Origin of the sequence: Paenibacillus septentrionalis (genome assembly GCF_042659865.1) — a bacterium.
GTDB lineage: Bacteria > Bacillota > Bacilli > Paenibacillales > Paenibacillaceae > Pristimantibacillus > Pristimantibacillus septentrionalis.
Window position 1 is genome coordinate 57,672 of sequence record NZ_JBHSTE010000002.1, and the last position, 57,671, is coordinate 115,342.

52 protein-coding genes, 1 pseudogene and 1 riboswitch (1 of these 54 only partly in view) are annotated in these 57,671 nt (G+C 42.1%); of the genes and pseudogenes, 14 read left to right on the forward strand and 39 right to left on the reverse strand.

All coding sequences use genetic code 11. From position 1 onward, the window contains the following. From ACFP56_RS05155 to ACFP56_RS05165, 3 genes are all read right to left on the reverse strand, one after another. A protein-coding gene (locus tag ACFP56_RS05155; RefSeq protein WP_379231905.1) for an EamA family transporter crosses the window boundary here: on the reverse strand, nucleotides 1-604 show its 5' portion. 116 nt of this gene lie to the left of the window's left edge; the window shows 604 of its 720 coding nt (coding positions 1-604); its start codon is at nucleotides 602-604; the stop codon falls past the left edge of the window. A 307-nt stretch (nucleotides 605-911) separates the two neighbouring features. Beyond that, nucleotides 912-1,023, reverse strand: a riboswitch (purine riboswitch). Between the two features lie 159 nt (nucleotides 1,024-1,182). After that, a complete protein-coding gene (locus ACFP56_RS05160; protein WP_379231907.1) occupies nucleotides 1,183-1,461 on the reverse strand; it encodes a hypothetical protein in 279 nt (92 codons plus the stop codon). 32 nt (nucleotides 1,462-1,493) lie between these two features. Then, nucleotides 1,494-1,994, reverse strand: a complete 501-nt coding sequence (locus ACFP56_RS05165; RefSeq protein WP_379231909.1) for a winged helix-turn-helix transcriptional regulator — start codon at nucleotides 1,992-1,994, stop codon at nucleotides 1,494-1,496. Nucleotides 1,995-2,080: 86 nt separating this feature from the next. Between ACFP56_RS05165 and ACFP56_RS05170 the strand changes: the two genes are divergently transcribed. Both ACFP56_RS05170 and ACFP56_RS05175 read left to right on the forward strand, forming a co-directional pair. Then, the gene (locus ACFP56_RS05170; protein WP_379231911.1) at nucleotides 2,081-2,380 is read left to right on the forward strand and encodes a hypothetical protein; all 300 of its coding nucleotides are present in this window, start codon (nucleotides 2,081-2,083) and stop codon (nucleotides 2,378-2,380) included. Beyond that, entirely contained in the window at nucleotides 2,340-2,846 is a 507-nt protein-coding gene (locus ACFP56_RS05175; RefSeq protein ID WP_379231913.1) for a DinB family protein, read from the forward strand. The genes ACFP56_RS05170 and ACFP56_RS05175 overlap by 41 nt, the downstream gene beginning before the upstream one ends. A gap of 194 nt (nucleotides 2,847-3,040) precedes the next feature. Here the strand turns inward: ACFP56_RS05175 and ACFP56_RS05180 are convergent, their stop codons facing one another. The 10 genes from ACFP56_RS05180 to ACFP56_RS05225 all read right to left on the reverse strand — a co-directional run bounded on the left by ACFP56_RS05180 (nucleotide 3,041) and on the right by ACFP56_RS05225 (nucleotide 15,137). After that, on the reverse strand, nucleotides 3,041-4,606 hold the full coding sequence (locus ACFP56_RS05180; RefSeq protein WP_379231915.1) for an eCIS core domain-containing protein: 1,566 nt from the start codon (nucleotides 4,604-4,606) through the stop codon (nucleotides 3,041-3,043). A 63-nt stretch (nucleotides 4,607-4,669) separates the two neighbouring features. Next, a complete protein-coding gene (locus tag ACFP56_RS05185) occupies nucleotides 4,670-5,398 on the reverse strand; it encodes a hypothetical protein (protein WP_379231917.1) in 729 nt (242 codons plus the stop codon). Between the two features lie 293 nt (nucleotides 5,399-5,691). Then, nucleotides 5,692-6,687, reverse strand: a complete 996-nt coding sequence (locus ACFP56_RS05190; protein WP_379231919.1) for a S41 family peptidase — start codon at nucleotides 6,685-6,687, stop codon at nucleotides 5,692-5,694. A 219-nt stretch (nucleotides 6,688-6,906) separates the two neighbouring features. Then, nucleotides 6,907-7,476 (reverse strand): DUF2812 domain-containing protein, encoded by a 570-nt coding sequence (locus ACFP56_RS05195; protein WP_379231921.1) that lies wholly within the window; start codon nucleotides 7,474-7,476, stop codon nucleotides 6,907-6,909. Then, nucleotides 7,463-7,780, reverse strand: a complete 318-nt coding sequence (locus tag ACFP56_RS05200) for a PadR family transcriptional regulator (protein ID WP_379231923.1) — start codon at nucleotides 7,778-7,780, stop codon at nucleotides 7,463-7,465. The genes ACFP56_RS05195 and ACFP56_RS05200 overlap by 14 nt, the downstream gene beginning before the upstream one ends. A gap of 217 nt (nucleotides 7,781-7,997) precedes the next feature. Then, nucleotides 7,998-9,410, reverse strand: a complete 1,413-nt coding sequence (locus ACFP56_RS05205; protein ID WP_379233260.1) for a DHA2 family efflux MFS transporter permease subunit — start codon at nucleotides 9,408-9,410, stop codon at nucleotides 7,998-8,000. Nucleotides 9,411-9,792: 382 nt separating this feature from the next. Then, on the reverse strand, nucleotides 9,793-10,809 hold the full coding sequence (locus tag ACFP56_RS05210; protein WP_379231925.1) for an aminoglycoside phosphotransferase family protein: 1,017 nt from the start codon (nucleotides 10,807-10,809) through the stop codon (nucleotides 9,793-9,795). Next, nucleotides 10,806-11,885, reverse strand: coding sequence for a ribosome small subunit-dependent GTPase A (gene rsgA, locus ACFP56_RS05215; RefSeq protein ID WP_379231927.1), 1,080 nt, complete (start codon nucleotides 11,883-11,885; stop codon nucleotides 10,806-10,808). Before rsgA ends, ACFP56_RS05210 begins: the two co-directional genes overlap by 4 nt. 470 nt (nucleotides 11,886-12,355) lie before the next feature. Beyond that, complete coding sequence (locus tag ACFP56_RS05220) at nucleotides 12,356-14,638, reverse strand: preprotein translocase subunit SecA (RefSeq protein ID WP_379231930.1); 2,283 nt, start codon at nucleotides 14,636-14,638, stop codon at nucleotides 12,356-12,358. Between the two features lie 94 nt (nucleotides 14,639-14,732). Continuing rightward, nucleotides 14,733-15,137, reverse strand: a complete 405-nt coding sequence (locus ACFP56_RS05225) for a GNAT family N-acetyltransferase (protein WP_379233263.1) — start codon at nucleotides 15,135-15,137, stop codon at nucleotides 14,733-14,735. A gap of 199 nt (nucleotides 15,138-15,336) precedes the next feature. Here ACFP56_RS05225 and ACFP56_RS05230 point away from each other — a divergent pair, with 199 nt between their 5' ends. Together ACFP56_RS05230 and ACFP56_RS05235 are read left to right on the forward strand one after the other, a co-directional pair. After that, nucleotides 15,337-16,053: an ABC transporter ATP-binding protein gene (locus ACFP56_RS05230; protein WP_379231932.1), complete on the forward strand. Its 717-nt coding sequence runs from the start codon at nucleotides 15,337-15,339 to the stop codon at nucleotides 16,051-16,053. Further along, nucleotides 16,037-17,641, forward strand: a complete 1,605-nt coding sequence (locus ACFP56_RS05235) for a hypothetical protein (RefSeq protein WP_379231934.1) — start codon at nucleotides 16,037-16,039, stop codon at nucleotides 17,639-17,641. Before ACFP56_RS05230 ends, ACFP56_RS05235 begins: the two co-directional genes overlap by 17 nt. Before the next feature lie 151 nt (nucleotides 17,642-17,792). Here the strand turns inward: ACFP56_RS05235 and ACFP56_RS05240 are convergent, their stop codons facing one another. The 3 genes from ACFP56_RS05240 to ACFP56_RS05250 all read right to left on the reverse strand — a co-directional run bounded on the left by ACFP56_RS05240 (nucleotide 17,793) and on the right by ACFP56_RS05250 (nucleotide 20,401). After that, a complete protein-coding gene (locus ACFP56_RS05240) occupies nucleotides 17,793-18,806 on the reverse strand; it encodes a S66 family peptidase (protein WP_379231936.1) in 1,014 nt (337 codons plus the stop codon). A gap of 27 nt (nucleotides 18,807-18,833) precedes the next feature. Then, nucleotides 18,834-19,310: a GNAT family N-acetyltransferase gene (locus ACFP56_RS05245; protein ID WP_379231938.1), complete on the reverse strand. Its 477-nt coding sequence runs from the start codon at nucleotides 19,308-19,310 to the stop codon at nucleotides 18,834-18,836. A gap of 134 nt (nucleotides 19,311-19,444) precedes the next feature. After that, entirely contained in the window at nucleotides 19,445-20,401 is a 957-nt protein-coding gene (locus ACFP56_RS05250) for a hypothetical protein (RefSeq protein ID WP_379231940.1), read from the reverse strand. A gap of 167 nt (nucleotides 20,402-20,568) precedes the next feature. On the opposite strand from ACFP56_RS05250, the gene ACFP56_RS05255 reads away from it, so the two are divergent. Both ACFP56_RS05255 and ACFP56_RS05260 read left to right on the forward strand, forming a co-directional pair. After that, a complete protein-coding gene (locus tag ACFP56_RS05255) occupies nucleotides 20,569-21,504 on the forward strand; it encodes a TRM11 family SAM-dependent methyltransferase (RefSeq protein WP_379231942.1) in 936 nt (311 codons plus the stop codon). A gap of 49 nt (nucleotides 21,505-21,553) precedes the next feature. After that, nucleotides 21,554-22,030 (forward strand): GNAT family N-acetyltransferase, encoded by a 477-nt coding sequence (locus ACFP56_RS05260; RefSeq protein ID WP_379231944.1) that lies wholly within the window; start codon nucleotides 21,554-21,556, stop codon nucleotides 22,028-22,030. A gap of 134 nt (nucleotides 22,031-22,164) precedes the next feature. On the opposite strand, the gene ACFP56_RS05265 is transcribed toward ACFP56_RS05260, so the two are convergent. Beyond that, complete coding sequence (locus ACFP56_RS05265) at nucleotides 22,165-23,427, reverse strand: MFS transporter (RefSeq protein WP_379231947.1); 1,263 nt, start codon at nucleotides 23,425-23,427, stop codon at nucleotides 22,165-22,167. 156 nt (nucleotides 23,428-23,583) lie between these two features. Here ACFP56_RS05265 and ACFP56_RS05270 point away from each other — a divergent pair, with 156 nt between their 5' ends. Beyond that, nucleotides 23,584-24,924, forward strand: coding sequence for an amino acid permease (locus ACFP56_RS05270; RefSeq protein WP_379231949.1), 1,341 nt, complete (start codon nucleotides 23,584-23,586; stop codon nucleotides 24,922-24,924). Between the two features lie 3 nt (nucleotides 24,925-24,927). Here the strand turns inward: ACFP56_RS05270 and ACFP56_RS05275 are convergent, their stop codons facing one another. Together ACFP56_RS05275 and ACFP56_RS05280 are read right to left on the reverse strand one after the other, a co-directional pair. Next, nucleotides 24,928-25,557: a LysE family transporter gene (locus tag ACFP56_RS05275; protein WP_379231952.1), complete on the reverse strand. Its 630-nt coding sequence runs from the start codon at nucleotides 25,555-25,557 to the stop codon at nucleotides 24,928-24,930. Nucleotides 25,558-25,776: 219 nt separating this feature from the next. After that, nucleotides 25,777-26,016, reverse strand: coding sequence for a ferredoxin (locus tag ACFP56_RS05280; protein WP_379231954.1), 240 nt, complete (start codon nucleotides 26,014-26,016; stop codon nucleotides 25,777-25,779). Nucleotides 26,017-26,300: 284 nt separating this feature from the next. Here ACFP56_RS05280 and ACFP56_RS05285 point away from each other — a divergent pair, with 284 nt between their 5' ends. Then, nucleotides 26,301-27,041, forward strand: a complete 741-nt coding sequence (locus ACFP56_RS05285; RefSeq protein ID WP_379231956.1) for an EcsC family protein — start codon at nucleotides 26,301-26,303, stop codon at nucleotides 27,039-27,041. A gap of 88 nt (nucleotides 27,042-27,129) precedes the next feature. Here ACFP56_RS05285 and ACFP56_RS05290 read toward each other — a convergent pair whose 3' ends face one another. From ACFP56_RS05290 to ACFP56_RS05330, 9 genes are read right to left on the reverse strand one after another with little or no spacing between them, the layout of a single operon-like run. After that, entirely contained in the window at nucleotides 27,130-28,428 is a 1,299-nt protein-coding gene (locus tag ACFP56_RS05290; RefSeq protein ID WP_379231958.1) for a hypothetical protein, read from the reverse strand. Next, nucleotides 28,428-29,696, reverse strand: coding sequence for a hypothetical protein (locus ACFP56_RS05295; RefSeq protein ID WP_379231960.1), 1,269 nt, complete (start codon nucleotides 29,694-29,696; stop codon nucleotides 28,428-28,430). The genes ACFP56_RS05290 and ACFP56_RS05295 overlap by 1 nt, the downstream gene beginning before the upstream one ends. Then, entirely contained in the window at nucleotides 29,680-33,234 is a 3,555-nt protein-coding gene (locus ACFP56_RS05300; RefSeq protein WP_379231962.1) for a hypothetical protein, read from the reverse strand. Before ACFP56_RS05300 ends, ACFP56_RS05295 begins: the two co-directional genes overlap by 17 nt. Nucleotides 33,235-33,248: 14 nt before the next feature. Continuing rightward, nucleotides 33,249-35,183, reverse strand: a complete 1,935-nt coding sequence (locus ACFP56_RS05305; RefSeq protein WP_379231964.1) for a DUF6765 family protein — start codon at nucleotides 35,181-35,183, stop codon at nucleotides 33,249-33,251. Next, nucleotides 35,173-36,777: a Hint domain-containing protein gene (locus tag ACFP56_RS05310; protein WP_379231967.1), complete on the reverse strand. Its 1,605-nt coding sequence runs from the start codon at nucleotides 36,775-36,777 to the stop codon at nucleotides 35,173-35,175. Before ACFP56_RS05310 ends, ACFP56_RS05305 begins: the two co-directional genes overlap by 11 nt. A gap of 31 nt (nucleotides 36,778-36,808) precedes the next feature. Further along, a complete protein-coding gene (locus ACFP56_RS05315; RefSeq protein ID WP_379231970.1) occupies nucleotides 36,809-37,675 on the reverse strand; it encodes a hypothetical protein in 867 nt (288 codons plus the stop codon). Further along, nucleotides 37,659-39,002, reverse strand: a complete 1,344-nt coding sequence (locus ACFP56_RS05320) for a hypothetical protein (RefSeq protein WP_379231972.1) — start codon at nucleotides 39,000-39,002, stop codon at nucleotides 37,659-37,661. Before ACFP56_RS05320 ends, ACFP56_RS05315 begins: the two co-directional genes overlap by 17 nt. Before the next feature lie 25 nt (nucleotides 39,003-39,027). Further along, entirely contained in the window at nucleotides 39,028-41,793 is a 2,766-nt protein-coding gene (locus ACFP56_RS05325; RefSeq protein ID WP_379231974.1) for a DUF6603 domain-containing protein, read from the reverse strand. A gap of 20 nt (nucleotides 41,794-41,813) precedes the next feature. Continuing rightward, nucleotides 41,814-42,359, reverse strand: a complete 546-nt coding sequence (locus ACFP56_RS05330; protein ID WP_379231976.1) for a hypothetical protein — start codon at nucleotides 42,357-42,359, stop codon at nucleotides 41,814-41,816. Between the two features lie 613 nt (nucleotides 42,360-42,972). Here ACFP56_RS05330 and ACFP56_RS05335 point away from each other — a divergent pair. Beyond that, nucleotides 42,973-43,602: a TetR/AcrR family transcriptional regulator gene (locus ACFP56_RS05335; RefSeq protein WP_379231978.1), complete on the forward strand. Its 630-nt coding sequence runs from the start codon at nucleotides 42,973-42,975 to the stop codon at nucleotides 43,600-43,602. Further along, entirely contained in the window at nucleotides 43,580-44,191 is a 612-nt protein-coding gene (locus tag ACFP56_RS05340) for a GNAT family N-acetyltransferase (protein WP_379231981.1), read from the forward strand. Before ACFP56_RS05335 ends, ACFP56_RS05340 begins: the two co-directional genes overlap by 23 nt. 172 nt (nucleotides 44,192-44,363) lie before the next feature. Here ACFP56_RS05340 and ACFP56_RS05345 read toward each other — a convergent pair whose 3' ends face one another. From ACFP56_RS05345 to ACFP56_RS05360, 4 genes and pseudogenes are all read right to left on the reverse strand, one after another. Then, nucleotides 44,364-45,059, reverse strand: coding sequence for an FAD-dependent oxidoreductase (locus tag ACFP56_RS05345; protein ID WP_379231983.1), 696 nt, complete (start codon nucleotides 45,057-45,059; stop codon nucleotides 44,364-44,366). Between the two features lie 23 nt (nucleotides 45,060-45,082). Further along, a complete protein-coding gene (locus tag ACFP56_RS05350; protein WP_379231985.1) occupies nucleotides 45,083-47,341 on the reverse strand; it encodes an ATP-binding cassette domain-containing protein in 2,259 nt (752 codons plus the stop codon). Between the two features lie 207 nt (nucleotides 47,342-47,548). After that, nucleotides 47,549-47,944: pseudogene (locus ACFP56_RS05355) on the reverse strand (SRPBCC family protein). Continuing rightward, nucleotides 47,941-48,267, reverse strand: coding sequence for an ArsR/SmtB family transcription factor (locus tag ACFP56_RS05360; protein ID WP_379231987.1), 327 nt, complete (start codon nucleotides 48,265-48,267; stop codon nucleotides 47,941-47,943). Before ACFP56_RS05360 ends, ACFP56_RS05355 begins: the two are co-directional and overlap by 4 nt. A 305-nt stretch (nucleotides 48,268-48,572) precedes the next feature. Between ACFP56_RS05360 and shc the strand changes: the two genes are divergently transcribed. Both shc and ACFP56_RS05370 read left to right on the forward strand, forming a co-directional pair. After that, nucleotides 48,573-50,468: a squalene--hopene cyclase gene (shc, locus tag ACFP56_RS05365; RefSeq protein WP_379231989.1), complete on the forward strand. Its 1,896-nt coding sequence runs from the start codon at nucleotides 48,573-48,575 to the stop codon at nucleotides 50,466-50,468. 58 nt (nucleotides 50,469-50,526) lie between these two features. Then, nucleotides 50,527-50,865: a L,D-transpeptidase gene (locus ACFP56_RS05370; protein WP_379231991.1), complete on the forward strand. Its 339-nt coding sequence runs from the start codon at nucleotides 50,527-50,529 to the stop codon at nucleotides 50,863-50,865. A gap of 64 nt (nucleotides 50,866-50,929) precedes the next feature. Here ACFP56_RS05370 and ACFP56_RS05375 read toward each other — a convergent pair whose 3' ends face one another. The 4 genes from ACFP56_RS05375 to ACFP56_RS05390 form a co-directional block, all read right to left on the reverse strand. Then, on the reverse strand, nucleotides 50,930-51,310 hold the full coding sequence (locus ACFP56_RS05375; RefSeq protein ID WP_379231993.1) for a hypothetical protein: 381 nt from the start codon (nucleotides 51,308-51,310) through the stop codon (nucleotides 50,930-50,932). A gap of 18 nt (nucleotides 51,311-51,328) precedes the next feature. Then, nucleotides 51,329-51,775, reverse strand: coding sequence for an aminoglycoside 6'-N-acetyltransferase (gene aac(6') / locus ACFP56_RS05380; RefSeq protein ID WP_379231995.1), 447 nt, complete (start codon nucleotides 51,773-51,775; stop codon nucleotides 51,329-51,331). Between the two features lie 188 nt (nucleotides 51,776-51,963). After that, nucleotides 51,964-52,332 carry a hypothetical protein gene (locus ACFP56_RS05385; protein WP_379231997.1) on the reverse strand — a complete coding sequence of 123 codons (369 nt, stop codon included), beginning with the start codon at nucleotides 52,330-52,332 and terminating at the stop codon, nucleotides 51,964-51,966. Nucleotides 52,333-52,348: 16 nt separating this feature from the next. Next, a complete protein-coding gene (locus ACFP56_RS05390; protein WP_379231999.1) occupies nucleotides 52,349-52,498 on the reverse strand; it encodes a YfhD family protein in 150 nt (49 codons plus the stop codon). A gap of 143 nt (nucleotides 52,499-52,641) precedes the next feature. Here ACFP56_RS05390 and ACFP56_RS05395 point away from each other — a divergent pair, with 143 nt between their 5' ends. Then, nucleotides 52,642-52,833 (forward strand): hypothetical protein, encoded by a 192-nt coding sequence (locus ACFP56_RS05395; RefSeq protein WP_379232002.1) that lies wholly within the window; start codon nucleotides 52,642-52,644, stop codon nucleotides 52,831-52,833. 405 nt (nucleotides 52,834-53,238) lie between these two features. Here ACFP56_RS05395 and ACFP56_RS05400 read toward each other — a convergent pair whose 3' ends face one another. Together ACFP56_RS05400 and ACFP56_RS05405 are read right to left on the reverse strand one after the other, a co-directional pair. Further along, entirely contained in the window at nucleotides 53,239-54,318 is a 1,080-nt protein-coding gene (locus ACFP56_RS05400; protein ID WP_379232004.1) for an AI-2E family transporter, read from the reverse strand. 443 nt (nucleotides 54,319-54,761) lie between these two features. Next, nucleotides 54,762-55,742: an aldo/keto reductase gene (locus ACFP56_RS05405; protein ID WP_379232006.1), complete on the reverse strand. Its 981-nt coding sequence runs from the start codon at nucleotides 55,740-55,742 to the stop codon at nucleotides 54,762-54,764. A 317-nt stretch (nucleotides 55,743-56,059) separates the two neighbouring features. On the opposite strand from ACFP56_RS05405, the gene ACFP56_RS05410 reads away from it, so the two are divergent. Beyond that, on the forward strand, nucleotides 56,060-56,653 hold the full coding sequence (locus ACFP56_RS05410) for a hypothetical protein (RefSeq protein WP_379232008.1): 594 nt from the start codon (nucleotides 56,060-56,062) through the stop codon (nucleotides 56,651-56,653). A gap of 119 nt (nucleotides 56,654-56,772) precedes the next feature. Here ACFP56_RS05410 and ACFP56_RS05415 read toward each other — a convergent pair whose 3' ends face one another. Next, complete coding sequence (locus ACFP56_RS05415) at nucleotides 56,773-57,480, reverse strand: SGNH/GDSL hydrolase family protein (protein WP_379232010.1); 708 nt, start codon at nucleotides 57,478-57,480, stop codon at nucleotides 56,773-56,775. Between the last annotated feature and the right edge of the window lie 191 nt (nucleotides 57,481-57,671).

Here is a 57,671-nt window from a genome sequence, read left to right on the forward strand (position 1 = left end):
GAAGAACGATTGATGACATCAGTACAGCTACGGGAAGCTCCACTGCTCCGATAATGCCCGCCATCTCCCCTCCAATATGTGGTACACCAATGGCAAACAGAATAGGTGGGATAAACGCACCGAAGAAACCAAGCAATAACCCAAAAAACAGCAACTGTCCCCAGATAAGTCCACTAAACAGGAAAGTTGGAGGAAACAAAACACAGAGCAAAATTAATCCGCCAGTTACCATCCAAGCACTACGAAAAACCGGGTGTGCTGAAGTGACGGCTTTACCGTTAAAGAGAACAAACAAGGAATAACTTACAGCGGACATTAAGCCAAGTGCGATACCCCAGCCACTAAATTTATCAGATCCTTGCTCCAAAAATCCTGCTGCTAGAAGTGTGCCACCAAACAGTACAAAAAGCGTTAAAAACGTAACTTTATCTGGACGTTGGCGCTTACTTATGGCTTGAATCAGCACTCCGATCCACGTAAACTGAAATAACAGAATGATGGCTAAAGATGCAGGGATATAACGTAATGACTGATAGTAAAGTAATCCAGTCGTCACAGTAGGGATACCTGCAGCCATCAGTAGTAGACGTTGTTTCCACGTCAAAGACTGCAATCTACCAGAATTGTATGCTGATGTCCTCCCTACATTCGACGTGCGTCTTCTCATCCGAAGCTTAGTATATAAGGCAACCAACCATGATAAGATACAGCCTACAATCAATTGGCTTCCAACAACCTCTCCAAGTTGGTAACCCTGTCCATAGGCCAAGACCACTATTGTCGACAGTATTCCGTAACTTATTGCCCCCGCGAGAACAGTCATATAATATTTCACAGCTATTAACCTCCTGATGCTATATTTATCCATGTCGACACAAAAAAATCCTAACTCTCCAGCTAGGAATCGGATATACACCAATTCATAGCTTCGTAGTTAGGAAGTTAAGGCTACCTGTAGAAACCCTCGCCCTATGTACACTTGCTGGCCTGCGAGGTTATACGAATAGAATATACAATTTTTTGCGTTTATACTGTCCATATGCCAGTTTTCATGACTCATGTGATAGCCACGACAATGATTAGTATTTTACATGGCATAGAAAAAAGTGTCAACCCACACTATTAAATATCTGAGGTTTGTTTAGTTTGAAGTTAACTGATTCCCGTTGTATTCATCATACATTACTCACTTAACAATAGATAATAATGGATTCCATTACTGTCTGTACTATTGCTACTGTACATACTCTGTGCTACTTTATCAAAGGTCAATGTTTTGTCATTCGTCAATATAATATATTTTGATTCTATTTTAGCGTTAGGCAATGTACCCGTCAGTTCTAATTTATATTTATATTTGTTTCCGTTGGGGTCGGTAAAGAAGCTGTTATCAGCAGTACATGCTGTAAGAACTACAAGTATTAATATCCCTAATAGTATCGTTATTTTTTTCATATCCATAATCTTCTTTTCTTCCCCCTTTTCGATCTTTTTTACCGATTCTTTGCACTTTGCTCCTTACCTTCATTTTGTTCGTTAATAACTTCCAATACATTGCCGGAACCAACGAACACCGATCCCCCCTTTTTTACGGTTTCCCTAATAAGTTGTATTAAATCGCTCTTGTCCATTCCGACGTCGGCCAACCAAGCTAATGCTTCAGCGGTCTCAGGCTCATGCTTGGCTCCCCAAACTGATAGCTCCAACAATATCGGAATAAAATCTAATCCGGAATCTGTTAATTCGTACAGGTCTTTTCGCTTATCAGAAGGATGAGGCTTCTTGCTGATCAAGCCTAAATTCTCAAGACGGGATAAGCGGTTCGTTAATATGTTTCTGGCAATCCCTTCATCAGACGCAAGAAATTCACCAAAGGTTCTTTTTCCTGCAAATATGATATCTCTTATAATTAACAACGACCAAGAATCCCCAATTAGATCAAGAGAAAATGCAATTGGACAGTTTGAACGTCTGTTTAGTTTGTGATTTTTCATCAGAATCTCCCTTGACTTTTCTAGTTGATTCTCATTATACTTATTTCAGTTTCAAAATGCAACTTAAAAAAGGAGGAGGAACTGAATTGAAATTTTTGTTAGTATACCGAAGTGGTAGTGTACCGGACGAACAAATTAATAAAAACATCAGTGAACTTTGGAGATGGCTTGACAATTTGAAAGAAAATGGACATGAGAAGGTTCGTTTTGCGGGAAGTGGATGTAAAATTATTTCGCAGCAATCGATTGATGATTACTCTGGCGACGTATTTGGTGTTTCTATTATTGAAGCAGATTCTTTGGAGAAAGCAATATCGTTAACAACGGATTGGCCGGAGTTGCAGTATGGCGGCAGGATTGAAATCCTTGAAGCGTTGGGTGACTGATATGTCAGACATTTATATTTTGAATTTGTTTGCAGATCTTAGAAACCAAATGCTGAATATGCTATCAAGATCAACGGGTCAATTGAACTACATTCCTAAAGGATTCAGAAATAATTTACATTGGCAGATGGGACATGTGCTGACCATTACTGATGAATTAATATTTGGTCTATCAGGTGCCGATACAAGACTTCCACTCGGTTATGGAAAGTATTTCACGACTGGAACAAGCCCTTCAAATTGGTTAGAGCAACCGCCAGAAGCTGAAGATATTATGAATAAGCTTAAAGAGCAGCAGTTGGAAATCGCTGAACTGTATGAAGGTAAACTAGAGCAACCATTAATGGATAAAAATAACTTCCTTCAAGCAAGTGTGATAGGCGAACTATTTCACGTGCTGATTGCTCATGAAAGTATGCATCTAGGGATGATAAGAGCGATGACTAATGTTATAGAAAACGACTAAATATTGGGCGTAATAAATGGCCACGGCGGGCTTGTATTGCACGGTGTCAAGCTATTGTAGACGTTAGCTTAATAAAATAGCGACAGTCACTTGAATTTCTGTCCTGGCTGTCACTGGAGTGTTACTTTGAAACATAACTGAACTACATCTTTGTATCAGTTAGAAGCTTCTTTTCAAAGGTCCTCTCCTCTAGCCTAGTTTATAAGCGAATTCCAGTATGCCCTTACTTTTTCAGTTTCCAAATCAGTATCTGGGTTGAATGTTTTAGACCAACTAATTAAGTCTTCAAGACGAGGATTTTCTTCATCCGCAAGATTTCGAAGGATATCAATACCTTCTCGAATTCCGCTGGCAATATGCTCTTCCATATCGATAAATAAAAAGTAATGTTCTTTTAACATTTTTTCTACTAAACGTTTAGCCAACACTTCCGGATTAGATAGCAACGGTTTCATCTTCGAAGCAAACCATTCTGCACCTGCAATATTCTCGCCTGGAGTGGTGAAATTATCGAAACGCGCAAAATCTTGATCCAGTCCAACTGGTTGATTACCCGCAATCATCAGGTTACCTCTATTGGCGACTTGGTCTGTTTCGATCTTAAATCGATCTATATTAAAGATTGCCGCGTCGAAGACAAGCATTTTTCCCAGATCGACGAAATTTTCTGGATTTTCTCTGAATTGAAATACCTCATCTTCTTCAAGTCCTTTATCCTTAAAATCACCTAGTACTTTTCCATCAATATATTCCCAGAGTGTAACAGAGCTTGCGTCTTTTAGTTTTTTTGCAAGATCAAGTTCTGGATACTCTTTGGCTTTGTCAATAAGAATCTGACCCTCTTCTGTATCTAACTTGAGGTAACGGGCACTTGGAATTTTAATGTCGAAGTCTTTAGCCAAATTATATGACATAACGGTACTTTCTATCGTATCTTTATCGTCAATTTTGACGTCAACTTTGATCACAATTTTGCTAGAGCCTTCTTCTATCAAATACGCTCCTTCCGCCCCTCCAAGCTTTTGGATACGGGTAACTCCAGAAAAGTCCGCATTGTCTAGCGTTAAAACCCGCTGAATGACAGGATTACTTCGACTTAGCAGTTGTATAGCCTTATCCAAGATGGGCGTATTGCTTTTTACTGGAACATTACTTTCTTCTTTACCTGTTCCGAACTTACCTTGCAATACCGAAGATGCTGTAGGTATATCAATTCCTTCAACTATACTCCTGCCTCGCTCATATGCTTTGGTGCCCATAATATCGGCTTCCTTTTCTAGTTTTGCATCGTCATTAATGACTGCACGATGCAATTGTCTTGTAGGTTGCACGCGGCCCTGTTTTTGTTGGACGACATGCCATCCCTCATGCGGCAAATGCTGCTCCTGTCCGGGTGCAATATGAATATCGTTGCCTTGAGCATATGCGTGTGCGTTCAGCGTCGCCGGTTTGCTTGAGTTATAATGAACCTTCACGTCCGACATACTATGGCCTGACAACGTTTCAATTCCCGACTTTAACTCAATCGGCATTCCTGTTGTGTTATGATCTTTTGCTGCGCGTTGCACGATCTGATTCGTATATCTATTGCCGGCAAATAACTGCATGACGGTTTGCTCGCCTACTATAGCTTGAAGCTGTGATACTTGATATGTCGTTGCCATACCGTTTATTTTGTTGCTATGCAGGTGATTGGCCGTACGCTGTGCCGGGATCGAATGACGTGTTGGAGACATTTTTGAAAAGTCAGACATTTTCATATAACCCCCCATAATTTAGTTGTAATTGCAAAAAACATAACACTACACACATGCCCTAGGGACTTATCGGCACAGTAAATCCGACACTTTTTTGATCAATGAATGCAGTTCTTCTGTACCTCTTTTTTGCTCAGTTGAGCCATGCCTTGATTTCCTCTTTACAATGTCCTTATACGATATCTGATTGGTATTCCCCCATTTTTTCCAGGGAACCTTATCATATTTATGGTGCTGGTAATAGTTCCATGGAAGAATACTCCCCGGCGCATAATTATACGTACCCATATTTACAGGGTCGGTTATCATCTGGCCCGTCTCAATATTATAAACAACTTCAAAGCGACCATTTGATGATATAAACTTCACATTATAAGCAGCATCATATTGACTATCTTCATATCGATGATATCTGGAACTGTACAGCTGCCATTTGCCGCATGCCGCTAGCTTAATCATTTCAACTAATTGTTCAGGAGCCTTTCCATATTGGTTAAGTTCATTACGAAAATAATGAATCTCTTCTGTAATATAAGGGAGTTGCTTAACATGATGATCAAATGTCTCAAAAAACAGATCATAGTTCGTATTCTCGTATAAAAGATCTTCATTGTTCAACAAGTCATGCATCATATGAGTTAGGATTGCGTGTGATGCGATTGCTTTGGATGAATCAAATATGTACCATTTTCGATGCTTAGAACGAATAGAAGCATACTGATCTGAGAGTTCAGAAAAGTATGCCTCAGATAAAAAACTTGCCTTTGTCGCTACAGGCACAATCGGATATGTCATCTCTTTCCCTAGTCGTTGATACTCATATATCGAAACTAATAACAGGAATATAAGTAAGATAACAATCGTTTTCAGCGGTCGCCTTTTGATTACTTTCCTAATTTGTTTCTCCTCCCCTTGTCTAGAGCGTTTTGTAGTGACAAGGAAGTTCCTGGTGTCAGCAACTTTATAAAGCAAGCTAACATACATAACAGTCAGTTAATTATTCTATGAAAAAATGGTAATTCCTTCTTTATAAAAGAACGCTGATTTGTTTCCGTCGAAGTACGATGTCCATTGACTATTCTTCAACTTCATTGACTACCTATCAATAATGCTCTGATTTCGTTCATTACATCCGCTCTTCCAGTCTCCGTGCTATCGTTAAACCGCTGTAGCAGCTGTTCGAGAAGCAAATGATATGCCTTCTCGTACGATTCACTACTGCTACACTCGAAATCTGGTATCACGCCTACACTATTCCAACTCCCTTTTGTTATTGGGTTAATCGGATAAGCATTTGGAATAAACGCTTGAAAATGGTCGTTTATGCGATGAACACTACCAGCATTTGCTTTGCCAGCTGTCTTTTCACCGATTATAGAAACTCGTTTAATGGCTTGCAGGCTGTAGGCGAACTCTTCAGCACATGAGCCAGTGTTCTGACTAGTTAAGATATAGACAGGCTTATTTGCTCCAAATCTCTCTCCAGGTACAAAAGGCAAACTCCATATTGACTGGATCATATCATATTGTCGCCAATAAATATCATTTAATAGCACGGGTGGTGAGCCATCTAACAAGTAACTTGCGATAAATGCACTCATTAACGAAGAACCACCATAATTTTTTCTGAGATCGATGATCAAACCATCTGTATCCGCAATAAAACTCATCGCATGTGCTGCAGTTTTTCCTGCTTGTTCCGGATATGCAAACTCGTTTATGACAATGTATCCGATATTGCCTGGTAGTCGCTCTACTCGTTCAAATCCGTAATTATTTATTTTTAGACGCAATAATAGGTTTTCATCTTTTATCGGATCGTACTGTTGAAGCGGTAGTTTTGATTCACTAAAGGAAACTGCTAAATGTTTGTCGTTACTTATTTTTTGTAGATCTATTGTAATGTGCTCGGCTAAATGATCACTGAATTTATCCTTGTAGTACTCCCCTTCTGAAAGCTTTTCAAGCAGCAAGGTCTTCATCATTTCAGCATTGTTTGGGAAAATGTAATGTTCGAGTAGCAGATTAACAAGAGATACAACAGTATTTTCGATAAAATCATCATCCATGTGCAATAAGGTCAATCGTATCTTCCTTTCCGCAACAGCAGTTAGTCTTTCACTCCAACTTTTTCCTCCTTAAACATATAATATGATACAAAATGACGAATTGTATATAACAGAATCTATATTTGAACGATTATTCTTTGTTTTAACTGACACTCTGTAGCAAAACAGGAGTCTATAGTTGGATATAACAGAACAGATACAGAGCCACCTCTGATAAATTCATGTCTTATCACACTAGTTTTCCTTCAGCATGGAATACTTTCGATAAGCATTATAGGAGCTGCTAGTAAAGAAAACACCTACAATGGCGGGAAGCAACCTCAAAAGGGCAAATGGCGTTTCAAATATTAACGCCTTCCAAAATAACGAACCTTCCATGCTCCAAAGACCTTCAGCTAAGTACAAACCTGAATCCTTGTTAAGCATAAAAAAATATGCCAAAAACAGGAAACCTAAACCAAATGAATACCCCATCCATCTTTTATAATAATTACGTATTGATTCACGATCCGAGAAGATTTCGTTTTGATCATCATCTTCTTTTTGCCAATATCGAATGCCTCCAAGTCTGGAGCCATGTATATAAGTCCAGCCAAAGTCTTCATATATCCCTTTGTAATCGTTGAACTTTTTTCTTGATAAATATTCTTGATAATCCAGTCGCATCACATAGCTCTTGTCGGTTTTTTCAAAAGTATAGATACCTAATCCACTTATATTTGTACAACGATAGCCTTGTTGTAATTGCTCGTTCAGCCATTGTTCCTCTTTTTCAATATCAGTAAACATCTTAAATTTCTTCATTCGATTCACTTCCTTCATATAGGGATAAAATATGCAGTAGCCTGCTCTGTTCCAATTTCAAAATGGCGCTTCCTTCTGTAGTAATCATATAAACTTTTCTGCGACCTGACTCTCCAACTGATTCAATCCAACCATGCTTATCCAGGTTTTCAAGTGCACCATATAATGTTCCAGCCGCTAAAATAACAGCGCCCTTACTCATTTTTTCTATCTTCTGCATGACAGCATAGCCATGTAGCGGCTCACGCAGCGCTAATAAAATGTAATGCATCGTTTCAGACAACGGTAACAGTTTATGTTTCATGTTCTCACCCCTGTTATTCAGTTCAACTATACAGTTCAGCTTAATAATAAAATAATACAGTTCAACTGAATAGTCAACACCAGTTTTATTTTTAATTCAAGGGATAACTGCATCATAAAAGGCTAAAACAAACTAAAAAAGTCGTTTTCCTCATGTAAAGGAAAACGACTTTTTGTGTAGCGCTAATTGATGTGTACGCGGTTGGATTCATGCCAGCTTAATGCATAGATCCTTGATGGCTATGCGCGCCATCAACCTTCACACGTTTTATAAAGAACGAAATAACTAACCCAATTAGTGAAAGGACTAGTGCGAAAATAAATGCATGCTGCACTCCATAGGTGAAACCAGCCAGAATGTTTTCTGGATTTTCTGCATCTGCAACATTACTTAAGAATCGAGTTTGGCCAGCACTTAGTATGCTTACCGCGACAGCCGTACCAATAGCACCAGAAACCTGCTGCAGCGTATTCATAATCGCTGTACCGTGCGGGTAAAAACGTGGTGGCAGCTGATTTAGCCCATTCGTCTGAGCAGGCATCATGATCATCGAAATTCCGATCATCATAAAGATGTGAAGGGTAATAATCATGCCTAAAGGCGTCGCAGGTTTAATGCCTGTGTACAAAAATAATACAACTGAAACAACAATTAACCCGATCGTGACAAGCCATTTTGGACCGAATTTGTCGAACAATCTCCCCATAACCGGAGATAAAAATCCATTCAGCAAGCTACCAGGCAACAGAACAAGACCAGCAGTCAAAGCCGTTACAGCAAGCCCTTGTTGTAGGTACATAGGTAGAATAAGCATGGATGAAAGCATCATCATCATACAAATAAAGATAAGAATTAACCCAAGCGTAAACATAGGGTATTTAAATGCGCGAAGATCCATCATCGGCTCTTTTACTTTGAGCTGGCGAATACTGAAGATTACAAGGGATAGTATTCCTATTGCCATCGTGACAATTACAATAGGGCTGCTCCACCCTCCGCCTGTTTCACCATGACCTCCTGCACTACTAAATCCGTATACGATACCACCAAACCCTAATGTGGAAAGAACAATAGAGAAAACATCGATTTTTGGCTTCGTTACTTGAGAAATATTAGGTAAAAAAAGCAGACCACAAATGATAGAAATAATGAAAAACGGAAGTGAAATCCAGAAAATCCAGTTCCAGCTCAAATTCGCTAAAATTAATCCGGAAATACTTGGTCCACTTGCAGGTGCAAACATAATGACTAGTCCAATCAGTCCCATTGCGGAGCCACGCTTCTCAACAGGGAAAATGACTAGGATTGTATTAAACATAAGTGGCAGCAATAAAGCAGTACCAACAGCCTGTAATACACGAGCTACCATCAAAATCTCAAAACTTCCAGCAAGCGCAGCTACAAGTGTACCTGCAATTGAAAAAAGTAGAGATGCTGTAAATAGTTGCCTTGTTGTAAACCATTGCAGCAGCATACCTGAAACCGGTACTAATATACCTAGTACGAGTAAATAACCAGTTGTTAACCATTGAATCGTAGTTGGTCCAACCTCTAGTATGCCCATAAGAGGTGTTAAAGCCACGTTAAGTGCTGTTTCACTAAAGAGACCAATAAAACCGCTTAGCAGCATAGCGAATAAAATAGGAAATACTTTGTATTGTTTGGTTTGTTGCTGATTTTGTGAAGCAGCAGCAGAGTTCGTTAGATTGTCCAATATGTCATCCTCCAATAATAATCCAATTTATCTCTTTAACTAAAACTTGTCTGTATATCTGTATATGTTTTTGTAGCGAGCTCCTCCCAATTTGAAAATATACTTGCAGCGATGCTGACTGGAATCCCATTAAAAGTCTACCATCAATCATGTTGATCGTAGACTTTTAATTCGAAAGATACGTTCTTTATTATAGCAATATTTCTTTACTATTGAAATGTTTTTCAATCAACCCAAAAATATCTTTACATCTATTACAACAGCTACAATAATGCGATAGAAAACTAATCGTTGACAACTAGACTGATCGAAGATTTCTAATCTCATATATTTTTTGCAAGGAATTCAGGTGCATGGATCTGTCTTCGGGGGACTCAGCGAATTTATACCACTCAACAAGCCTGTATCCGAACATAGCAACAATGAGTTCATCGATACAATGATCAGTGATATGAGACACATCTGCGAATTCTGAAAAACCTCTATAGTACGCCGGTACGCATGCCTGATAATATTCAAGCATTCGATCGATATCCGCTTCATCCGCTATTAAACTCGCGATATCCTCTCCCATATACCCCCATCCCGCGGTATCCCAATCGATAAGCACAGTTGTACCGCTTGAAAAGAAGATGTTTTCCACCCAACAATCTCTGTGGCAAAGCACGATGGGTAGCCTTTCAATACGGCTAAAGATTTCTTCCGCATTGTCATCAAAGTCTATGAGCATATTACACAGATGCATTGGAATGTCACAGTCATCGGAGCGGATATAATCATATAATACATTCCAAGACCTGTATCTCAGATAATAGTTTTTTGTAAACTCAACCTTGCTTAAATTAGCTTGATTCTGAAGTACATGCGGTTGTTCCGTGTACATTCTGCCTTGAAATCGCCCTAATTCTTCGGCAACTTTCTCAAACATAGCCAAGGTCAGATCTAAGCCTGAAGTCCCCTCCACATACTCCATCCACAGTTGAATTTCATCTTCATTCATTTCAGCATAATAACACTTAGGCAATCGGATCGAATCGAAAAAAACCTCATTAAAATCAGATACATAGAGATCGTATTCCCTGCGCCATGAATCGGGATCACCATAACGATCAAATTTTTTCTGTGTTTTCCAAACTACCTGATAAGGCAGAATCTCACCATCGCATGATTCAGCCATGCCAGTTACCAATCGAACTGTTCCTATAGTCCCACCCTGCAGCGCTTCTAGTTCATAATCTGCTTGAGTTATTGTCTTACCAAGCATATTACCTACAACAAGCTTCAGTATGTCTTGCTTTATATCATCGTCTCTCATTTTTTGTACCCCCCTTTTTTCCCTTTTTGCTGCATGGCAATGTTTTTTTGCCAAGCCCGTTTATCCCTGAGATAACTTGATTTGTCGTCCACGAATTTGTTTTCCCGTTTTTGTGTAAGGTAATGTTCCCAGTGCTCTTGTGCTAGTGAACCATCTGCAAGAGCGGCAAGAACTGCGCAGCCCGGCTCCGTCAGATGACTGCAGTCATTGAAACGACACTGTGTGAATAACTCCTCCACATCGGTATATGAAGCGCTAATTCCTTCGTCAGCACCGTACAGCCCAAGTTCACGCATACCAGGCGTATCAATAACCATCGCACCAGACGGAAGCATGAACAGCTGCCGATGCGTTGTAGTGTGTCGGCCCCGGCTGTCTGTCTCGCGGATCGCATTGACCTTCATCACATCCTCATTCATCAAGGCGTTCAATAGCGAGGATTTTCCTACGCCTGACATACCGAGGAATACAACGGTTTTTCCGGGTTGTAAATATTCACTTAAGCCGTCCAGACCAATCCCGTTGTGACTGGAAACTGCGTGCACTGGTACATCAGGAGCAATAGTAAGGACCTCTGCTAATGGACTGTCAAGGTCCTGAATTAAGTCAGCTTTGGTTAAGATGACAACAGGCTGGCCGCCGCTTTGACGTGTCTGTGTCAGGTAGCGCATAATTCGACTAACCTTGAAATCCCAGTTAAGGGAAGACACGATAAATACGTAATCAAAATTTGTAGCCACGACCTGCTCCAATATCGTTTTGACATACCCTGCGCCATGTCCTGAATAATCAGCCCGGGAAAATTTTGAACGGCGAGGCAGCAACTTGACAATAAGCGACACGCCGTTTTGATTGGGCTGCAGCCATACAAAATCACCAACGCATGGGAAATCCTCCCGACTCCCTGCAGCGTGGTAGAACGCTCCCTTTAAAACAGCTGTCACTTCTCCTTGCTCGCTAATAACGGTATATTGGTCACGTTGTAGCTCGGTAATCCTTCCAGGAATTAAGCCGTTCGGAGGCTGTTCCACCTCGATATAACCGTATTGTTTCAAATCAATCATTGAATCGATCACTCTCCAAAAATAGATGAGTATAAAAAACCGCGAACAAGCAGCCTCCTAAGAAGCTGCTTGTTCGCGGTTTAAAGCCAAAAGTTGGCTTTAAATCAAAAAAGGATACGACCATCATCGTATCCAGCTTGCATAGACTTATCAGTTGCATTAGGCAATGACCAGTCCCGCTAATAGCAGTATTCACGAAAGGTTACTGTTACGGCATAGCAAATAACAGGGTGATGAGCCAAGCTATATGCAAAAATTGAAACTTACTATGCCCGATATTCGGTTAAGTGGCAACCACCAATACCATGTAAGCAATCATTAAAAACAGCTCCTTTCGAGGAAAACATAATTCACTTCTATATATTTACATATATCCTAGTAGGGATTCAACAGAAAATTTAATTATAATTAAATTTTACCATTCGGATATCTTTCTATCATGCAACGCACACATCTAACAGGACAGAGCAAAAGTTTTTGAATCAAAATCTTTCCCACCCGAATACTGGTCTCAGCATTTTGCGAAGCCAATAAGCGATCAGCGTCCCAGGATTCCATGAACCGGGATTCTGCAGGTACTGCGAGTATTGATCGCTCATAATATAAGTCCAAGTAGAGGTTGGGCTCTTGAGCCCTAGCTCTTCCCATCTCGCGGGATCATTTGAGCCACTAAGCTTATCGAGCATTTCTTTCGTCTCTTTATTAACTTGATTCGGAATTTGTTCGTATGCCTGGATAATTTGCGTATGAAACTCGTCTATCGGATTGCGATCAGTAAGGCTTGACAAGTGGATGCTTTCACGAATATAAGACGCATATGCCAGATGCTCGGCCCAGAACTTGTCCATATAAAAAAGCCGAACACGCTGCTCTGATGGGCTCATCGGTGTCTTGCCTTTCAAAATTCGCAGCCGCTCCTCATACAGTAGACGTCGTTGCTCCTCCACCATATCTGAATAGCCGTTCAGCTCTTGACGGATATGGAAATTTTGCCCCATGATTACGCGCTGAATATGCTCAATTTTGCTGCGGAGCACCGATTCATTGATTGCCTCATCCTGCCTAAGAGCTCGCAATTCTTTAGCCATCCCGAACTTAAGCAACAGCTCGTCCTCCAGACTTACGAAAAAGACAGAAGCTCCCGGGTCACCTTGGCGTCCAGCACGCCCACGCAGTTGGTCGTCTATCCGCACGCTTTGGTGTACATGAGTACCAATCACATATAAGCCGCCAAGCTTAGCGACAGCTTGTGCCTGTGCCGGATTTCCGCCGCCAAGCCGAATGTCAACGCCACGTCCCGCCATGTTCGTGGACACCGTGACAGAACCTATTTCCCCAGCTTTAGCAATGATCTCAGCTTCTTTTTCATCATTCTTTGCATTTAGAATCTGGCAGGGTATGCCTGCTAACTTCAGTGCTTCGGCCAACGCGTCAGATTCGCCGACGCTTGACGTACCGATAAGAATAGGACGTCCCGTTGCATGAGTAGATGAAATTTCTTGGACAATCGCCTTAAACTTGGCTTCTTTATGCGTATATATTCGATGCGGATGATCGATTCGTATATTCGGGCGATTAGGCGGAATTGGCATGACCTGCAGTGCATAGATTTCTTCAAATTCCATTGCGGAAGCAAGCGCAGTTGCGGTCATTCCGCAAATTTTGGGGTACATACTAAGGAAATGCTGGAGCGTAATCGTACCAAGAATGCTCCCACCTGCTTTGAATGGCAGACCTTCTTTGGCAGCAAGAGCAGCCTGCAAGCCGTCTGGCAAATGCCTATTATCCGCCACTCTACCGGTATATTCGTCAACAAGCTCAATTTTACCGTCCCGAACGATGTAATCAACGTCTTTCTTTAATAATAATTCGGCATGCAGTGCACAATTTAACGATGTCAGCAATTGACTATTTTGGCTATCATACAAATTACCGCATCCCAGCAGCTGCTCTGCTTTCGCGGAGCCGGCTTCACTTAAATAAGCATTGCGCTCGAATTCGTCGAACTCGTAATACTCATCTAGCACGAGCTGCTTAGCGACTGCTGCAAAACGTGTGACGTCACCACTATAGGAGCCGAGCTCACCGGCGATGACTAGCGGTACCCGTGCTTCATCGAGCAGCAATGAATCGGCTTCGTCAACGATAACGTAGTGGAAAGGGCGATGCACAGTATCTGCTTCATCTAGTGCGATCGTGTCTCGCAAATAGTCGAATCCCGCTTCTTTAGCCGTAACATAGGTGATATCCGCTGCGTACGCTTCACGTTTATCAGACAAGCTGTTGCCCGCTTGAACTGATTTTACCGTTAAGCCAAGGAAACGATAGATCGGGCCCATCCACTCTGCATCTCGTTTTGCCAAGTAATCATTAAAAGTAAGCACATGAACGCCTTCTCCGGTTAGCGCATTGAGATATGCAGGCATAACGGCAGAGAGCGTTTTCCCTTCACCCGTATGCTGCTCAATCAAAAATCTCTCATGCAAAGCAATCGCGGCCATGATTTGGACGTCATAGGGCACAAGTCCGAGCGTTCTCTTCGCTGCTTCACAAACTAACGCATAGGCATCGATTAACAGCTCGTCCAGCGGCGTTCCTGACTCTGCTTCCTTTTTCAGTCTAAGAGATTCCGATTGCAGCTGTCTATCATCCCATGCTGTGAAATTTCGTTTTCTGATGAGCTTCACTTTATTCCAATAGCTCTTCAGCTTAAGTCGAGTATCGCGTTCTTTAATAGTTTGGATTAACCTGGCAGCTAGCTTCATCGGATCAACTCTCCCTTCGTTTGAAACACGCATTCGTTTTGAAGTAATCAACTGAGCCATGTGATACTATTTCTTCGAGAATGTAATACATATTTTATAGTTTCTTAGCCATTAATATCTCAAGCGGTTCATTCTCTAGAAGTAAGCATCCTACGTCTTTATATCCTAACTTCCTATAAAAATGTTGAGCGCCCTCATTGGCTTGGGTTGAGGTCATAACCTGATTAAACCCTTTATTCTTCATCTTTTCTTCCCAGTGCTCTACTACTTTTTTACCAAAGCCTTGTCCTCGATATTCTTCATCTAGCCACAACATATTCATAAAGGGTAAGTTGTCCCAAAAGTATCCGAACCTCATCCAACCAATTCTAATATTTTCTTCTACCAGAATATAGATTTCTCCATTCTTAATTTTAGACTCCACTAACTGTTCATTAATATGTCGGTCTCTTCCCGTTATAAACTTGTAATCAGATTCAATTGCCTCTATTATCTGCATATTCATCGTTCCTTCAACTATGTACTTTAATACGCCTTGTTTTAATCTTAGACATAGTATAACAGAAATTGGTTTTTTATGATGTGATATTAACTGCCTAAATGGATGTGATTTCATCGTATGTAACGATTATGAAACGTTCCGTCCCTTGATTACGTAAAACAACATCAACAGTATTTAACGAATGGAGGAGTTGTAGTTGCGTCTAATTATAGAAGATATCGTCAAACAATTTGAGGAAAAAAAAGTACTCCAAGGAGCTAGTTATACATTTGAAAAAGGAAACATATATGGGCTTCTAGGACGCAATGGAGTAGGTAAGACGACATTATTTAACTGTCTAAGCGGGGAAATGGCTTTGGATAGTGGACGAGCTTACATAGATGACAATGGTACGGTTAGAGAGCTGAATCACGAGGACATCGGTTATGTCTACTCCCTTCCGATTCTCCCAGAGTTCTTGACAGGCTACGAGTTTGTAAAGTTTTTTATGGATATTAATAAAGCTAATGTGCAGATGGATCGAAGCATTGATGATTACTTCGACATGATGACCATAACAAACGAGGATCGGCACCGACTTATCAAAGGGTATTCACATGGGATGAAGAATAAAATTCAGATGCTGCTATTCTTAATTACAAAGCCGCCTATCATTTTACTCGATGAGCCGCTAACTTCCTTTGATGTCATCGTTGCGCTTGAAATGAAAAATATGCTTAGAGAAATGAAAAGCGATCATATTTTAATTTTCTCGACGCATATTTTGCAGCTTGCCTCTGATCTATGTGACGAGCTGGTCGTTTTGAACAAAGGAAAGCTTTCCTCTGTACCAACTGACTTATTGAAAAGTCCTGAATTTGAACAAAGCATTATAAATCTGTTGAAGGATGAGGCCCATGTTGACAACTCTTAAAACGCTTCTTAACATTCGAACTTCAACCCTAACGAATATCTTTATCTATTACATACAAAAGCTTCCACTCATTGGTAAGCTTGTATCCGATCAAGTTTACGCGAACTTATCTATGAAGAAGAACATTTCGATAATCGCGTTCATTGTAAGCATACTGTGGGGCTTTGCATTACGATTTGCCTATGTTGGAGTGTTTATTTTTTTGCCCGTCGTTGCATTAGGCCAAACCTTCACGACAGCAGAACAGCTTCAACATTTTATTCATATTTTTTTCTTGCTTAGCTTTTTAATCTCGGGGGTTGGGGTTGCTACCATACTGGAGCCAAAACGCGAAAAGTATGTAGCGATAAAATTGATGAGGCTATCGCCTAAAACTTATATGCTAGCTACATTAGGTTATCGTTATTTGACCTTTTTTATTTATTTGTTACCGGCAATGATTCTTTTCTCTACTCTATTAGATGCCTCCGTTCTAGAGGCCATTGTATTCACGCTGTCTTTAACGCTGTGGCGAATTCTAACCGAATATTTGCATCTGAAGCTATTTAATAAAACCGGAATAATCTTAATCAAAAATATGTTGATCGTATGGACGACAATCGGAATTGGTTACGTTATAGCCTACTTACCTCTTCTACTCGATTGGTCACCAGCAACTGCAAGCGTAATCTCAAGCGTACCTGCTTACGCAATATTCATCCTAACGGGACTATTTGCTGCGGTTAAACTTGCACGTTATGCAGATTACAGAGGCGTTGTCGACGCAGCAACGAAGAAGGATGATCCTTTATTAGATATTGGGCGTATGATGACTGAAGCACAAAAAACGAGCGTAGAGTCCAAGGCAGGCGATTATAAAGTAAATGAAATTCAGCCATCGTTTGAATCAAAGCAAGGCTACAATTATCTGAATTCAATCTTCTTCTCTCGTCATCGTAGCTTAATTCGAAAACCGGTTAACATTAGAATTGCAGTGATCTCCATACTTATTGCTGTGGGATTAGGCGTTGTGATTGCACTCCCAGAGCAGAGAGAGTTAGTAACTAGCACTCTTGGAACCATCTACCCGATTCTATTTGCAGTGATGTATTTCTTATCTGTGGGAGAACGAATCAGCAGAGCTATGTTTTACAACTGTGATTTAAGTCTGCTTCGTTATAGTTTCTATCGAAATTCGGCATTTGAACACTTTTGTAACCGACTAATTAAAATTACTGGTCATAATTTGCTCATTGCAGCTACACTCGCTTTAGGGTTGACAGCTATACTGATCGTTGCTGGAGATACATGGGAGATTATAGACTTACTTATGCTATGGGGCTCTATTATCTCTTTATCAGTTTTCTTCTCTGTACATCATTTGTTTATGTATTATATATTCCAGCCATACAGTACGGAGCTTAATATGAAAAACCCGATGTATCAAGTGATTAATCTGGTCATTTCAGCTATTAGCGGAGCATGTCTGTTCCTAAGAGCACCAGCTGAAATCTTTACTCCTGTTGTTGTAATCGCTACAATTGCTTATGTTATCCTTGCGATTGTGCTTGTGAAAAAATATAGTGCACGTACATTCCGTGTGAAATAGCTAGATACAAAAACAAACCGTGCTCAGCACGGTTTGTTTTTGTATGGTATTGCTTGGTAAAAGCTATGCCGTTTTGTCTATTTTGTTCATTCACCAGCGATTTACTAGGCTGCTTTATGCGTCTTTCGCAGTCGAGCCAACGTGAATTTTCTTAAAGAAAAGACTGCTTTACTGTTCCTTTCCCATCCTTCACTTCAATTTCAGCGTATGCGCCATTAATGAACGTCATTTGCGGTGGAACATGACCACAATCAATATCGTAGATAATGGGGATGTTTAATTCCTCATGTAGTTCTCGGTAAATATCTTCAGCTGTATACTGGTCAATTGGTTGATTAGCATCGCTTCTTCCAAAAACAAGACCAGAACAATTATTAAACCAACCTGCTAATTTCATCTGAACCAAAGATCTGCGTAAATCGGTAGTAGACAGCTCGCAATTCTCTAAGTACCATAAGATAGGCTTATTCTTAATGCGATGCTTTTGAAAATATTGTACATCACCGAATGGCGTTCCAATTAAATGTCTGATTACATCTATACATCCACCTAACAAATAACCTTGAACATTTACATCGCTATTTTGGATCGTTTTCCAATAGGTTTGTTCAGTCAAATGAAAAACACATGGTGAAGGATCGGAATGTTTCCATTCCTTTTGAAATTTATCCGATGAATATTGTATGATTGACTCACCCGTTTTAGTGGATAAGACTGGTTGCCACATCGCGGTTGTTTTATCCGAATACTCACCTCTTAAATCAAGCAGATTTGCACCATGAGCCGTTGCAGTACCTGTTTTTAATGTTACGGCTAGTAATAAAACACTTGTATCCGAATAACCCAGAATCCATTTAGACTGAAAATTATCAAAATCAAGGTATTCAAGGATTTCGATTAAAAGTTCACCGCCCCAGGGTGGGATGATTAGCCCGATTTGGTTATCGCTCATCATATTATTCAATTCAGTAGCACGTACTTGGGCTGGAGAAGACTTAGCCTTATGTTGAGTCCAAATCGTTTCTCCACAAACTATATTAAAGCCTCGCATCTTCATTCGTTCTAGTGAGTGTCTCAGCAAGTTGTGTAATTCGGCATTTACTCCAGATGAGGGCGCTGTGACGCCAATTGTTGTTCCTTCTTTTAGATACGGGTATCTAATCACTTAAATCAGCTCCAATGTAATGACCGTTTAGTTAAACGTCATCCAAGCGGTTTTGCCTAACACCTCAAAGTCTTGCTTGAACCAAAAATTCTGCGATTTATCGATCGAATATACATACATCCGTTTGTTGGGATATTGCTCCTTTAGCCAATTGACGAAATGCTTTGCATATCTCTTCCCTTCAAAATCCTTCAAGATATCGAGCGCTTCAATAAAAACATAGTTTTTACTATTTTTGATCTCAATATAGAAATCTTTTTGTAAATACTTTTCATCTTCACTGAAATAATACTTCTCCGCTTTTTGAATCAATTCCTTAGGCGTAGACAGCTCCCAAATCACGCCATACCCTGCTAATTCACCATCTACCTCAATAAGGTGAATATAAGCTGGTAAATCAGAAAGCGGCTTTTGCGAAAGCTCATTGGCATGATATGTATCATGAATGCTTGCAAGCATCGCTTGAATGTCTTGATTAAACGCCTTTGCTGTAATGGTTATCATGGCGGTCCCCTTTTTGTCTATAATGCGTACTTGTTATCTGGTTCATTTACGTTAAATGGATTCGTTCATTGTAATACAATTCGTTTATAAAATCGACTATGCCTGAGCTAATGCATATCAGGCTTACTTGTTCGTTATAGTGAAATCTCAATTCCATCTTCAAAGATCACTTTTATCGTGAAGGTATAACTGCCGTTTCGGAACATCTCCCAATGCTCACTGAGCTCATCTTTTGTAAATGTCTTTGCTACGTTATATATTTCATAGGGCTGGTCACTTTCTCCGACTTCCTCCCCATATTGAGCGGCGTACTCATCGAACGTCATAATCGGATCAATATATCCAGCAGCTAAAGCTACTTTGTATTTATCCTCCAGCTCTGCACTATAAACGGATCCTGTTGAAGCTTCACTTGTGAATTCTTGGATTAAATTTTGCTGGTCATCCCTTGCCTCTATGATAACCTCTGCAATTTCTGTTCCTTCTACTAGTTCCCGTGTAGTTCTGAAGCTATATCGATACTCTAATTCGTCTGCTGTAGATGAAGTGCCTGAGCCTAGACCTTGAATACGCTCGGCGTATATCTCATTATATAAATGGACTGCCATATCGCTAATATTCAACTTTTTAGTTGCTCCGTCGTTTGTTTTTTCGTAAATTTCCATCTCGTAGTTTTTATCTAGCGCGAGGTTAACGATACTTCGATACGTTAAGCCTTCTAGTCTTTCAAATTCGACTTGAACGCTATTCGTACCACCAAGCTCCTTAAGCTCACCTATAAGCTTACTGTTTGGGCTGCTCTCGTTTATGACAAGCTCAAATTCTACATCCCCTCGTTTTTCTGCTGGGTCCATATTCAACACACTGTGCTTGAAACCATCGATTGGATTAATGCTGTTGTTAATGAGATTTTCGATTGAGCCTAATAAGTGATTTCCTTGATTGATCACTTGATGCGTCAAATTCACATATTGGCTAGATTGTGTGTCCTTTAGTTCTCTTATTTCCTTTAAGATGCTCTGACCAAAGTAAATTACGACCGCGATATTCACGACTAGTAACAAAACAGCTATCTTTTTTATGTTCTCCATAGCTCCTCCTCATTGCTTTTTAAGTATAAGTATAACAAATGTTGGATTATTTAGGGTTTTATTTCTCCATTGCAGCATTACATGTATGAACCTGTCTTATTTTGCCGTTCTAACGTATAATAGAAGCTTATAACAATAGCTTTCAATGTAGAAAAGGATGTATGCTAATGAGTCTATTTATATATACGTACGGCTATCGGCCAGAGGAAACGGAATTGTTTCATTTAGAAACTAGAGCTTTCTTCGGAGAGGATACTTCACAACCATTTATGATTAGTCCAATTGAGATTCATCCAGATCGAAGCCCCTTTATGCGTGAGCGCTTAGAGGTTCTTTTCGAGGGGGATAACCTTTCTGACATACTAGAGCAGGCTGAGCATTTAGATGTCATGAATCAATCATTTAAAGTGATCTATATCAAAACAAACGACCTAACAGCTACCAGTAAAATTGACTATCACGAACAACGAGATATTGAGCGTCAGCTTGGAATGGCGATTGATGGTGAAGCTGATATGCGCACGCCAGATCTTGAGTTTGGCATTATTACGCTAGGGGGACAATGGTACTTTGGCCATTATAAAAAAAGCAAGGCAATTTGGCTCGATCATATGCATAAACCAAAAAGCTATTCGATTGCTTTAAGCACCAGAGTTGCCAGAGCTGTTGCCAATATTGCTGTTCCAGATGCCGATGATATTACTGTAATTGATCCATGCTGCGGAATTGGTACGGTGTTAGTTGAAGCGTTATCGATGAATGTAGATATTGTCGGAAGGGATATCAATCATTTCGTTGTACGTGGCACTCGGGAGAATTTAAAGCACTTTAATATGCAGACGGATGTTGTCTGCGGCGATATTTCCGAAGTTGATAAGCATTATAATGTAGCGATACTTGATATGCCATACAATCACTTTTCTCATGCAACTGTAGAGAATCAATTTTACTTGTTGGAACATGCTAGAAGAATCGCAGATAAGGTGGTTATTGTATCGGTGGGCGATATTGATCCTATGCTGCAGCAGGTTGGACTTACAATAGTCGACCGATGCACGACTCGCAAAGGGAACTTTGTCCGTCAAATCATCGTCTGTACGTAAGCTCTGCTATTTCATTAGCTAACAATTTACATCGTAAGGAGTTCTCAAAATGATCATTCGAGAAATAACGAAACAAGACAATGCTGTAATGAAGAAAATTATTCAAGATTCTTTAAAGTCGCTTGGGTTAGCCATTCCAGGCACTGCCTATTATGATCCTCAGCTTAGTGACCTGCATCATTACTATAATCAATTCAAGCACGCGGGCTACTGGGTTGTTGAAATGGATAACGAAGTGGTTGGTGGCGTTGGTATTGCTCCATTTAACGAGCAAGAACAAATTTGTGAGCTGCAAAAGCTATATCTCGTTCCATCCGTACAAGGTTTCGGAATATCCAATCAATTGATGGAAATCGCATTGTCATTTGCCTCTCAACATTATGCCAAGTGTTATCTTGAAACAAAGCATGAATTAATTGCCGCTTGTAAGCTTTATGAAAAATTCGGATTTGTTCGTTTACCAAAGCCACTACCTGGATCAGAGCATTCTGCAATGAATGCATGGTATATGAAAGACTTGCGTTGATTCTGCGTATTTATTTACTAAAAAGTATAAGGGGATAGATTCTGGTACCTTTATACTTTTTAGTTTCTCACGAAAATTATAGCCGTATTTATGCAAGAGACTGCCTAGAGTATATCATGAATATAGCTGGTGGATCAGGAAGGTTTTACTCTCTTTATAGTTTTCCCTATGACCTTCCTAGCCTCTCCCTCCGTTCCTGTATCTCCTGGTTTTACTGCAAAAAACGTGAGTAGGCCGCCAATTAAGCCAAGACCGGCCATGGTGCCAAATAACACCCAATGTCCTCCGACCATTAATAGTGAGACCACAGGAGGACCTAAGGTGACACCGATAAACCGCATGCTGCTGTACAAAGATGTAATGGTCCCTCGATTATCCTTCTCGATGCTTCTTGTAATTAAAGCATCCATTGACGGTAGTACAATTCCAACGCCAATTCCGCTCAACGTTAAAAAGCCTACCATGAAATATAGCTCCTTCGAAAACCCAGTAATCAGCATAGCCCCTCCTACAAGTACCATACCTCCGAAGCCGAGCCTTTTCATACGTACCTTATTATCGCCAATAATTTTACCGCTTATATAGGAAGCAATACATAAAGCTGCAAGTGGAATCGCTAAAACAAACCCTTTTGTGGCGCCATAAAGGTTGTATTTCGATTCGAGCACTTCGGACAAATAAAACAATACTCCAAACGTAACAAACATACAGATGCCACCGATAGCAAAAATAGTATACAGCCAACGTCCTTTTTCCTTTAAGATAGCCTTAATCTCTGTTAAGAACTTTCTGATGTTTTTAGCGTCACTTTTCACTTTTTTATCAGGATTTTTAACGCTAAATAAAACAAGGAAAAACGAAATCAAACAAAGAACGGGAATTGCAACAAATGGTGTATACCAACTGAGCAGACCAAGATAAGCACCTAATATTGGACTAAGCACCTTCCCTAATGTATTAGATGTTTCTATGACCCCTAATCCTTTACTGACCTCTTTCTCATCCTTAAACAAATCACCGATAAGCGGAATTACAATGGGGAATGCTCCAGCAGCTCCGACTCCTTGCAATAATCTACCTGCCAAAATAACGTAATAGGTTGTTGTGCTTTTCAAAAACCATGCTGCGACTACACACACTGCGCCCCCTGCAGCAGTTATAATGAGACATGGTAAGATTATCTTTTTTCGACCAAAACGGTCCGATAGATAACCTGCTACTGGGATCATCACAATAGCAATTGCCCCATATACGGTGATGATCATACTCACTTGAAACGCACTAATGTTCAGTTGTTTAGCAAGTTGAGGCAACACCGGGATTAGCATCGAATTTCCGAGTGTCATGATGAGTGGAATAGACGCAAGTGCAAAGAGAGCCCCTTTTTGACTCTTCATAAATGACCCACCTTTAACATTCATATATGCTGATATTGTAAAGAGATTAAGCTAATTTATACACTCATTTGAATTTAGCTTAAAACGAAAAGCAGCTATGAATGACAATAAGAATCTGGGCATACTACTGAGTAGCATTTACACAGGAGGATTTTCATGAAAAGGAAGCATAAAGCTAAAAAAAATACCTCCGCTAATGAGAACAAGCTCAGCTGGTGGCAGTTATCTCTTCTAGGGGTCGCGTGTACCATTGGTACAGGATATTTTTTAGGTTCAGGATTAGCGATTCATATAGGTGGACCAGCTGTGTTAATTTCATTTATTGTAGCGGCCACAGGAACTTACCTGGTTTTTGACGCCCTGTCGCAAATGACCTCGGAGCAACCACTAGAAGGGTCATTCCGTTCGTACGCTAAAAAGGCCTATGGCGGCTGGGCGGGATTCAGCAGCGGCTGGGCCTACTGGACGTCAGAATTATTAATTATGGGCAGTCAATTAACGGCATTGTCTTTATTTTCGCGGTTTTGGTTTCCCAATATTCCTATGTGGATACTAGCCTCCATTTTTGCGGTCCTCGGATTAGCAATTATTATTATAGGAACAAAAGCCTTTGATCGTATGGAGAACATATTTGCAATTATTAAATCGTCCGCGATCGTCATATTTATAGTGATTGCTGTATTAGCGCTATGTGGGTTACTCGGTCAAGGAAAATCAAAGCCTGCATTTCCTTTCGAGAGCTTTTTTGAGAAAGGGATAATGGGAATATGGTCTTCTCTACTGTTTGCCTTTTACGCTTTTGGCGGTATTGAAATTATGGGGATTATGGCGATGAGGTTAAAAGAGCCGAAAGATGCACCGAAAGCGGGAAAAGTAATGCTTGGCACGCTAGCAGTCATTTACGTATGCTCCCTTATACTTACACTCTTCTTAATCTCGTGGAAAAAGTTGAATACGAGTGAAAGTCCATTTATGCAGGCTTTGAACCAATATCCATTACGTTTCGTACCGCATATATTTATCGGGATCCTAATCATTGCAGGCTTCTCCACGATGGTCGCTTCGCTATTCGCTATAACGAGTATGCTTGTTACATTAGCCGAGGATAAGGATGCTCCTACTCTTTTTGCTAAGAAAGTTAAAAATCGTCCCTTGCTTGCAATCGGCTTGACGTCAGTAGGACTGATCGTGTCGATTATTTTTGCGATGCTTCTTCCTGGGAAAATTTATGAATATTTCACAACAGCCGCAGGCTTAATGTTAGTTTACAATTGGATGTTTATTCTTGTTACCTCAGGTGTGATATTAAAATTGAATACGTTAGGAAAAACAAAGCGGATTATGGGAATAGTTATTCTGGGGATTGCTGTAACCGGTTCGTTATTCCACCATACAAGTAGACCCGGTTTTTTTGTAAGCTTAGGTTTTCTTTGTGTGATCGCGGTGATTACTTGGCTGATGCGAAAGAAATGGACCAAACACAATCCCGCAACATAAAAATTACTTGAAAAAAAGAAGATCGATGGCTTGATAACCGAAAAATATTCCAATTCCAATGAGGGATAAGCCGGAACAAATAGAGATGCCTTTCAGAATACGCGGTGTGAATAGCTTTCGAGCATAACTAGCGATGCCAGCCATAGCAATATCCCATAAGAATATTCCGAATATAATGGCAAAGCTGTATAAAACGAGCTGTTCAACATCATATTGCGAAGCTGTTTTTGCAAGCACGGATCCATAAATGCCAAGCCAAAACAATATCGTCATCGGGTTAGTGAGCGAAATTAAAAAGCCAGAAGTAAACGACTTTAATCGGGTTTCTCCGTTATTGCTTTTATTTTCTATCGTTTGTGAGATGCCCATTAGGCTTTCTACACCCGTATAAATTAAAACAAAGCTGCCAAATAACCATAGAAATGCCTGCATAAAAGGAATGTTGATAAAATGTACGATACCCATGTAAACCATCAGCATATACAGGATATCTGCTGTCATTGCACCTAACCCGATCATCCATGAATGCCAAAACCCTTTTTTTATGCCTGCATCCAATTGTGCAGCATTAATCGGACCAATTGGTGCAGATAGTGATATGCCTAAAAAAACATAACCCAATAGTAAACCCATTACCCACTCTCCCCTTCATATTCGCATTAACGTTGCATGCTTGTACCATCCTATTCAGCTAATCTGAAAAATATGAAACGGTAACACACCAAATTCGAGCGCAATAGAAAAACTGCACCCCAAGGTCTAGCAATTGGGGTGCAGTCCATTCATTGAAATCGTTAATTGAATCGCAATAGTTCAGTTTTTAATCAGTTTCTGTCAACAGTTAGTAGTTGCTTATCTCGAAAAAGGTACATCCTGCATTTTTACTGCGATTGTGGGACATCCATCAACGGCATCAAGCAAATCAATGATATGCTCGGCGTCTTCAATTGGCGTAATCCCCCGGTTATTGTCTTCCATGTAGTGTACTTCTGCATACCCCTCAACATCGAATTTAAAAATATGTGGTGCTACGGCCACGCATCCGCCACAGCCAATGCATCTGTCCTTCTCTATCAATACATATTTGCTCATCGTTACTCCTCCTTGCTGGATTATAAATACAAATGGGTTGTTCATATGGCTACAATGAATTAGAAAAACATGATGAGCACTCTAGATGTATCATGTAGGTACACTTCCTATTATTGCAGGCTATTCTATTGATTGACTATTATTTTTTTGCAAAAATTATTAATAGATTATACTAACTTTCTAGCACTCGACTTTGGTCGAGGACTGCTACCTCCCCAAGTCTGTTCCAAAAATAAGGAAGTTTGGTTACAATAAAGCTAAGTATTTATGAGGAGCGATAGAGAATGAATTACGAGCAAAAGGTTCGGAAGGAAATTGCTGATTGGGAACAGAAAATGTTCAAATCTCCTGGGTGGCTGGAAAAAACATCGAAAACGATTAGCACGCGTATCAATCAAGTGATTCCTGCAAAGGTACATACCGTTATTACTACAACGATACGCTCAATTGTGCGCACGGCACTGTTCGGTGCTGAATATACACCAAGCCGTCAGGTGCAGCGTAACCGCGAACTGGAGCCAGCAGATGAAGAGGCAAAAGAGCTGTTTTCCCAGTACCAAAAAATCGCCGTTGCTGAAGGTGCTGGGACGGGAGCTGGCGGCATTATGCTAAGCATGGTTGATTTCCCAGCCTTAATTGCGATTAAGATGAAGTATTTGTTCGAGCTGGCACATGTTTACGGCTATGACACCAAACAATTCTCAGAGAGGGTATTCATACTTAAAGTATTCCAGATGACGTTCTCAGGCCCGGAAAGCCGAAGCAAGCTGCTCTCCTCTATCAAGCATTGGCATCTTGAGAAGGAACAGTGGCTTTCGGATACTGAATACTACCGCGATATGGACTGGGAGACGTTTCAGATTGAGTATCGTGATACGCTTGATTTCAAAAAGATGCTGCAGATGCTGCCTGGAATCGGGGCTCTCGCTGGCGCATGGGCCAACTATACCATTCTTGAGGATCTACGCGAATTTGCGATGAACGCCTATCGTATGCGCAGATTACATGATGATGCGGTGAAGTGAATTGATATTAAGAATCTAATACTAACGAATGAAAACAGGGAGAGTGCTCAGTCTTCGCTGAACCCCCTCCCTGTTCAATGCTATAAATTTATACACTATATATCTGATCGAGGACCTGCTCCGAAGTACCTGTACAGTATAGGGTTACAGTTAGCGGCGTCTCGGAAGAATCCTTGAATTGGATACTCCCGCTTGCTTCTCCTGTACTGCGAATCTGCCCATCTGAAGTAGTAAGACGAATCGTGTTACAGTTCGATACCTTCCACTTCAAGTAATAATCGTAGCTGCCATCAGAACGACGACTGCTTCTACTGTACGACAGATAATCGACTTTAAGAAAATCTGTAATCGTAATCGTTAACGATTTTTGAATAAGTTTATCTATTCCCATACAGCTAAGCGTATACGTAGTTGTCGCGCTAGTTGGTAGAACAGAGATTGAGTTGCCCATAACTCTCCCGATCCCTTGATTCAAGTACATTCCATCCGCATCGCTTACGTCATAGGATAAGAGCACACGACGACCAAAAAGCGTCTTATTGTCCTGACAATCCGAAGTAAACGTAGTTATAACGGGTTGATCCACATAGATTGTGACTGTTTCAGATATTTGCACTTCCTTGCCAAAAGCATATAAGCGAACGGTTGTATCTGTAAAGATCTCCATCTCAAAACTTCCGACGCTCTCTACGACAAGGTCTCCCGGAGTAAGCACGCACTGTACAGCATCCCCTGCAATTGCCCATTCAAGCTTAATGGTATCACCTACAGCAACTCTAGTCCGATTGGATTCAAAATTCAATATGTTTAGCTCTGATCTTTTTTTGAAAAAAGCTAGATAGTCAGTCCCATCCTTACTGGTTTCAGACTCGGAAGACTGCTTGTATAAGTTATCCTCCCCATTATCACTCAGCATTGGAATGTTCGTAAATCGTACTGCTACATAGACCATCTTCTCCAGTTCCCCAAACGAGACAACATTGTTAATACTAAAGTAGAGCTTTTCTCTTGACTCCAGATCATAATCGTTAAGCGGGTATAGTTTGAAATAGATCCCATACTGCTTATCATAGGCTTGCTCAACCCCCCAGTTATATGGAGCATAACAGGTCATTTGACGCGCCCATTCCTCTGTTGTCAGATATGCCTCACCATTGCCGATAGGGAAATACACGTAGACGACCGAAATTTGATCCTGTTCCACATCGATATCAGGAATATGGGCTCCGACTGGCAGATTATTAATGAAGGAAGCCGTGTCGATACAACTAACATTAACGACTTCAACATCAAGTGAATTAGGAATGATGATATCCTTGCCTTGCTTGTGCTCACTAAGCAGAATCCATTTTTCACCTTTAACGTTGGCTTGTATCCAGCGGTCCATTACATAACCTCCCCATCAAGCATGAGCAGAGGATACTGACTTCCATCTCGTTTCGTACATTGGAGCCTTGCTCCAAATAGAGGCTTTGCGGATACATACTCAAATGATCCCGAATAAACGCTTGAAGCGTCGCGCCAGACATAGCCGTCCTCACTAATCTGAAATAGAACCCCCTTCACCTCTTGTGTACGCCATTCCCACTTCGAGTAAACATACTGAGCATACGTCCTTATCCTGCTTCTAAATTCCTGCGGTTTGTCTAATGTGAGGCCTTGCAGATTAAGAGCGCTATACTCCGTATAAATATAACCCTCAGCACGTAAAGCAACTTGAGGCTTTTTAGGCATTTGAATGCTAAGTTTGCCGGTTCTGTCGACGGATTGACTTCCTTGATCTAAAATAAGCTGTTGATTCTCGCTATACTGCACGCTCCAGCTTACTTGTTTATTGATCGATTCATAGAACAGCTGCTGGATATTAGGAGGCCGTACATATAGATTTACAACAGCAGTCGTTTCTAATCCATTTCCTTTCAAACCTAGGCGATATTCCATGTCGCGAGCTACTTTAAGCTCGACCGAAGGTGCTGGGATAGACCAGATATCGATTTCCCCAGGAGTGATTCTTCCTTCCTTTGCCCCGCTGATTTGCCATTGAATACGTGTTGTTTCATTAGCGCTAGCTGTAGTTTGCTGTGTGAAGTATCGATTAATTTGAGGAACAGCAAGCTTTTTCTGGACGGGAAATACCTTAATGACATCATCAATCCCAACAACATTCTTAATATCGACATAAACGTATGTTAATCCTACAGGGGCATAGGACTGAATGTTTTTGCACTTGAAATAAACGCTAAACAACGTATCTATTATTTTCTGATTGTAGCAGCTAATTACAAAGCTAATATGTCTGTCCTCAACAATCCCTTCCGCTACTGACCAGTCCCCTGACTCTGTTTCAAAATTAATTAGCTTTCCTCGTTCTTCATCTATGAAGTCTCCTTGTGCGGTACCGTACGGAAAATAAAAACGAATATAAGATGTCTCGGTTACAGGTTCACGGTTTTGCAGCTTCTTAAGAATGTTTTCGGCTGTTAGCATCTGTGGGTTGTTAAATACAATAGGATTGACACGGTCAGGATTCAGGAGCTGAAAGGTCAATTCGCTCTTTACAGGGTTATCTCGCTCCAGAATCGCATGGTCGTTCACACTGATTTGATTATGATCCACATCAAGCAAATATCGAAAGTTATTAAGCATCTGTTTCATCGTCCCCTCTTACATTCAACTTCAACCAGCCTTCGACTGCACGAAAAGGAGACTTGGCGAGAAAAGCATTTCCATTCGATGGCTGGAGGTTTTTTGTTTCTATCCATGCCTCTGCCCATGCCTCTGCGTCGCTTGGCGTAATAAAGCTCCATTCACGGTTAGGAAGCTTCGTTAAGGGCATCACAATGTTTTCTTCTCCTACAAGCAACGGACCGACATACAGGGTTAGAAAAAGTCGATTCAGTGCGGATTCGATGCGATCTTGTGGGATGCGCTGCACTGAAACAGGCAGCATTCCGCTGATAAGATGCATACTCGCAAGAGGGTCCATAATGATAGATACAGTTGTTCCATCGGATTGTTCATCGGCAGAGATGTCAACTTGATTGTTGCGATACAGGTAATCCGAAGCATGATCTGAAGGTGCAAAGGCGCTATTGAAGTGCTTATATCCGGATACACCATCCTGCTTGAAAAAACCGATCACTCCGTCACCCAGATGATGTTGTTCTCCGATCCATAGTGGCATTTCAAACTGCTTAATTGAGATGTCTGGTACTGGGGCTGGTTGTTTGGTATTGCTGTCGATCGCTTTATAACGGTCAGGCGGTCCAGCTTGCACCAATTTGATATTGGCTTTAGTTAAGACGAGCGGTTTTCCTGCGTACAGACTTAAACCGCCTGCACTTGGCGATTCATGCGCGTGGACATCCCACAGAGCAGAGTCAATTAACTGTAGAAATGGGGTGAGCACATCCTCATGCTCATGGCTGCGTCGCAGGATTTCACTCAAAAAAGCCTTCATCTCTGGATTCATCGATTCAGGAAGATCCGCCGAGTACAGATTGGCTGTATGGGAAGAGTTCTGGCTCGTTAATGGCACGTCGGGTGAGCCTGGCGCATTTCTCCACTGTACAGCATCTCCATCGTAGGCAGTGACGATTAAGCTTCCAAGCATGTTACCTTCCTCATCGTAAATGAGCAGGCTCTGATCAGCATGATTTGGAATAAGCCATCCACATATCGGAGAATCGGGTAGATTAAAGTCACAATAGTTATGTCCCCTTCCCTGAAACCAGTTGAATTCGAGTCTGGTTGGCTGAATGAAGCGAGGTGGGAGCATAATTAGCTTACCAATCGGATCGCTTGATGTTCTCAAATTTTCAGCGATGGCATACTTGGTTGCAGTAATTTCTTGAAATTGCCCAAAGGTATCGATTAACCTCAGTTGGTCGAACTTGAAGAATCCTCCTCTTAACGGCGAAAAGAACGTGTTGAACAAGGGCTTTTCCATCTCAAATTCACCTAATGAAAGACGTACTTGAGCAGCCAGCTCCGCACTCCCTTTTTGCAGTACAAAAACAGGAAACCGCAGTGTCTGTTGACTCATTGCGAATCTAGCATTAAATCCATCCAATGACTGCGACAAGTAATCTAGCTCATGCAACGCTCCGATTGCTTGAGTAAGCTCCACTCCAATCTGCTTAACGGTCATCGCCTGCAGCTGCTGTGCAATATGAGGGGTTAACAGAATTTTGCCCTCCATCACAACAGCCTCCGCGGTATCGATGGTGCTGTCGAATTTGTAATCTACTCCGTCGAATGTCCAGTGGCTTAACTTAGGTGCACGACCAATCAGCTCTTTATCGGGATAGTAGAGGCCTCTCCAAGAGAGAAGCACAGGGTTCCATGGAGCCGTCCAGTGATTTAGAAACAGGGGATCGGGAAACCTCTCTCCAGGTTTTACTAATCCGCTATCCATACTGTTCTGAAGTTGATGAATGTCTGCAAGGAGTTGCTTTTTTTCAGCTTCAGTGAATGGCAACAAACCTAACTGCTCTCCAACAATTGCTGCAATCCGCTCTGCACTGTTCTTACAAAATAATACAGCTTCAAGCAGTAGTTCAGCATAGTTTCCCTTGATTACTGTCTCTTGCAAGAGTAGATTAGCGTGGATGATAACAGAATGATCAATGCCTCTCAGTGTAAAATCAAACCGCAGCTCCTGTACACTCTCCTGTGGCAGTCTGCATAATAATCGGTTTTCGTCATATGCAGAGGATTGAGTTTCGAATAGTGCTCCTCGTTTAGAGCCTGACAGCAGTAAAACTGGAGAATTCGGTTCATAGTATCGCTCTCCTGCATTCTGCTTTAACTCATAATGTTCGCTAATAGCGTGAGTCAGTTGCTGCTCAAGCAATCGAAGACGATCCTGAAGCTCCTTTAGCTCCATTTCTTCTTGCTGTAGAGCAAGGATCTCGGCTTCTAACTCCTGCTGGTATCTCTCTGCTAGCTTTTTCGCTTCTTTTATTTCAAATGGATCTGTCACTTGCACCTTGATCATATATTTGCACCAGAGGTCGTAGACAGCTGAGCGCTTGGCTTGGATAGAAAACTGCTTACGATACTGCTCATTCATGCCTTCTTGCAATTGACGGAATTGTGTTTGGTCATCATCAGAGAGTTCAGGAATATCCGCATACTCTTTATCTGTGATCTTACTCTGAAGCTTGTATTCGTGCTGCTCGGCATATAATTGAAAACGCCTGTCATGTTCTGTATAGTCAGTATGATAGATTCCGTTCAAATTCAATAGTTTATGACTTTGATCATGCAGAAGAACACGCATCAGTCTCTCATTCGATCGATTTTTCACAGCATGCAATGCCGAGACTGCCTCTGCAGATGTGTTTCCAACAGCCAGTTCTGGCATAGTTAACTGCTTGTTAATAAAAGTACCATTATAATCGATTTGGTCATTCTCCCAGTCCAGACTCGTAACAACGCCATGTAGAGCGATGGAAGCTGGATAACTCAAAGCTTTCGGCGCCTCCCAGCCCAATTGCTCCCTGCACATATGGGCAGATGTTACAAGCGGCAGCTCATTATCGTAAAAGCCTCTAACGACATAGCTGATCGACACGTTCTGCATCCGCGCACCAGCTTCGTCCGTCAAATCATCATAAAAGCCAAATACATTGCGATGATACGGGTACATTGCAGAAAATGCGGGATTGCCTGGTCCTATTGCATGAAATGGTACTAGTCTCTCAAGCGGTTCATGGATAATGGCTTCATATGGATATGATCGTCCTAATATCCGATAAGGCCATTGAAGATCATCCAGCTTCGGAAACGTCAGACTTCCTTCATTTCCTAGTTCCGGGCTGCTCCTTTTTTCAAGGGCATCACTCTCGACAATCCAATACTTGCTATGTAAGGAATCCGGTTGTTCCACTGACGCCCATATGCGTGTAACGATCCATCGATTGGGCACGCTAGGAAATTCAGGAGCATCGTGTTCGTTATTCTGCTGCCCCTGTCTTAAGGCCTCAGGCAGCGTCCAATGTAAGTGAATGCCTGGTTTTTCTTCTGTTTTTTCATTCATAATGCCTGAAGGCACGTAGTCACCTAATGGATTCAAGGTGATTCGGGAATAGTCATCTGGAATATTGGCAAATACAGTAGGAACAGGACTTTTGCCTACCATCATTGCTTCAACTCTCATCGGGACACATAGAATATGATTATTGGTCACAGCTTTCCCTCACTTTACTGGTTCCACATATACTCAAGATCTGTAATGAGCGAGCCATCACTTAGTGTATCGACGACGATACTACGATAGCCATCCTCTTCAAGTGAGCTAACCTCTAACGTAACACGAATCTGAAGCTTAAGCCTAGCAATGCTAGAGCTGTAATCCTTCACTTGAATTCGGTTCTTCCATTCCTCAGTTGCTTGAATATGAATAATCCCTGTATCCTTGTCAGTTTTCAGACTAATAAACTTGGAGTTGTTGCAGTATTTGATGACTTGACTGTTAGAAGGCTTTAATGAAATGGAAAGGTTATCGTAATCTAGCAGCTTGAAACCATCTGCAAGCTTTAATTGAAGATCGATAGGAGCATATAAATCAAGCTGAGCAATGCCCTCTTGAGAAATATACATGGCATTCATTGGGTAATTATAATCCGCACTAACGCTAGTTGAGCCATTTACAATTTGAATGCTAGGTCGATTTGTTTTACTGTGAGGCTCAATCATTGTTAACTGAGAGATGATGGCAGCGTTTCCGACAACGGTATATTCCTTATTGAATGACTTTTTCATTTTTGTTTCATCACGCCAAGCAAAGTCGATTTTAGCCAGTAGATTTTGATCGTTACTCGGTATCTTAAGCGTAATCTTTTCATATACGGACTTAATATTTTTATAGGTGAACGTATCCGACATAATTTGCTCCTGCTTGTTTGTATCCATAATGCTTACTAATACAACTAGCGTTGATACTTTATTGGGAAAACCAGCGGTAAGGGTTAGATCATAGGTATCTCCGTTAAAATTTGGCTCCGAGATGTCGCAAGTCATATCAGCAGTGCCCCAATCTTCGGTCGTCAACATTGCCTCGTCCTCCTCTAATTTTTCTTTAACAGCATCTTTCACATCCTGCAGCATCAACAAGAAATCAAAATAGCCCTGTTGATCGGGTTTCAAGGATGGATCAATGTCAACGATAGATTGCCGAACCGCATCCTCATCATAGTCATAGCTCAAGCTCGTCAACTTGCTCCAATGCTGCTTCAATTTATCGTACTGATAAGAGTCTGTATTCCAACAATCCTTAAGCAGCGCATGTATGTTGTCTCTCCATTCCTGTTCCGATGGAGTCATCCCGCGGAAATAAGATAAGAAGCTATAGACCGTCCACGCTGCCTTTACAAAGTAATCATTATTGATTCGAATAAAGCTTCGCGGTTGTTTTTCTACAGTTAGAAGGAACTGTCTGTTGTAGTCTTCGCTAACTCCGTTCGTTCTGTATTTGCCTACATTGGGGTAGGTCGCATATTTCTGCGAATCATATTGATCCGTAATGTTAGTGAATGTACGGGTGTCTAGCACCTCTTCAATCGTCCATTGATTTACATCACTCATATAACCATTGAAAGGCACATATGCAAAGCTGTCTGACGCGATATGCAGCAAAACTCCAAGACGTCTTAACGCTTGACGCGCCTCAGCCGAATCATTGCTATTGCTGTTTGCATATTGTTCTTTAGCGTGCTGGAACATCGCGGTAAAATCCTCATTGCTTTGCAGCGTCTCGATCGGAGTAACCCGATATTGCGTTTTATCAAAAAAAGGATCATCTTTGTCAGTGGCTTGATCCGGGAAGTAATAGAAAGGAATAAGAATATCTAGTTGACTAGACTCCTCTTTTAGCGACTCCACCACGTTGTCAGGCTCGAGTGCGGATAGGAGCAAAGGAATTTTGCACATATCAGGTCCTTTTGAAGGATCGTCCTCACATAGACCGCGTTCAATAATTGACTTGGACACTTGCTCCTTAGGCAGATATAGAGCGGCTCGTTGGTGATTATCATTAATAAACTGGCAGGTTGAAGCGATTAATTGCGCCTCCTGTTCGCTAAAGCCTACCCTTAAGGCAATGAACTTCATTGTAAAGTAATGAAAATCAAGCTTCATATGCGACCAACTCCTTTATCCGATTTTGCAGCATGGAATCGCCAATCATCATTCCGTTGCCAATTAAGATGGTCTCATGTTCAAATTCAAAGTTGTAGACAGTATCATAATAATCTGACCATCTGACAGTAACAATCGGTTCAAGACCCGCTATTGTTTTGAGCGACATTCCCGGCTGCAGGTCGATTGCAGGGATTAGCCCCTTCTCGGTGCATACGATATGGTCGGGCGTTACTCGCACGTAACGATTAGCCGTAGAAATTTGATACAGTTTTGCTTCATACCCAGTCAGAACCTTCTTTACTTGAGCTGCGCCTCCTTCAGCATTTCTAACATATTCGCCAATTTCAATGAGATCAGCTCTTTTTAGCGTGCCGTCTGCCATTACAATCTCTGTATCGCGTGCGACGCATCCCCATTGAATAAAAATTTTCGGACATTGAATGTTAAGATGGTCGTAATCGACACTATCGCTTTTCACAGACACGCTAACCGTCATCTGTAAGTCGTCACTGGAGTACATTATGATGCCAAAGCTCGAATACAAATCGACATCGGTATAAGCCTTATAGCCGACTTTAGAGAAATCTAGAATATTGTTCCATGACTCAGGGAAGGTAATGTTCATTTTGGTGCAGCGATTTTGATCATCGATAGTCTCCTTGCGCTGAATGATCTGCTCGTAGCTGCAATAATGGTTGATTGTGCCGTTCACCATATTTTTCAACCACATTCGATAGCCGTAATTCTGATCAAAGCCCTTAATGTACCATTTGTCCGCTGCTTCAATCGTTACAGAAAACGGAACACGGACAAGAATTTTTGTGTTGTCGCCGTCTTTGAAAGGTTGGTCATCGTTCGTATAATCATAATCTGGAATGGAGCCTGCACGCCTATACGATATTTTCACTTCCTTATGATTAGGATCTTGGCGGTGTTCCTCTTTAATAACCGGGGCGTTTAAGGTGAAGGTTTTAATAATATTACTGTTACCTTGTAAAGTGAAGCCTATCGATTTTGCAACGTAGGCCTTCAATGCCCGCAGTTCATTTGTACTGCTTGTGCAATAGAAGGTGCTGTTGATCATAAACTCTCGCGGTTTATCCTCGATATATTTTGGATAGTCGGCCTGAATGACCCCGTTGAATTGAGAAGTGTCGTAAACGTCTTCTGCTGTACTGTGAAGCAATATTTTGTTCGTCACATCATACAGCTTGGATACAACAACGATATGATCCTTCTTCTCCATATAATCAGCCATTATCGTTGCCATCGTTTTTCCTTCTGAATTTGTTGCTAGATGGGTCTGCTGCTTTTCAGAAAAAAGCAGGTTTTCGATCGCCATTTTATCTTCTGGCCCTTCATGAAAGCCGTCCGCCGATAACTGTACAGTACGTACAAGTGGTGTTGTTCGAAGCGCTTGTAGTGTGCTTTCAAGATGAGGATGCTTGTTGTTAAAGGCTTCCAGTCCTCCTACTTCACTAAGAAAAAAGCGATAGTGATCTTCATCAGAAAAATCCAGCTCCATGAATCCCTCGTTTTGATCAATCTGGGAGAGCACGTTGTTATGGTAATCTGGTAAAAAATTGTACATGTATACGATCTCCTTTTATTTCTATTTAAGTTTAAGCTTCATCATTTCTGATCACTTTGCCGATATAAGGTGTTTTAATCATCTGCAGGGCAAATTCAGCGGAGGTGAATGCATCCTTTTGGAAAAATTCTTCCATATTTTTAACGGTTTGACATACGTCAATTGTACGTCTCTTCTCGTTATGAACGGCAACCTCGACAGTATCAGATTCAGCTAGCAGCTCACCTGTCTCGAAGCTTCTTAATCTCTTGAAAAACTGTCCATTGAATCGATTAAATCCGAAAAAGAAACCCTCTGGAGGCTGTGCAATCTCCAGCGTATAAGGAACCCCGTCAAACAAGCCGATCAGCACGTCATCAGACAGCGTCTCGATACGAAGCGCACGCAAAGGCTTTCCTTCTGATGACAACGCTCGAAATTCCAGCCCCCTCCAACCACGTACTAAAGGCGATCGAACAATAAAGCCTCCGATTACTTGCACGCCCTCCTCAAGCTTTTCTGATAATAAGGCCTTCTTCTGCAGTAGAGGCCGAACCGCTTTCATTCGTTTGCCAATTTTAGCAAAAACGGCTTCAATCAAAGCTTGATCGTGGGTTAGATCCAACGATGCATTTCTCCCCAAGCTGCACGCTCCATCTACTAGAGCCTGCTGCCAGTTTGGATTGAGATAGAAAAGACGTATCGCATTGTTAGGCAGCAAGCTTTCTGATGGTATGAGGTAGTGATAGGGTACATTGCTAAGCAAGCACAATTCACTCAGCCAGGCGATCAAGTCATCCTCTTCATGCTCAGGATCGATGGGCTGATTAATCGTTAATGCTGCAAGTTCTTCAAATAAGTGATGAACGTTACCGCGGAGTCTTGTTGCCGATGCTTCCCAATCATTCCTTGCTTGCATCTGCGATCACCTCTCCTAGTAAAGTGTGGTAGCGTGCTTGAAGCTGCTGCAGCAGTATTTGCTTACCGCTAGATTGACTTGATTCCTCATTATTCGCTCTCGCAGCGTGGATAAACTGCTTCCCAAGCTCATGCGCATGATTATGATCTGCTGCTTGTTCAGACAGGTGCTGCGCTAGCAGTCCGTGATAGACGGAGGTTCTCGCAAGCAGCTGATTAGCTTGTCGCCACGCATACAGCTTTTGGGCATAGGCTTGATCGGCAAGCGCCATAGCTTTTCCGAGCTGCCAAGCACTTGAATATCGTATATCCATCATGCTGATTTCAGGATCATAAGCAAGCAGTTGATCGGCAAATCGTACGCAATTCAGCTTCTTCTGCTGTTCTTCATACGGAATAAGCGGAGACTGATACCATGAAACGGTATGGCTGCCGTCTCGAATGTGGTGATTTAACGGGTAGTATCCAAGTTGGCTTAGCTGAGAGATTAACGCGTTGCTGCCAGAGTAAGGCGTTGACATCATGCCTGCATCGAGCGTCGAGAAGGTAGATCCGAAATCAAAGGCTGCTTTTGACATGGAGAAGCTCCAATTAGCCAGGACAATCATTCTTGCAGTATGACAACGCGCTAATGCGTGCTGTCGGTCTGCCTCATTTTCTAGTAACTCCTCATAGCCTTCCAGTGAAACCAGACAAGCTATATGACGAATCGTTTGCTTCTCATCCGCGGGCTCCAAGCAAAATCGATTCGTTACGACAGTGGCGAACCAATTGTCCTGAACAGAGGCATCTGTCACTTTATCGTCCAAGCTTACACCTTTACCGTGTGAGAGCAAGGATAGTGCTTGTGCATACGGCAAAATATCAGATAATAAATCCACTGGAACCTCGACATACGTGCAAGGATCTTTCGGATTTTCATATGGCTGCAGTTCGATAGACGGAATATACGTACCCATTTTCGGTGCTAGCGCTTCGCCGCAATTACTTTCGAAAAGCTCGATTTCTTCTGTTTCATCAAATACAAGCAAAGCTAGCCACGGCATGCTTGGCTGATTCTCTAGCAAGACCTTCTCCCAAGGTAAGGTCCTGCGATTCAAAACAATATGCGGCAAGCATTCTGAGTAGCTGCCTACCGCCTCTCTGGGAGGATATACCGAGTAAATTTGATCGGGTGAAAGGCGAAATCTCTCGGTAGAAACGGTTATATCTGTAATAGTACTGGTAAGCTTGCAATCAATGTTAGTAACAGGCTCGACCTGAATACGATAATCCCCAGCTTTAAGGGGAGGCTCGCACATTTGTGCGAACCGAATGACTTCTCCCATTTTCGTTCCCCTGTTCATGAAAAAATTAAAGATCTGCACTGCCTGTTGTGCGAAGCTCAGGAATGGCAAAAAGGACGGCTCGCGCATCATGGGCTACTTTTCCGAAATGTGCATCGTGATGTGTTCCGAAAGCAGCAGCCGTCTCTTGCAGCAGCAGCTCCCGAAGTCGATTGCTTCCGATTGATTCGTGAATGATAGATAATACACGCTCAGGCTCTGTTGGATATGCAGCCGCGGGATTGAATACTGGTGGGTGGTAATCAACCTCACGGGTTATAGATTCTCTTGCGCTAAGTACTTTTTCATCATAGCCTCCAGTCTCAGGCAACACGTGTACAATTGAAGTCGCTTCATTAACTTTAATTGCGACTCCCATCGGCATATTGTTCAGCATAGGTGCATTTGGATTATCGCCCTTATTTCCCCATAGCGCAGAAGGTACATTTTTCAGTATCGGCTCAACATTCAGACAAGAGACCGTACGATCATCCTTCAAGCTTTTGATCGTGACATGCTGCTCCAGCTTAACGTTGCTCAGTCCCATCGGTACAATGCCAAAATCAATTGGCCCTTTTATGAGATTTTGGTCATTAACGAACAAGGCTGTGCATGGTGTTTTGTGCTCGATCATGAATCCCGCCCTGAACCCGTCTACCACATATGCCTCTCTGCCCTCTTTTGTGGGATATTGAGAAAGCAGTCCATCTGTAATACTGACATTGCTCAGATGTGCTTCTGGTGTTTGCTCGGTATAGCCAAGAGCATAGGGGCTCTGACGTTTTTCGATTGCGCCTGGTAAGAAGCTATCTGCGAACTCGCCCCATTCAATTGGCTTCGGTTCTTCAGGGCTATTCGCTCCAAAACCGATTGTGAAGGATATAATATACCAGTTCACTCTTACTTTTCCGGAGAATTCAGGACCCCAAAGCGATAGTCCAGCTCCTAATTCAATTTTGAATGTTTTCCCTATACCGAAAATGCTAATACGGTAGGAAACACCGACACTGACTTGTACTCTTGCTTGATAGAAGAACGGCTTCCATTTCAAAATAAAATCTGCGGCTGCAAAAAACCATGCCTTAAGTGAGCCTAACTCGAACAGAAGCTTCAGACTGGCACCGGCCATCATACAAGAAGGCGTTAATGCAAAGTAGGCTTCTCCCTTCACCGAAATATTACTGTTAATGATCCAAGAGATGCCTAAAGGCGGTATGGCAGGGTAATGAAGGTTTTGAAACGCAGGATGGTGGCAGCCGCCTAATGTGACAATAAAGTCACCGCTATAGTTTCCTTTGAACCAAAATCCAATCGCAAAGCCACCTGTCAGCTTGCAATCTTGATGGAATAAAAACGAGCGATCTGTTAAAGCTGCCGCTATAAGAAATTCTCCCTGATCGGGATCAAAAACGATTTTCAATGCCAGTTCAGCTCTAATAATGGGACTAACGCCCGACACTTTAGGTGGCATGGATGCATTAGCTAATCCCAGCAGTGATATAACGAGTCGCTTGCCCATTTCAATATTAAGCAGCGCGAAGCTTTCCAGCACACCATAGGTTAGGAATCGTATGCCAGCAGACAGGAAATATTGTCCTGCTTCTGGAACAATAGACTTGCTTAATGCGCCTAACGCCTGCTTGGGAGGTGTATTCGGCTTTAGCTCTGAATCGTCCCCCATAGCTGCTGCAACGAGCGGGAATGTGCGAACACTGCTTATATCAGGCAGTTTTAAGGAGCGATTCACTCCGAATCCAAGCGCTAATCCATTTACAAAAAAGAACGGTGGACCACCCATTGGCATCCCGAGCATTAGATAAGCGAAAAAGCTCTTCTCTCCGCTTCCAGGCAGTTCGCCATAGGAGCCTAAAGCTTGAAAGCTATACTGATTGAATCTCAAGCCCAGCATTCCATTGTAGAGCAGCTCTTCCTCCTGAGACTTATACAGTCCGCCTGCCAAGCTAAAGGTAGGGTTCTGCAGCGTAACCATCAAGCCACCTAAGCCGAAGTCGATGTCGGTCAGCTTCTTGAGTGAGGTTGAAACGTATAGCTCGAAGAAGTCCATTCGGAGCATCGCAATCGTAAAGCTGGCATCCAGATAAAAGGTGACTCTTGATTCAACAAGGCTTACTCCGATCTTGGAGAAATACAGGATGCTGAACCCTTTATTAATTTCTAGCCAGTAGATGGTTTTCTTTGTCTTGGATTCACCCGCAGTTAAGAGATAATCTTTTGGTTTAGGCTTTAAGGAATGAATATAGTCCACATTCAAGTCGACGGCATGCTGTTTAATGACGAGCTGTGACAGGAAGGCAATAATAAAATTAACGTTTGGGGTATAGGTTAAGCTAAGCTCCTTAAAGGCAAATCCATCGCCAGGGTCACAAAACTGCCCCAATATTGGTAGATTGGTCAGCTCCAGCTTTCGATTAAAGGTTAATGTTAATAGATAATGGCGCTCTTCTTTGTCGGGCGACTTCCAGGAATCCAGCTCTAAAGCACCGAAGTCGCGTATCACTGCCTTGAAATCCAATTGACTAGTAGCGGTGGCCAGTTTAAGTCTTACAGTTTCGATAAACAATTCAAAATTGAAAGAATCCGGAATCACGATATCAAAATAAGCAGCTACATCATTCATTTCAAAAGAAAAGTTTCGATTAATCCACTCTCCTGAAACGATGAGCCCCTTCTCATCCTTAAGCAAAGCAATTTGAAACAGGGCTTCTTTTATGTAAAACTCACTGTGAAAGACTACCGTTAACGATTTGGCGGATTCAGCATCGTTTTTCTTCATTTTTTCGATTTCTCCTTATATTAAGCTAGGAGCTCATCGATATTTTCAAGCTGCATGCGCTCAATGATTTTTTTGCGGTCTGTGTTGTAGACGGCAAGCCCAAGTGATTTGATATTGAACAGCTTGAGGCTCTCTTCTGGTTTAACCTCATTCAGTACAACAAAATTAAAGGCATACTCACATGGCTTTGTATTCGCCTCTATACTGGATTTATCCACGTAAAGGAACAGCTGTCTAATTTGAACGCTAATGTTCTCAAGCGCCTTTAAACCCATGGAAGCAAGTGTTTCTACCATGTCCTCCTTCTTAACCTTTTCACCACCGCCGAAGGAACTGATGATGCCGTTAATTTCATCAATAAGATCAAGCAGTTTCATGCCTTGAGGCTTCTCATCGGTTGGCATGACAAGAATCTTGGTTTTCGTCTCGTCCTCAACTCCACCTTCTCCTTTAATTACCTGGTACTGATAGACGCCTTTCAGATTGCAATTCAATAGCGTAAGATCAATAAAAGCTTGAATATTGTTGCCTGGAGCCGCACTTACACGTTCTACAACTTGAGTCATTTTATCCATCCTCTCATCCACAATAAAAATAATGCAAAACATTTATATAAAAGCTGCGATGCTGAATCGCCAAAACTACATACCATCCTTATGAAGATGGTCATGGAGAGGATTCTGAAGTTGTTTGCTTGAACGGGTTTAAATGATTGAAGTTGTTGTCAGGATGTGATGATCGTTAGCAGGACCGGATGGGGTTTTACAGTGAGGGTGGTTCATTTAAAGCTTGCAGATAGAATCTAAATGATTATGGGCAATCATATGTAATGTAGAGGGGATGGCAAATAATATAAGTCAATGCAGAAATTATCATATAATATTGTAGCCCGTTGGTAAATAGGTCTCTGAAAAATTTACATACTGGTTAGAATCGAATCTCGTTCGACACGAAAAAACGTTGTTGGCCTGATATCAATATAGCTTACTTTTAATTACAAATATGTAACCTGTATCACAAACGGCAACAAATATATTAGGATTAAATGTAAGCAGAACATAAAGTACTAGACTGGTTGATCTTATTCCAACAATAATCGGTACACCTAGTCTGCGTTGACAATTTGCTTCGTTGAATTTTATAATGAATAAAAATTCATTATAAAAAGGAGCGGTAAAAGTGCCCCGAACACCTGAACAATACGAGGCCATGCGCCTTGCAACCCGCACCAAAATCGAGAAAGCGGCGATGCGCCTGTTCGTTCGTCAAGGATACGGTTCCACCAATGTGCAGCATATTGCCGATGCGGCTGGAGTTAGCACTGGTCTGCTGTACCGCCATTACAAAACAAAGGATCAGCTATTCGAGAAACTGGTGCAATTCGCTATTAGCGGGCTGGAGGGGCTGATCGTCAGATTTCAGAGCAGAGATGAGCCTGCTGAGGAACTGGCACGGTTCGCGGACGAGGTGTATCTCGATCTGTCTTCCGGCGATGACTTGGCACACCTCCTTCTGTTGATGACACAATCCTTCTTCTCCACTGAGACGGACGGTCGGCAAGCCGCTCTCAAGCAGATCAATAGTGACCTACTGCAAGCGACTGCCGGGCTCATCGTCCAAGGACAGATACAAGGCAAGCTCCGAGAAGGGAACGCTTTTGAGATGGCACAATATTTTTTCTCCTCTATTCAAGGGTTAGCAACGATGAAGGTGTTGCTGGAAGAGCAGTTTTCGATGCCATCGAGATCACTCTTGACCTTAATATTCGAAAAAGAAGGTGAATGTAGTGAAGCATTCAGGGGCATTTGAGGTTGTCCGAGCAGACCGCGCGGGTGTAGAGGTCAGGGACCAGATGGCAGAGATTTTCGCCGACTGCTTCTCGCAATGGCTCACGTATTTCTCTAAAGACAGGGATGTCATCGTAAGGGCGTTTGCTCATATGTTCGTGCTAGATCAATTTTATGTGGCACTCGCTGGCGATCGGGTAGCTGCCTTCGGCGCATGTACGGACTGTCACAGCTTCTCCCTACAACTCCAAAGCGCCCCACTCCGCCGGCATCTGGGCTGGTACAAGGGATCGATGGCTGCTCTGATTTTGAAGAGGGAGTTCCAAAAGCCGTTTGTCAATCCACCAGCCGAAACGGGCTCGGTCGAATTCATCGGTACTGCCTTATCCTTCCGCGGCCAAGGAGCAGCTTCGGCAGTTATTCGGCATATGCTGGAGAATTTGCCGTACCGTAACTATCTTATCGAAGAGGTCGCCGATACCAATATCCAGGCCATCCGCTTGTATGAGAAGCTGGGGTTCTCGGAGTACAAACGCAAGACCCTATCTCCCAGGCAGGCCCGCATATCCGGTATTAATCACATGGTTTCGCTCTGCTTAAAGCAGGCCTAAGACTTTACAAGCCTGTCCGAGCACCGGGCAGGCTTTGTAAAGTCTCAGGCTTTCTTTGAAAAACTTTCCCCAATACAGAACCGACTCCCTCACCTCGGCTCGAAATCCATGTTCATAGTACTTGGAGGCTGTTTTTAATCTTTAAGTAGCTTCATAGGTTCAATGGTGTCAATCAATACCCGAAAAAGGCATCTTTCTTAACACGCTGCTTCGGAACGTTGTGCTTGTTCATATAACTTGAGATGGAATCCACGAGTGATTTCGGTCCAGCAACATAATAGTTTCCACTTGTCTTATGTTGAGCTGCAAACTGATCGATTTCCTGCTCCAGCGCATCTCTTGAGCTGACATACGTTACGGTTAATACACCTTGTTCAGCCATAGCATCAAGCTCATCCTTAAAAAGATGACGATCCATATAAAGCAGATGGATTGGTCTTGCAGAGTTGCCCCCTCCTGCTACTTGCTTAAGGATTGAACGAAATGGCGTAATGCCAATTCCACCTGCAATAAGTAGAGAAGGACTACTATCGTCTAAACTAAACTTCCCTATAGGTCCGCCCATTTTAATCGTCATGCCCTGCTTTAATTCCAGTAAAGCTTTTTTATAGTCGCTTGGGCTATCGCTAATTCGTGTTGTAATTCTAATTACATTCTCTTCTGGCGCGGATGCGATGCTAAGCGGTCGAGTATTGTTTTTTATGGACTTATGTGTAATGGTAAACAGGCCGTATTGTCCAGCGTTCCATGATAAATCATTCGGTTTTTCAAACATAAAGCTGTATACGTCGTCTGCTTCTTTTCTGTATTCCAGGAATTTCAATTCTTTCTTTTGAAAAACCGCGATCATATCTTTGAAGAATCCCATTACTCCAGCTCCCTTTCATTCCATTAATCTTTCAAGTATTGTCCAGTTATGGACTGCTCGGCATGAATAATTTGCGAAGGCGTGCCTTCAAACACAACTTGCCCGCCGTTGCTGCCCCCATCTGGCCCCATATCAATTATCCAATCGGCTTGGCTTATGACGTCGATATTATGCTCGATCACGATAACGGTATTGCCTGCATCGACAAGACGGTTCATGATGCCCATCAGATGACTGATATCAGACATGTGCAGGCCAGTCGTTGGCTCATCCATGACATAGATGCTTCCCTTTTTATGAAGCTCGCTTGCCAGCTTGATTCGTTGGCATTCCCCGCCCGATAGCGTGCTGAGCGGCTGTCCAAGTGTAATATAGTTAAGCCCAACGTCTTTCAATGCCTGAAGCTTGCGGACTACCTCCTTGAGTTCGAAAAACTCCAACGCCTGTTCTACTGTCATTTCCAATACATCAGCAACAGATTTATCGTTCAGCTTGTAGGCAAGAACCTCCTCCTTGAAGCGCTTGCCGCCGCATACCTCGCATGGCAGCTTTACGCTATCAAAGAACGAAAGGTCAACATATACAACACCAAGTCCCTGACAGTTCTCGCACGCTCCCTTGGAATTGAAGCTGAATAAGCCCTGATTGACTTTGTTGGCAGAGGCGAACGCCTTACGTACATCGTCCATAATACCAGTATAAGTCGCAGGATTCGAGCGGGTTGATACGCCGATTGCCGATTGGTCAATGACGATTGCATCCGGATGCTGGCTAAGAAATACTTCATTAATGAGTGTGCTTTTTCCAGAGCCCGCAACACCTGTGACGACTGTTAGTATTCCTGTAGGAATATCCACACTTACGCTTTGCAAATTATGCATTGTGGCATCCTTGATCGACAGCTTTCCTGAAGACTGTCTGCAGTCTTGCTTAAGCTGCAGTGGACGCTTCATATGCTTGCCTGTTAACGTTTCTGATTGCAGTAGCCCTTGATAGCTTCCCTCATATACGATCGTACCACCTCGGCTGCCAGCGTAAGGACCGACATCCACGATATGATCAGCTACTTTAATGACGTCTGGATCATGTTCAACGACGATTACTGTATTGCCCTTGTCACGAAGCTTTTGGAGCAATTCATTCAGGCGATGTACGTCGCGAGGATGCAAGCCAACACTAGGCTCATCGAAGATATACGTGACATCAACCAAGCTGCCGCTCAGATGCTTTACCATTTTAACGCGTTGTGATTCGCCTCCAGATAACGTGTCCGTCTCACGATCAAGTGTCAAGTAATCGAGCCCGATATCAACGAGGTGCTGCAGTCTTTCTACGAGTGATTTCACAACGGGTGCAGCCTTCGCATCGTCGATCTCGCGCATTACGCGAATGAGTTGACCGACCTCCATGGATGACATCTCTGCAATATTGCGTCCATTGATTTTGCAGCCTAGTGCTGCTTGATTAAGCCTCGCACCGTGGCAGCATGGGCATGGACCCTCCGAGAGGTATGGCGCAACCGCCTTTTGTGTTCGCTCTGACTTTGTCTTCAGATCCTGCTTAATGTATTTGTTCGTGAACTTTTCGATAACGCCTTCTACGGTTACGTTGGTTGCTTTACCAGCGAAATCCATCTTCACTTTTCTTGCCTTTCCGTACAGCAGCTGGTCGATTTCTTCATCTGAATAATCGCTTAGTTTTTTATCTGGATCAAAGCTCCCGGATTGCATAATCATGTTCCATTCCCAGCCATTCACCGCATAATCGGGCAGCAAAAGCGCTCCTTCATTCAACGATTTGGACATGTCAACCGCCTTGCTCATAATGACGCCTAGCTTACGGCCAATACCGTTGCACTCGGGACACATGCCTTGCGGATCATTAAATGAGAATCTATTCGCTTCTCCGACATATGGCTGTCCTACTCGAGAAAACAGCAGGCGAAGGATGGGAGAAATATCCGTGATCGTTCCCATCGTGGAGTGAGAGCCTCCACCCAGTCGCTTCTGGTCTACAATAACCGCCATACTCAAATTCTCTATTGCATCCGCGTCTGGCTGTGGGTAGCGGGGGAGAAAGTTGCGAACGAACATGCTGAAATTCTCATTTAGCAAACGCGTGGATTCAGCTGCGATTGTATCAAACACAATGGAGGACTTTCCAGAGCCAGAAACACCTGTGAAGATTGTAATTTTTCGCTTTGGAATGCGCAGTGACACATTCTTAAGATTGTTTTCCCTTGCAGCCGATATGACGATATATTCCTGATTAGCTTCGCTCATAACGAACCTCCTCCGATAGCGTAGAATGCGTACAATAGTATGATGACTGTTGACATCATTTCTTACTTAAACTGTGCTGAACGTAACGCTAACGACTGCCTAGTTGCCTGATCGGATTGCAAAACGGCTGCAAGTAACTCGCAGCCATTTATTCAGAGTGGCTAAGCAAGCTTAACTTTTATGTTGCTTATTTTATCGGGTAAAAAATTAATTGAGCACCTTCTCCAGTTCACTGCACCATGCGCTCCAGCCATGCTTAGCTCCATTTAATCCATGAATATTGGAGAAGCCCGTTTGCTCAAGATGTAGGTTAACCTTTCCGTCTCCTAGATCCTGCAGTGTTCATATAACGGTATGCTTTTCATCACCACTCGCCCAGGAATAAGACAGCAGATGTGGCTCATCTAGTTCGAGTACCTCACCATCAATTATGCCATCCCACCATTCGTTAGGCTCTGCACGGAATTGAAAACGGTGACCTACTACCGGCTCGAAATTGTTAGGCAATACCCATTTCTCAAGCTTGTTGGAATCTGTTAACGCAGCCCAAAGCTTCTCAATCGTTGTAGAATACTGGAAATCCAATTCTAATTTTAAACTCATTCTTCTTCCTCCTCTAATAGCTGGTTCAAGCGCAGCATATTTGTTCTCCAAAACTTGCTATAGAAAGACACCCAATCCTGTATTTCTTTAAGTGGAGAGGCATTTAGCCTAAATCGTGTTTCTCTGCCAACTTTTCGATCTAGTACCAGTCCAGCTTCCTTTAGGATTGTCAAATGCTTGGAAACCGCTGTTCGACCCATTTCAAAATGTACGGTTAGCTCGTGAAGCGGCAGCTCGTCTGCTTCCGACAACAACTGAATCAACCGTCGTCTCGTTGGATCAGCAATCGCGTCAAAAACATCCCGTGACTGGTTCTCATTCACACAGCACCATCTCCTTACTATTATTGCCAAGGGATAGCCGCTACTGTCTTCACCTATACTTAACGTGTTCGGATTGGAGCCCATCAGGTTTACTAAAGGACACCATTCGGTGACATCTTAATAATAGGACACCTTTTAGTATCCTGTCAACTATATTATATCAACCAGTTGCGAAATATAAACAATTCAGTTTGCTCACCATTAGTTATTATTAACGTAAGGTTCAATAGCAGTGTGCAAAAATCTTGCAAACATGTTTGCATTTCGTTCTCAATATAATGTAAAAACGACTTTGGGGGTGTGTTATGTCTCATGAACGAGCCTTTGAGCACGATCTTAACACTGCCATTCATCAGCTTACTGATTTTCTAATTCATCAACAACAAGCCGACGGAACTTGGAGATTTTGCTTCGAGAATGGAACGATTATTGATGCCTATACTATTATTTTGCTGCGAACACTTGCGTATCAAGATGAGGAGCTGATTCAGCAGCTTCATTATCGGATCATAAAGGAACAGCATCCGGATGGATATTGGACATTGTACAAGGACGAAGAATATGGAAACCTTGCAGCGACTATCGACAATGTGCTTGCGCTGTTGTTTTCAGGCTATAGTCGATTAGACGATCAGCATATTGTGAAGGCGCAGCACTATATACTCGCGCAAGGCGGACTGAAAAGTACCAAAGGATTGTTAAGTAAAACAATACTCGCCATTACCGGGCAGCTTCCGTGGCCAGATTCGATCTCCTCGATTCCACTGGAGATTGTCCTTCTCCCTACTATTTCGCCTGTTAATCTCTTTTCATTCTCTGGATACTCAAGAATACATCTTATTCCTATGCTCATTATGGCAAAGCTCGATTACCGTGTACAATCGAACGTTGATCTAACAGGCTTCATTCTTAATGGTACCAACCGAATTGAGCATGAGGAGCTGCCAATTGAATTTTTTCAGATGCAGGACAGTATTTATACAGGCTGCAGTCGGCTCATTGGTTCTGCATTGAATGAAATTGCCAAAGAGAAAGCTGAAGCATTCATGCTCGATAGAATTGAAGAGGACGGAACCTTGTATAGTTATGCAAGCTCAACCATATTGATGGTATTTGCTCTGCTTGCTTTAGGTTATGATCCACAGCATACTCGCATTAGGAAGGCTGTTGAAGGTCTTCTTCAGATGCGCGACATTAGCGCAAGTAATACCGTCACCATGCAGAACTCGCCCTCCACGATTTGGGACACTGCATTAATTAGTTATGCTCTGCAGCAAGCAAATGTACCGCACCATCACCCAGCTATTGATCAAGCAAATGCATATTTGTTGCGAATGCAGCATCACAAAAAAGGCGATTGGAGCGTTCATAATCCAAAAGCTGATCCAGGGGGCTGGGGGTTTTCTGAGTCTAATACGATTAATCCTGATATTGATGATACAACAGCAGCATTGCGAGCGATCTATAAAGCTTCTGAGCATGACGAACGCTGCAGCAAAGCTTCTGCTCTTGGACTAGACTGGCTACTATCCATGCAAAACAACGACGGCGGCTGGCCAGCCTTCGAGAAAAATGTAGATAATAAGATGCTAACCTGGCTTGCATTAGATGGCGCAAAAGCAGCTGCAATCGATCCTTCAACTGCGGATTTGACCGGTCGTACGTTAGAGTATTTAGGAAGCTATACCGCGCTTGATCAGGATCATAGATCGATCAAGCGCGGCGTGAACTGGATAGAGAATAATCAGGAAACGGATGGATCATGGTATGGGAAATGGGGGATCTGCTATATTTACGGCACATGGGCAGCGCTGACAGGCTTAATGGCTGCTGGTGTATCCGCAAGGCGCAAGACAGTTCTGCGGGCAGTCGATTGGTTATTGTCGATTCAGAATCCGGACGGTGGCTGGGGCGAATCGTGTGAAAGTGATCGTCATATGCGCTATATTCCGCTTCATGAGAGCACGCCTTCACAAACGGCATGGGCGCTGGATGCACTGATTTCGGTTCATGAGCAGCCAACGCCAGCAATCATTAAGGGCATAAAAAGATTAATGACATTAATTAATGAGAACGACTGGCAGACGATTTATCCGACAGGCGCAGGACTTCCAGGAAATTTCTACGTGCATTATCACAGCTATCGCTACATCTATCCTCTTCTCGCTTTAAGTCATTACAAAAAGAAATATATGAGTTAGTTAGTAGCCCTGCCACGCCAGCAAATGTCCACATAGGATATCGTGGAGGCTGATAGGTATGCCAAATTACAGAATTATTGTTGATCTTTCAGATAGAAGACTTTATCTGCTGGATAACGATGTCGTTGTACGAGGCTTTCCAGTAGGTATTGGCAGAATGGTCACGCAAACCCCTGTAGGCGAGTTTACAATCATCAATAAGCAACGCAATCCTGGGGGACCGTTCGGAGCTTTTTGGATGGGATTATCTAAGCCGTCTTACGGGATTCACGGCACGAACAATCCCGCCTCGATTGGTCATGAAGTATCTCATGGATGCATTCGCATGTACAATCAGGATGTGCTTGAGCTCGCCTCACTCGTTCCAGTCGGAACAAGAGTAACAATACGCCCGTGATTAGTCACGGGCGTATTGTTTTGTAATGTGTGGAAAGTAAATGTTGCTTTTGTGAATATTCATTTTAGCTAACGGCAGTAATGAGGCTTGTAAGAAGGAGTAGCACAGAGACAGGTGCCCATATTCTTCTCTCGGGTACGCTTTTTGTTATCGTGTTCAATACTGTGGAGACCGCTGAAAAAGCTACTACAAACCAGATCGCCACCTTGGCGAACGAGGACCAGCTAGATAGCAACAGCTCTACTTTACTAAGTACGATTAACCCAAGAAAAATGAGGATCACGATCTGGAAAATACAAGCAACACGCATCTGAGGGGGAAACTTACCAGGGAATTTACCACCCATTGCATACTCTCCCCATGGCGCGCCTAAAGCTAATGCTGCCTGGAATAGAATTACGATAAAGATCAAGATAGAAAACAGAATAGCGGACACTAGAATCATTTTAATAATGCCTCTCTTCTACGAATGATGTACGTCTTTAATAAAGGCTACAATTCTACCAGCTTCTTTAAATCCAATACTCTTGTGAAACTCCTGACTTTCTGTATTATGTAATTCTGTATCGGAGGCGATTTGAGTACAGCCAAGCGAAACCGCCCACTCTTCTCCAGATTCAACGAGTTTTCTCGATATCCCCTGATTTCTATACGCCTCTTCAACGTAGATGCCTTCTATATATCCGACTGGGCTTGAATCTGATCCTTCCACATAATCTGATCGAAGTGACATATGTATGAATCCAGCATACGTCCCTTCTACTTCAGCCAATAACACTATGTCTTTTTCTGAATGCATGAGCGCTTCGAATTCAGGCATTAAATGCTCCGCGGTATTGTGTGGCCAAAGCTTCAACGCCAAGTCGGTCAGTTGATGAAGACAAGTTAAATCGGCTTTTACAATATTCATAGCGCTTCAACTCTTTTCAAAAGTAATAGGTTTAATATTAATTAAGTATAGCGAATCTTCACATAAATTGGAATCAGGTTGGCAATAGAAGCTTTTTCTAGAAGAAAAATACCCCTTGGTGTTACATCGATCCACGATCAATGTTACCAAAGGGCATTCTTTCTCGTCTTACCTTTAAGAAACTTATTTTACACTAATCCGCCAGCCTGCTCGCAGATTTGCAATGCTTGCTGATGTACCGCTTCATCAACGACTACAGTCAGCAATATATCGCGACCAGTAGGACCGCCTTGCCCGCCATCACTTAAGCCGCTTGCATCAGTTCCTGAAGCTAGCAATATTCCTGCGTCTCTTTCCGTTATGTCTGCATTCAGTGATAAGCTTGCAAGGCTTGAAAATTCACCTGTAATGGGATTCATAATACTGTTAAGATCGCCACCAGGATTTTTGGAAAAGCGATCGATACTCATATCAATGGTACCGATTGCTTCTAATTGCTTTGCCGCTTGTTCCGCTTCTTCTGGACTCTTAAAGTAAGCCAGTATGTTCTTCTCCACTTGCAAGGCCTTCTTTCTACTCAGATTCCTGCTGTCTGCGATCTGCCTTTTCAGCTCGCTCTAACGCTTCAAGGTCCTCTTGATCCGCTAGTTCTCTAGAAAATTCAACATCTTCTACTTTGTTCACAGGCAAATTTTTATGACGTTGCTCTTGATTTTTTTCCATCCTTATTCACCTCACAAAAGCAATATATAGGTAGCTTACCCTGCGGATTTAATATTTATCACAAATGGCAATCGTACATATTTAGAGTGTTAAATTGACAGCCTAATACTGCAATGAATTATTAACTACGGAGGGCTAAACAGATGACGAACGACAAGAAGCAACATCAAAATCAAGATGAATTACAAAGTCACTTGGCGCCACTGCATAAAAAAGGAAAAGAAGAGCTAAGCATTAGCGACAATGACACCAACTTTATATTCAACGGTGGCGAGGAGATTACAGAGTTCGAGCAGAAGCGTAAACTATACAGCGAAAACAGTCCGAAGGAATAATGAATGCTTAGGTTCAGCGCTAAAAGCTGACAGCAACGTATCTTAGAGGTCGCAGCGCTAGAAATAGCTGCTTCGACCTTTTTAATTGAATCTACATAATTTTGACGAAATTATTACAGCTTGGCATAATTATGAATACTTTTTGAAACAATCGTATTGCGGTATGCGTGCCTTCTATCTTTTGCTAAAATAATAAGCAACTATTATGCGATAAGCGGATTAAGGAGGTTGTCGACATGTTGCCTACAATGCTGATTATCATTATGGTGGCTACACTTATTTTTACAATTGTTGCAGGCGGGAGCATTATTAAGAACGACCACAACTAAAAAACGAGTGCATCTATAATGGGATGCACTCGTTTTTGATTCACTTAGATAAATTTTAAGCCCGCCATTTACTTTCCTATATATTCTCCCACTTTTCCTTCAAGAACAGCTTGTATACCTTGATCGCAATCACCTTCACGATTAGGTAAGCCGGAATGATAATAATCATTGCAATTATACCACCCATTTTTCCGGCGCCTAATACAAGAATAATCGTAGTTAGCGGATGAATATTGAGCTGCTTTCCGAAAATATATGGCGCGATCAAATTATCCTGGATTTGCTGTGCAAGCAAAATGATAATGAGCGCCCAGATCGCTTTGGAAGGAGAATCAACAAGTCCGACGATCACAATTGGGACTGAAGACAAGATTGCTCCAACAAAAGGAATAAAATTCGCGATAACTGCAATTGTCGTTAGCAGTAGTGCATACCGTAGATCAATTATGATAAATCCAATATACATCAGCACACCTAAAGCCAGGTTTACCAGCACTCTACCGACAATGAAATTGCTAAGCACTTTATCGAAGTCACCTAGCATTTCCTGCACGTCGCCTTTAAAACGATGTGGTGTCCCTCTAACTACTCGCGCTGGAAGCTTCTCCCCTTCTCTTAGCAAGAAAAACAGAATAATCGGCGTTATAAACAGAACAATGGTGAAATTGGATACAAAATTTACGAGACTTCCAATATAGGCGTTAACACTGGATAGTCCTTTGTTAATGTAGTTGGACACGGTTGACCAATCAAATTCACTTGCAGGAAAGATCGAGCTAAACATTTCATTTTGCTGAAGTTCATGAATTTGCTTGCCTATTGCGTCAAAGAAGCTTGGCGCATTTTCAATCAAACTAATAAATTGCTTCTGAAGAAGCGGCAGCATCGCTAATACAAACCATACAAGAAATGCCGTCAATATTAGAAATACAATTAATATGGCCGGCGTCCGCTTTATTCTGTATTTTCCCATGAACCCAATGAGAGGACGAATTAAATAATAGAAAAATGCGGCTAACAAAATTGGGACAAATATAATTTGCACAAGTGATCCGAATGAAGCAAATAAATGATCAACTTGAGCGTACAGAAATATGATGACGAACAACAACGTTACGAATAGTGCAATTTGAATGGCTCGCGTTAATTTAATCAAATGGGTTAGTCTCCTTTATGTAGTGATAAAATTTATAGTCCTATTCGTTTTCGCGAAGGCTAAGACACTGACTAATACTAGATTGCCTTTTAGGCATCCTGTTCATACGATGTGCGACTTATACAAACGATTATGATGTCATTCCTCCCTAGCAGCTTGGCCTACCTGATGTTTGTTATTGCAGCAGCTTGTACGATTCTTCTTCGAACGTGTTGTTAGAAGCTTTTGAGCGCTTGCTTTACCATATGTCAAACGATCTCGTTCTATGATTCATACGGATACATTAGCAAATGGTTCTAACTTTATTATAAAAACGATTTAGATGCGATTTCAAATACGAGTGTAATGCACATAAAAAAGCTCCCCGTTCACCGAGGAGCTGGTAAATGAAGCTATATCCACTAAGTAATAAACGATTGCGTCGTTCATCACTGCACAGCGTATTACTGCGGTCCGACAACTCGATGCGGAGCGTATAACTCCTCTAATGACGTTATCTCTTCAGCTGTCAGCTGTAGCGACAACGAGCCGATTGCTTCATCGAGCTGCTCTCTACTTGTTACACCGATAATTGGGGCTGCGACCGTTTCTTTTTGCAATAACCAAGCAAGAGATACGTGAGAACGAGGCACACCGCGATTTTGTGCAATCGCAGTTACGCGGTCAGCAATGACTTGATCTAACTCAAGTGTTGAGTCGTACTTCATTTTTTGCGCCTGATCGGTTTGCTTGCGATATGTCGTAGTAGACCATTCACGCGCCAATCGACCTGCTGCAAGCGGACTATATGGAATAACGCCTATCTTCTCTTCCTTGCACAGCGGCATCATTTCACGCTCTTCCTCACGATAAATGAGATTAAGATGGTTTTGCATCGATACAAAGCGCGTCCACCCATTCTTCTCCGCAACATGCAGCGCTTTTAAAAATTGCCACGCGTACATCGCAGATGCTCCTATGTATCTCGCTTTCCCGGCTTTTACAACGTCATGAAGTGCTTCCATCGTCTCTTCAATAGGCGTGTTGTAATCCCAGCGGTGAATCTGGTACAGATCAACATAATCAGTGCCGAGGCGCTTAAGACTTTTGTCGATTTCACTCATAATGGCTTTACGGGAAAGACCAGCACCATTAGGACCTTCGTGCATACGAAAATGAACCTTGGTCGCAATTACGACTTCGTCTCGGTTGGCATAATCATTCAACGCACGGCCAACAATTTCTTCACTCGATCCATGCGAATAAATATTAGCTGTGTCGAAAAAGTTGATCCCGAGCTCAAGCGCTCTCTTAATAATAGGTCGACTGTTTTCTTCATTCAGCACCCATGGATGCGTCCATTTCGTTGCATCACCGAAGCTCATGCAGCCGAGACATATGCGAGAAACATCCAATCCTGTGTTTCCGAGCTTTACGTACTCCATTCGTTGCCCTCACTTTCGATTCATCCAAGATAGGTTTTATGGTGTTCGTTCTATGCTGTCCGCTCTATTATCTCATTTACGAGAAATGGATTCAATGCACGTCCATTGATACAGTTGGTTGCACCTTCGAGTTTACAGCTTAAATGAAAATATCTTTTAATTTATTAATGCTGTTAACCTTTTTCGTGTTAAACCGTTAGATCATATACGAATTTTGAAAATAATGTATAATAGGGTTTGTTGTTGGATGCTAAATGCGCGTTATAAAGAACGATAGAAATGAACGCAGCACTGCAAAAGGATTGGAGGAAATGACGATGAGTAAGTTTAAGCTTATTGTGATCGGATGTGCCTTGCTAGCAACGTTTGGTTGCAGCAATGAAATGCTTCCTGTCAGGGAAACGCCAACCGTTGAAAATGAGAAGCAAACAGAAACGGAAGTCGAACCTGATAATGGTAAAGTTGCACCAGATGCAGATTATGAACAACAACAAGCTGTGGAATATTTGGAATCCAAAGGATATGACATAATTACGGCAAAAGGATCATCTGGTTCTTATATTTTAGAGCGCTCCACCATTCTAGAGGAGCCTTATTCAGGAATATGGGCTGTTCAGCCAGTTGATCCAGACCATTATTTCGGAAAATCAATTACGACATACAGCTATGTCGTTACAAATCATCCACTTGAAGAAATCTATTCAGTAGCTGAGCATCCAGATGTGTATGAGATTCATGTTAACGTTATGCTAAGTGAAGGTGAGGTTATCGGAGGTACCTCCTACCCTGTTCCTACGGATGGCTCTGTCATGATGGGTGGCTTCTATTCTGTGGATGGTCAAACGCTTGAAGAAATCTCGGGCTTGCTCTATACAGAATGGATAGACCTGTGGAAAAACAAGTATCAATAGTCGTTAATCTTCAATCCGCTCTCATGTCAAGATGAATGCTAACCAGTGTGTTTTCAATAGAATGAATACCTATAGCACCGTATAACAAAAAGCTTCTCACTCTTGGGAGAAGCTTTTTGTTATACGGACAGCATCGCATGACGATACTGCTTGGATATTGTTCTATAGATTAAGGTGTAACCAGCCTCATTCGGATGAATGCCATCCTCGCACATTAGCTGTTGATAGCGAGGATGCGTGAGAAAGGCTGAACGAATATCTATCAGTGGTACGGAAAGCTTCGCAGCTAGCGAGGTCACCTTCGCGTTGTACAGCTCCTGCCAGCGGTAAATCGCGTTTACATCTCCACCGAGCCACGTTAAAATATTGTCTTTGTTGAGATTGCGAGACAGCCAGTCAAAGTATTTGTCAGGTACTAAAGGCGGCAATGTAAGCATGATAGGATTGCCTTGACGTGCTCGTATTTTATTGATCATTTCGCTATATTGTTTCAGAAATAGAGGAATCGGCGTATTGCATTCATGCTCTGTGTGGGGCTGCTCTGAGATCTGCTGCCAATTATAATCGCAATCATTCCCGCCAAATTCTAAAAATACAGTTTGAAACTGCTTGACCTTGTCCATATGACGATCAAGAATAGACAGTCCCTTTGTAATTGTGCTGCCCATCATGCAGTAATTTTGAATACTTAGCTGCTGCTGACTAGCGCCAATTAATTTATGCAGATCAAGTTTAATGGTACTGTAACGATTGGATTCAGGCTTGAGCAGTATTCCCTTGCCAATTGAATCTCCGAATACTCCTATGTTCAAGCTTTTGTTCAGCATTGCTCCCCCTCCATTCGGCTCTATATCTGTCTTGTTATGATTTACCACTATTATACCAAGCCGCCCATTGAAACCACAGCTGATGAATGTCATGAGTTTGACGTGAGGGGTGTCATGCCTTAAAGCCTACATGCTGCACCAATCAAATCTATGAACCATTTTTTAGCTAGTAGAAAAACCCGAATAAAAGT

Excerpts from the sequence above, each read along its gene's own strand:
- ACFP56_RS05160 (WP_379231907.1), bottom strand. The coding sequence starts at position 1,461 with ATGGATATGAAAAAAATAACGATACTATTAGGGATATTAATACTTGTA.
- ACFP56_RS05165 (WP_379231909.1), bottom strand. The coding sequence starts at position 1,994 with ATGAAAAATCACAAACTAAACAGACGTTCAAACTGTCCAATTGCATTT.
- ACFP56_RS05175 (WP_379231913.1), top strand. The coding sequence starts at position 2,340 with ATGGCGGCAGGATTGAAATCCTTGAAGCGTTGGGTGACTGATATGTCA.
- ACFP56_RS05180 (WP_379231915.1), bottom strand. The coding sequence starts at position 4,606 with ATGAAAATGTCTGACTTTTCAAAAATGTCTCCAACACGTCATTCGATC.
- ACFP56_RS05185 (WP_379231917.1), bottom strand. The coding sequence starts at position 5,398 with ATGACATATCCGATTGTGCCTGTAGCGACAAAGGCAAGTTTTTTATCT.
- ACFP56_RS05195 (WP_379231921.1), bottom strand. The coding sequence starts at position 7,476 with ATGAAGAAATTTAAGATGTTTACTGATATTGAAAAAGAGGAACAATGG.
- ACFP56_RS05200 (WP_379231923.1), bottom strand. The coding sequence starts at position 7,780 with ATGAAACATAAACTGTTACCGTTGTCTGAAACGATGCATTACATTTTA.
- ACFP56_RS05205 (WP_379233260.1), bottom strand. The coding sequence starts at position 9,410 with ATGCTGCTAAGCGGTTTTATTGGTCTCTTTAGTGAAACAGCACTTAAC.
- ACFP56_RS05210 (WP_379231925.1), bottom strand. The coding sequence starts at position 10,809 with ATGAGAGACGATGATATAAAGCAAGACATACTGAAGCTTGTTGTAGGT.
- ACFP56_RS05220 (WP_379231930.1), bottom strand. The coding sequence starts at position 14,638 with ATGAAGCTAGCTGCCAGGTTAATCCAAACTATTAAAGAACGCGATACT.
- ACFP56_RS05225 (WP_379233263.1), bottom strand. The coding sequence starts at position 15,137 with ATGCAGATAATAGAGGCAATTGAATCTGATTACAAGTTTATAACGGGA.
- ACFP56_RS05235 (WP_379231934.1), top strand. The coding sequence starts at position 16,037 with ATGTTGACAACTCTTAAAACGCTTCTTAACATTCGAACTTCAACCCTA.
- ACFP56_RS05245 (WP_379231938.1), bottom strand. The coding sequence starts at position 19,310 with ATGATAACCATTACAGCAAAGGCGTTTAATCAAGACATTCAAGCGATG.
- ACFP56_RS05250 (WP_379231940.1), bottom strand. The coding sequence starts at position 20,401 with ATGGAGAACATAAAAAAGATAGCTGTTTTGTTACTAGTCGTGAATATC.
- ACFP56_RS05255 (WP_379231942.1), top strand. The coding sequence starts at position 20,569 with ATGAGTCTATTTATATATACGTACGGCTATCGGCCAGAGGAAACGGAA.
- ACFP56_RS05260 (WP_379231944.1), top strand. The coding sequence starts at position 21,554 with ATGATCATTCGAGAAATAACGAAACAAGACAATGCTGTAATGAAGAAA.
- ACFP56_RS05265 (WP_379231947.1), bottom strand. The coding sequence starts at position 23,427 with ATGAAGAGTCAAAAAGGGGCTCTCTTTGCACTTGCGTCTATTCCACTC.
- ACFP56_RS05270 (WP_379231949.1), top strand. The coding sequence starts at position 23,584 with ATGAAAAGGAAGCATAAAGCTAAAAAAAATACCTCCGCTAATGAGAAC.
- ACFP56_RS05275 (WP_379231952.1), bottom strand. The coding sequence starts at position 25,557 with ATGGGTTTACTATTGGGTTATGTTTTTTTAGGCATATCACTATCTGCA.
- ACFP56_RS05280 (WP_379231954.1), bottom strand. The coding sequence starts at position 26,016 with ATGAGCAAATATGTATTGATAGAGAAGGACAGATGCATTGGCTGTGGC.
- ACFP56_RS05285 (WP_379231956.1), top strand. The coding sequence starts at position 26,301 with ATGAATTACGAGCAAAAGGTTCGGAAGGAAATTGCTGATTGGGAACAG.
- ACFP56_RS05290 (WP_379231958.1), bottom strand. The coding sequence starts at position 28,428 with ATGGACCGCTGGATACAAGCCAACGTTAAAGGTGAAAAATGGATTCTG.
- ACFP56_RS05295 (WP_379231960.1), bottom strand. The coding sequence starts at position 29,696 with ATGAAACAGATGCTTAATAACTTTCGATATTTGCTTGATGTGGATCAT.
- ACFP56_RS05305 (WP_379231964.1), bottom strand. The coding sequence starts at position 35,183 with ATGAAGCTTGATTTTCATTACTTTACAATGAAGTTCATTGCCTTAAGG.
- ACFP56_RS05310 (WP_379231967.1), bottom strand. The coding sequence starts at position 36,777 with ATGTACAATTTTTTACCAGATTACCATAACAACGTGCTCTCCCAGATT.
- ACFP56_RS05315 (WP_379231970.1), bottom strand. The coding sequence starts at position 37,675 with ATGCAAGCAAGGAATGATTGGGAAGCATCGGCAACAAGACTCCGCGGT.
- ACFP56_RS05320 (WP_379231972.1), bottom strand. The coding sequence starts at position 39,002 with ATGGGAGAAGTCATTCGGTTCGCACAAATGTGCGAGCCTCCCCTTAAA.
- ACFP56_RS05325 (WP_379231974.1), bottom strand. The coding sequence starts at position 41,793 with ATGAAGAAAAACGATGCTGAATCCGCCAAATCGTTAACGGTAGTCTTT.
- ACFP56_RS05330 (WP_379231976.1), bottom strand. The coding sequence starts at position 42,359 with ATGACTCAAGTTGTAGAACGTGTAAGTGCGGCTCCAGGCAACAATATT.
- ACFP56_RS05345 (WP_379231983.1), bottom strand. The coding sequence starts at position 45,059 with ATGGGATTCTTCAAAGATATGATCGCGGTTTTTCAAAAGAAAGAATTG.
- ACFP56_RS05350 (WP_379231985.1), bottom strand. The coding sequence starts at position 47,341 with ATGAGCGAAGCTAATCAGGAATATATCGTCATATCGGCTGCAAGGGAA.
- shc (WP_379231989.1), top strand. The coding sequence starts at position 48,573 with ATGTCTCATGAACGAGCCTTTGAGCACGATCTTAACACTGCCATTCAT.
- ACFP56_RS05370 (WP_379231991.1), top strand. The coding sequence starts at position 50,527 with ATGCCAAATTACAGAATTATTGTTGATCTTTCAGATAGAAGACTTTAT.
- ACFP56_RS05375 (WP_379231993.1), bottom strand. The coding sequence starts at position 51,310 with ATGATTCTAGTGTCCGCTATTCTGTTTTCTATCTTGATCTTTATCGTA.
- ACFP56_RS05390 (WP_379231999.1), bottom strand. The coding sequence starts at position 52,498 with ATGGAAAAAAATCAAGAGCAACGTCATAAAAATTTGCCTGTGAACAAA.
- ACFP56_RS05395 (WP_379232002.1), top strand. The coding sequence starts at position 52,642 with ATGACGAACGACAAGAAGCAACATCAAAATCAAGATGAATTACAAAGT.
- ACFP56_RS05405 (WP_379232006.1), bottom strand. The coding sequence starts at position 55,742 with ATGGAGTACGTAAAGCTCGGAAACACAGGATTGGATGTTTCTCGCATA.
- ACFP56_RS05410 (WP_379232008.1), top strand. The coding sequence starts at position 56,060 with ATGAGTAAGTTTAAGCTTATTGTGATCGGATGTGCCTTGCTAGCAACG.
- ACFP56_RS05415 (WP_379232010.1), bottom strand. The coding sequence starts at position 57,480 with ATGCTGAACAAAAGCTTGAACATAGGAGTATTCGGAGATTCAATTGGC.